The sequence below is a fragment of the Pseudoxanthomonas koreensis genome (genome assembly GCF_041890415.1).
In the GTDB taxonomy this organism is placed as follows: Bacteria; Pseudomonadota; Gammaproteobacteria; order Xanthomonadales; family Xanthomonadaceae; genus Pseudoxanthomonas; species Pseudoxanthomonas koreensis_A.
In genome coordinates, this window is the sequence record NZ_CP169056.1 from 2,473,330 (window position 1) to 2,529,779 (window position 56,450).

Genomic DNA, 56,450 nt, shown 5'->3' on the forward strand with positions numbered 1-56,450 from the left:
ACCAGCAGCACAACGCCATCGGTGGCCACGGCCATGTCGTCCTCGGCCTGGCTCTCGTCGAACTCGAAGCCGTACTGGAAGCCCGAACAGCCGCCGCCCTGGATGTACACGCGCAGCTTCAGCTCGGCGTTGCCTTCCTCGGCCACCAGTTCGCGCACCTTGGCGGCGGCGGACGGGCTGAAGCTCAGCGGCCGGTCGAGCTGCTGGTAACTGGGAGCGGCGGTGGGAAGCGGGATCATGCTCATGGGATGGGGGCGCGCGGGCCGCGGATCAAGCCCGGGCCGCTTCCCGCTCCTCCGGTGCCGGCAGCGCGCGGGTCTGCGCCGGCGCGTGCACCAGGCGCCCGGTGAGCTGGGCACCTGCACTCATCTCCACCACCGCGTAGTGGACATTGCCCTGGACCCGGGCCTTGGGTGCCAGCTCGACCCGCTCGAACGCATGCACGTCGCCGTCCAGCTGGCCGTTGACCACCACCACCGGGGCATGGACCTCGCCTTCGATCACCCCGTCCTCGGCCAGGATCAGGGTGGCCGGCTTGCCGGCAACGGCCTGCACCTTGCCCTGGATGCGGCCTTCCACGTACAGCCCGCCGCTGAACTCCAGGTCGCCGCGCACGGTCACGTCCGGGCCGATCAGGGTGTCGATGGAAAAGCCATTGCGCTGGGTGGATTTGCTCTTGAACATGCTCGCCTGCCTCATCCGCCGGTGGCGGGTTTCCATTCGAAGGTCTGTTCCACATTGCCGCTGTTGCCGCGCAGGGAGATTCGCACATGTTGCGGGGTGAAGTCCCGGGGCAGCATCACGCTGCCGCCCAACTCCTGGAAATAGCGGAAGGAATACTCCTTGCCCGGCGTGTCGGCGCGCTGGTGCAACTCGTTCCAGCCGATGCTGGCCAGCTTGCCGGCGCGCACGCCCTCCACCGAGAAGCGCATCTGGCCCTGGCTGATCGCGCCGCGGTTGAGGTTCTGGGTCAGCACCGCCCGGTAGCGCCAGGTGCCGGCTTCCTCCTGGGTGAACTCCACCGAGTGCACGCTCAGGCCCTTGCGCTGGGTGGTGGCGCCGACCAGGCGCTCGTAGAAGGCCACGTCGGCGCGCAACGCGGCGATCTCCTCGTCGCGCTCGGCCAGCGAGGATTGCAGCTCGCCATTGGCCGCGCGCGAAATCTGGTCCGAGCGCTGCAGGGTGACCAGGCGCTGGTTCAGCTCGGCCAGGCGTTCCTGCTGGCGGGCCGCGTCGCGGTCGGCCGCGCGCAGCTGGCCGTGCATCTGGCCCAGGCTCGGTACCGCGCGCCAGGTCGCCAGCCCCCATGCCGCCGCCAGGCTCAGCAGCCACACCACGGCGATGCCCAGCACCCAGCCCCGGCTCGGGAGGGCGCGGTGCGGGACGATGCGGAAGCGGCGGGGGGGTTCGGACATCGAAGGGATGGCAGCGGGATTCTGCCTATACTCCAGGCCAGGCCGGGCCGGCTAGTGTAAACCGCCCCGCCATCCCCCTCCCGCCGCCACGCGCCCCTGCCCGGGAACACCCATGACCGAAGCACATCTGTTCGTGATCGGCCTGCTGCTGGCCTGGATGGCCGGCATCCGCGCCTACCTGACCGTGTTCGGCGTCGGCCTGGCCGGGCTGCTGGGGTGGGTGGACCTGCCGCCGGCACTGCAGGCGACCCAGTCCTGGTGGGTGCTGGGCACCTCCGGCGCACTGGCCGTGGCCGAGTTCTTCGCCGACAAGATCCCCGGCGTGGATTCGGTGTGGGACCTGCTGCAGACCCTGGCGCGGATTCCGGCCGGTGCGTTCCTGGCCGCCGCCGCATTGTCGCCCGACGGCAGCCTTGGCCCCGGTGCCCTGGCCGTCGGCGCGGGTACGGCACTGGCCAGCCACGGGCTCAAGGCCAGTGCGCGCGCGCTGATCAACACCTCGCCCGAGCCTGCCAGCAACATGGTCGCCTCGGTGGCCGAGGACACCGTGGTGATCGGCGGCCTGGCCCTGGCAATGGCCTATCCGTGGGTCGCGTTGGCCCTGGTGGTGGGATTCAGCGTCACCGGAGCGCTGGTGGTGTGGTGGATCTGGCGCATCCTGGCCCGCGGCGTGCGCCGCCTGATCGCGCCTCCGATGGCATGATTGCGTACCTTGCCCCCATGCTTGTCCTTCATCGCATAATGCGCTCCTGCACCAGGGAAGACCGATGGCTGTAAGAGACTCCGTGCCCACTCTGGAAGAGCCGGCCGCACGCCAGCGCGCGCGCGCGGAAACCCCGCCGCCGCATTACTGGCGGCGGTGGGTGGGCGACGCCCTGGAGACGGACCCGGACGCACCGGCCGAGGCCGCAGCAGCCGCTGCCGCGCCGGAGCCGGCCGAGGCCGAGGTCGAGGAAGAGCCGCCCTACCGCGTGCTGATCGTGGAGGACGACCGCAGCCAGGCGCTGTTCGCGCAGAGCGTGCTGCAAGGCGCCGGGATGCAGGCCGAGGTGCAGGAACCGGCTGGCGTGATCGAGGCGATCAACCGCTTCCATCCGGACCTGATCCTGATGGACCTGCACATGCCCGGCCTGGACGGCATCCACCTGACCGCCCTGATCCGCGAGCAGCCCGGCCTGCAGTTGCTGCCCATCGTGTTCCTGACCGGCGACCCGGACCCGGAGCGCCAGTTCGAGGCGCTGGAAGGCGGCGCCGATGATTTCCTGTCCAAGCCGGTGCGTCCGCGCCACCTCATCGCAGCGGTCTCCAACCGGATCCAGCGCCTGCGCGCGCAGTCGCGCGAAGCGGCCGCCGCAGCCGCGCCGGCCGGTGCACCGCGCAACAACCCGGAGACCGGCCTGGCCACCCGTGGCTGGTTGCTGCAGCAGATCGACCAGGCGCTGGCCACCGGCGAGGAAGGCGGGCTGTTCTTCGTCGAGGTGGCCGGGGCGCTGAGCCTGCGCGAACACTACGGCTATGCCTCCTTCGAACGCCTGATGGCCGAGGCCGGGCGGCGCCTGGCCCAGATCGTGGCGCCCGCGCCGCTGGCCCGGCTCAACGACAACAGCTTCCTGGCGCTGTCGCGCGGGGCCGACAAGGACGGCCTGGCCCCGACCGCGGCCGGCATCCGCACCCGGCTGGCCATGGAAAACTTCATGATCCGCGACGAGGAGCGCGTGCAATTGCGCAGCGCCGTGGGCTATGCCGCGCTGTCGCAGGGCTTCACCGATGCCGGCTCGGCGCTGGAGGCGATCGAACGCAGCGCCCTGCAGGCACGCCTGAGCAGCGATGGCGTGGCCGCCTACGTGCCGCCCAGCGATCACGAAGAGCAGGAACGCCTGGCCCTGCTGGAGGGCCAGATCGAGCTGGCCTACCAGCCGATCGTCTCGGTGGCCGGCAGCGACCTGGCCCAGTACCAGGTGCTGATGCGCCTGCGCCAGCCCGACGGCACCGTGCTCTCTGCAGGCCAGGTGATCCCGGCGGCCGAGGCCAGCGGCCGCATCGCCGACCTGGACCAGCAGGTGATGGAGCATGCGCTGAACCTGGTGGCGCAACGCGCCGAACAGGGCGCACCGTTGCGCCTGTTCGTGTCGCAGTCGCCGCGCACCCTGGCGCGCGAGGCGTTTGCCGACTGGATCCTGCAGGCCATCTCCGAACGCAACATCGACGGCAGCGCGGTGGTGATCGACATCCGCCTGGCCGACGCCCTGATCCACGCGGTGACCCTGGCCGAGTTCTGCCGCCGGCTGATGCCGGTGGGCGTGCAGTTCTGCCTGGGCCAGTTCGAGCCGGGCGATGAAGCCGACGCGCTGCTCACGCAGATGCCGCTGGGCTACGTGCGCATGGCCGGGCGCTTCGCCGCCGCGCACCAGGACAACGCCCTGCGCGACCAGTTGCGCGCGGTGATCGAGATGGCCCACCGCCAGAACCTGCAGGTGATCGGCCAGCAGATCGAGGACCCGCAGGCAGCCGCGGCGATGTGGGTGGCCGGCATCGACTTCGTCCAGGGCAACCTGGTCAGCTCGGTCGGCAGCGACCTGGACTTCGATTTCCAGAACGCGGTGCTCTAGGGTGGCGCACGGGTCGCGCAGCCTCTGGGCCGGCCTGGCGGCGCTGGCCGCCGTTGCCATCCTGGCGGCGCTGGGTGCAGCACGGGCTGGATTCGACGGCCCGTGGAGCCTGCTGGTGGTGATCCTGGCCGGCTGCGCGCTGGTGGCGGCATTGGCCGCAATGGCCGCCGCGCGCGCGCAGAACCGCGCGCTGGAAGCGACCCTGGCCCGCGCGGCCACCGCCGAGTACGAGCGCAACCAGTTGCAGCGCGACGTCCTGCGCCACGACCAGCTCGAACAGCAACTGGTGCAGGCCAAGCAGGCCGCCGAAGCCGCGGTGCTGGCCAAGGGCGAGTTCCTGGCCACCATGAGCCACGAGATCCGCACCCCGCTCAACGGCATCATCCCGATGCTGGACCTGATCGCCCGCGGCAACCTGGCCTCCGACCAGCGCGAGATGCTGCGCACGGCGCACGACTCCTCGCAGCAGCTGCTGCGCATCGTCGACGACATCCTCGATTACTCCAAGCTGGAGGCCGACCGGCTTGAGCTGGAGGTCACCACCTTCAACCTGCGCGAGCTGCTGGAGGCGGTGCTGCAATTGATGCAGCGCGCGGCCGAAAGCAAGGGCCTGCGCGTGGAACTGGCCATCGACCCGAACGTGCGCCTGCCGGTCCGCGGCGACCCGGTGCGCCTGCGCCAGGTGCTGACCAACCTGATCGGCAATGCGGTCAAGTTCACCGCGCGCGGCAGCATCCGCCTGTCGGTCCAGCGCCTCGGGCAGACCCAGGCCCAGCACCAGTTGCGCTTCGAGGTCCGCGACACCGGCATCGGCCTGGACCAGGAGCAGCAGGCGCGCCTGTTCCGCGCCTTCAGCCAGGCCGACGCCTCCACCACCCGCCTGTACGGCGGCACCGGCCTGGGCCTGGCCATCTGCAAGCGCATCGTGGACCTGATGGGCGGACGCATCGGCGTCCAGTCCGAGCGCGGCCAGGGCTCCACCTTCTGGTTCGAGATCCCGCTGCTGAAGGTGATCGGCGACCTGCAGCCGCCCCACGGAGCGCAGGACTCCACGCGCCGGGTGCTGGTGGTCTCCCCGGACCTGCGCCTGCGCCAGCGCATGGCCTTGCTGCTGCCCAACTGGGGCATGACCGTGAGCATCGTGGAAACCACCCAGGAAGCGCTGGAGCGCCTGCGTGGACAGACCGCGCCGGGACGCCCCACCGGCTACTTCGCGGTGCTGGCCGACCACGATGGCCTGCGCCGCAGCGCCACTGCACTGCACCGCGCCCTGACCCGCACCGCCGCCTACGCCGATGTGCGCCTGCTGTGGCTGTACGACGAGGAAAGCGTGCCGGAGGACCTGCAGCAGGGTGCCAGCGTGTTGCCGCGACAGGTGCCCGACACCGAGCTGCGTGGCAGCCTGCAGCCTTCGCTGGCAACCGACCGCCCGGCGCCGGCACCACCGGCACCGGCTGCAGCGGAGCCGCAGCGGGAATCCGCACCCACGCCTGTATCCGCGTCGATACCTGCCTCCGCACCTGCAGCTGCACCTGCAGCTGCACCTGCACCCGCACCTGCACCCGCACCTGCACCCGCACCTGCACCCGCAGCGGACGCCCGCCCTGCCCATGCTTCCGCAGCCATGCCCGCAGCTGCCGGCACCGCCGTCCAGGCATCGCCCGGCGCATCGCCGCGCCTGCTGCTGGTGGAGGACAACCCGGTGAACATGCTGGTGGCGCAGAAGCTGCTGGCAGTGCTGGGCTACACCTGCGACACCGCCCCCAACGGCGAGGTCGCGCTGGCGCACATGATCGACAACGCCTACGACCTGGTGCTGATGGACTGCCAGATGCCGGTGCTGGACGGCTATGCCGCCACCCGCCGCTGGCGTGAACACGAAGCCGCCAATGCATCCGGCCGGCGCCTGCCGATCATCGCGACCACGGCCAACGCCATGGCCGGCGACCGCCAGCGCTGCCTGGACGCGGGCATGGATGACTACCTGTCCAAGCCGGTGGCGCGCGACCAGTTGGATGCCTGCCTGCTCCGCTGGCTGGGCAGCGCACCGTCACGCGCATCGGCAGCGCAGGCATCGCCCACGCAGATCCCTGCCACGGCACCGGCAACAGCGCCCGCCACACCCGCGCCTGCCGTGCGCGCCGCCGCTCCGCAAGCACCCCGGCCCGCCGCAGCACCGCCACCTGCCGCACCCCAGCCTGCACCCGCGCCAGATGCGGCGGCCGCCGCCGTGCTCGATACCGAGATCCTGGACGAACTGCTGGAGATCGCCGGCGCGGAAGCGCAGACGATCGTGCGCCTGTTCCTGGAAGATGCCCCGCGCCTGGTACGGCAACTGGAACAGGCCAGCGCCGCGCCCGACCTGGATGCGATGCGCGAAGCCGCCCACGCGCTCAAGTCGTCCAGTGCCAACGTCGGTGCGCTGGCCCTGTCGGCCACGGCCAAGCGCATCGAACTGGGCGCGCGTGCCAACGCACTGGACCGGCCGGCGGTTGCCGTGGCCCTGCTGATCGCCGAGTTCGCGCGCGCGCGCATCGCCCTGCAAGGCTGGCTGTCGGCGACAGCCGCCAAGGCCTAGTCTTCCAGCTTGCTCAACAGGTAGTTGGGCTCGCCGATGCGGCCGATCAGGTCGAGCTGGGTTTCGATCCAGTCCACGTGCTCTTCCTCGCTGTCGAGGATCTTCACGAACAACTGGCGGCTGACGTAGTCACCTACCGACTCGCAATAGGCCACCGCCTCGCGCAGCAGCGGGATGCCGTCCAGCTCCAGCGCCAGGTCGCATTCGAGTACCTCGCGCGGGCCTTCGCCGATGCGCAGCTTGCCCAGCGCCTGGAAGTTGGGCAGGCCTTCAAGGAACAGGATGCGCTCGGCCAGCCAGTCGGCGTGGTGCATCTCGTCGATCGATTCCTTGTACTCGTGCTCGGCCAGTTCCTTCAGGCCCCAGTTCTTCAGCATCTTGGCGTGCAGGAAGTACTGGTTGATCGCGGTCAGCTCGTTGTAGAGCGCCTTGTTGAGGTATTGGATGACCTTCGCATCGCCCTTCATCGCCGTACTCCCGTATGCCTTGAACCGCAGGCACTCTAGCGCGCCGCGCGTGGCGACGGAGTAACGCGAATCGTGTTCATTGCCGGCGGCATGCGCCGGGGGCCGGATCAGGCGGCGACGGGCAGCAGCGGCAGCGGCAGGTCGCGCGCGTCCCGGCACTCGGCAACCAGCGCAGCGGCCATGTCCAGGCACGAGCCGCAGCTGGAGCCGCAGCCGGTACGCATGGTCAGCTCGGCCACGCTGTCACATCCGTCCTCGACGGCCTGGCGGATCTGTTTGTCGGTGACCCCGTTGCAGATGCAGACGTACACGGCGGTATCAGGTGCTGGGAACTGGCCGCGATTGCATCACGGATGAGAATGGCTGTCAATTGAGAACCATGAGCATCCGGGTCGGAGCAGTCACACCGTCGAATGCCGCCCGCGGGCACCGGGGAAACGCTTGCGCGGGCGCTCGTGGCCACCGCTGCTGCCCGGCAGCCATGCCTTCTGGGCCGCAGCCGACATCTGCAGGATCGCGGCGCCACTGCCGTGCGCCAGCGGCGCCAGGTGGCGCAGCGCGCGCGCGTACACGCCACGCTTGAAGGTCACCACATGCTCGACCGGATACCAGAAATCCACCCAGCGCCAATGGTCGAACTCCGGCGTATCGGTCAGGTCCAGGCGCACCTGCGACTCGTCGCCGAGCAGGCGCAGCAGGAACCACACCTGCTTCTGGCCGATGCACACCGGCCCATCGCCACGCCGCATCGCCCGCCCCGGCAACCGGTAGCGCAGCCAGCCCGGGGTGGCACCCAGCACTTCCACGTGCTCGGGAGACAACCCGGTCTCCTCGTGCAGCTCCCGGTACATGGCTTCCACCGGGGTTTCGTCGCTGCGCATCCCGCCCTGCGGGAACTGCCAGCCGTCGCGCCGCACACGCCGCGCCCAGAACACCTGCCCGTCGGGACGCATCAGCACGATACCGACGTTGGGCCTGTATCCGTCCGGATCGATCACGACGGACTCCGAAAACTTCGACTGTCCCGACTCTGCCATGCCCCCGCCGGGGCGACAAGCGCGCATTGACACCACGCCCGGGAAGGGGAAAAATTGGCGGTCCATTTGCGTGGACATGAACCCGGACGGCCGGAGCGCAAGGCTCATAAAGTCGGGGTCCAAGAAGTAGAAATCTGAAAATTGGCTATGTAGCTCAGACGGTTAGAGCGCGAGACTCATAATCCCGAGGTCGGTGGTTCGATTCCACCCATAGCCACCAGATTTTCCCGGTAAAACAACGCATTACGTGACCAAAGCCCGCCATCGCCGCGGGCTTTCTTGCGTGGGCGAACACGTCCCTCCGCGCAGGAGCCGGTCTTGCCGGCGACCGCAGGGGACAATGCGCTATATATAGGCATCGCCGCCGATCCGCGCAGCTTCCCAGAGACCGTCGATGCGTCCTTGCCGAGCGTTCCGTGTCGCCGCCGCGTGCCTGTGCCTGCTGCTGGTTGCGGCCTGCTCCAGCAATTCGCGCAATGTGCGCGCGGTGACCACCGGCGAGGCGCTGCCGCCGCCGGATACCACCAATGCGGCCGGCGCCTACGAGGGCGCGTCCGAATACCGGCTCGGTGCCTCGGACCTGATCGAGATCAGCGTGTTCGGCGTGGACGAGCTCAACCGCACCACCCGGGTCAACTCCAACGGGCAGATCTCGCTGCCGCTGGTGGGCGCGGTCATTGCCGGCGGCAAGACCGTGCCGGAACTGGAAACCGAGCTGACCCGACGCTACGCGGAGGGTTTCCTGCAGGATCCGCAGGTCACCGTGTTCGTCAAGGAATTCTCCAGCCAGCGCATCACCCTGGAAGGCGCGCTGAAGAAGCCGGGCATCTATCCGCTGACCGGCCGCACCACGCTGTTGCAGGCCATCGCCATCGCCGAAGGCCTGGACCCGCTGGCCGACCTGCGCGGCGTGGTCCTGTTCCGGCAGATCGACGGGCAGAAGCTTGCCGCCGTGTACGACATGCGCGAGCTGCGCAGCGGCCGGGTGGAAGACCCGCAGCTGTTCGGCGACGACATCATCGTGGTGGAGACATCCGGCAGCAAGACCGCGCTGCGCCGGTTCATCGAAACCGTACCGGTACTTGGATTCTTCTGGCGCCCGTATTACTGACCTAGCGACCGATCATCGACCCGGACATCCATGAGCAAGGACCAGCTTCCGACCGGACCACTGGGTGACGACCCGGACCAGCTACCCACCCGTGCCGCGGGCGCGGCGCAGGTGCCGGCCGTGGCCGCGCCCGATCGCGCACTGCTGCTGGCTGCCGCACGCGAGGAGCGTGGCGATGACGACACCATCGACCTGCGTGCCTACTGGCGCATCATCCTCAAGCGCCGCTGGCTGATCCTGGGCGTGCTCGGCGGCGTGGTCGCCCTCGCCCTGCTGGCCACCCTGCTGGCCACGCCCATCTACCGCGCCACCGCAGTCCTGCAGATCGAGCGCCACACCCAGCAGGTGGTGCAGGCCGGTGAACTGGGCACTCCCGGCGGGGTGGACCCGGAATTCCTCACCACCCAGATCGGCCTGTTGAAGAGCCGGGCGCTGGCCGAACGCGTGGTCGACGACCTGGACCTGACCCGGGAGCGCCTGCAACGCCTCAACCCGCCCTCCTGGCTGTCGCGCCTGAAAGCGGTGGTGCGGCCGGCCGAAGCACCCGCCACGCCGGCCGTGCCTACGCCCGGCTCCACCGCCGACCCTGAAGACAGCCCCGAGCGGGTCCGCCGCCGGGCCGCGAACATGGTCCAGGAAGCGCTGACCGTGGCCCCGCAGCCGCGCTCGCGCCTGGTCAGCATCCACTTCGACAGCTCCGAGCCGCACTTTTCCGCGCGCGCGGCCAACGCCGTGGCCGACGGCTTCATCGCCAGCGAACTTGAGCGCCGCTTCGGTGCCTCGTCCTACGCCAAGGCCTACCTGGAGCAGCAACTGCAGGTGTCCAAGTCGCGGCTGGAGGATGCCGAGCGCAAGCTGGTGGAGTTTGCGCAGAAGGAAAACCTGGTCAGCGCGGTTGGCGGTGGCTCGCTGGTCGGGCAGAACCTGTCCGAGCTGAACACCTCGCTGGCCCAGGCCCAGGCGCAGCGCATCCGCGCGCAGGCGCGCTGGACCCAGGTGCAATCCTCCGGCGCGCTGCCGCAGGACATGCTCAGCGGCTCCATTGCCGGCGCCCTGCGCCAGCAGCGCGCCGACGTGCAGCGCACCTACCAGGAGAAGTCGCGGGTGTTCAAGCCCGAGTACCCGGAGATGCAGCAGCTCAGCAGCCAGATCAAGGAGCTGGACCGGCAGATCGGCGCCGAGATCAACAACGTGCGCCAATCGGTCAAGGCCGAGTACGACGCGGCCGTGCGCCAGGAAAGCCTGCTGCAGGCGCAACTGGCCGAGCTGCGCGACGAGACCCTGGATACCGACAGCCGCAGCATCCAGTACAACATCCTCAAGCGCGAGGCCGACACCTCGCGCCAGCTCTACGACGGCCTGCTGCAGCGCTACAAGGAAGTAGGTGTGGCCGGCGACGTGCGCCCCAACAACATCTCGGTGATCGATCGGGCGCAGGCGCCATTGATGCGCTACAAGCCCAACCTGCCGCTCAACCTTGCGCTGGGCGTGCTGCTGGGCCTGGTAGCCGGCGTGCTGGCCGCGCTGGTGCTGGAGTTCCTGGACGACACCATCAAGACGCCCGATGACGTGGAGCACCGGTTGGGCCTGTCGGTGCTGGGCATCATCCCGCAGCTGTCCAGCAAGCAGACAGTGGCGGCCGCGGCGGCCGACCTGCGCTCGGCATTCTCCGAGTCCTACCGCTCGGTGCGTACCGCGCTGCAGTTTTCCACCGACCAGGGCGTGCCCAAGGTGCTGCTCATCACCAGCGCCGGTTCGGGCGAGGGCAAGTCCACCTCCGCCGCAAGCCTGGCGGCCAACTTCGCCCAGCTTGGCAAGCGCACCCTGCTGATCGAGGCGGACATGCGCAATCCATCCCTGCACCGGGTACTGGAGATCGGCAGCGGCAAGGGCTTGAGCAACCTGCTTTCCGGCGCCGGCAAGCTGGAGGATGCAGTGCGCCCCGCACGGCAGCCGCGCCTGGACGTGATCCTGGCCGGGCCGTTGCCGCCAAACCCGGCCGAACTGCTGTCCGGCTCGCGGCTGGTGTCGCTGCTGAGCATCGCCGGCACCGTGTATGACCAGATCGTCATCGATGGCCCACCAGTGCTTGGCCTGGCCGACGCGGCGATCCTGGGCAACGTGGCCGACGCCACCCTGTTCGTGGTGCAGTCCGGCAACACCAAGATCGGCAACGCCCAGGCCGTGATCAAGCGCCTGCTCGGCGTGCGCGCGCGCATCATCGGCGTGCTGCTGACCAAGTACAACGCGCGCACCGCCGGCTACGGCTACCAGTACGAGTCGTACTACGCCTACGGCAACCAGCCGCAACTGACCAGGCAGTAGCCGGCGTCGTGACCAGGGAAGACGCACTCTCGCTGGCCATCGACCTGTTCCGCGCACCAACCCTGCGCCACGCCGCGCGCGCGCAGCCGGTGCCGGTGCACACCCGCGAACTGCTGCAGCTGGCCACCGGCCAGCCGGCGCGCCTGGCCGAAGCCTCCGCGCACACCGGCGTGGATGCCGCCGACCTGCTGGAAGCCTCGCGCTTTTTCGTGCGCGAGGTGCTGCTGTACCCGGATGCCGACGACTACCGCGTGCTGGGCCTGCGCCCGGGCGCGGACCTGGACAGCCTCAAGACGCATTACCGGCTGCTGCTGGCCTGGCTGCATCCGGACCGGGTGCAGTCCGAAGCCGAGCAGGCCTTTGCCGCGCGGGTCAACGCCGCCTGGAACCGGCTGCGCGCCGCGCCGCAGGATGCGCCCGCAGACCCGGCGCCGCCTCCCGCAGTCACGCCGCCATCTGCGTTCGCCCCGCGCTGGATCCGGCTTGATCCGGACGACACCACGCGTCCGCGTCGGCACATCGTGCTGCCGGTACTGCTGCTGGCCCTGTGCGCACTGCTGCTGTGGGTCGCCACCCGGCCGCCACCGGCACCCGATGCGGCCCGGCCCGGGACGACGGCCGCGGCCGACGCATCGCTGTTCGACGGACTGGTCCTGCAACCAAGGACCGATGACCAGGCACCCGCGCCGGCACCAGCACCGGCAATCGCAGCGGCACCTCGCGCCGACGCGCCTGCACCTGCGCCTGCACCTTCGCCCGCGCGCGCCGCAGCGCCCGCTACACCTGTTGCATTGCCTGCCGTATCCACCCCTGCCCGTGCCATCACCGCACCTGCCGCACGCACGCCGGGCGCTGCGACCGGCAGTGCACCGGAAGCATCCACGGCCGCGCGTGCGCCAGCAGCACCGCTTGCGATCACGGCAGCGACTACAAGTGCGCCAGCAGCACAGCAGGCATCGAGGCGCATGCCCGCACCCGCACCCACGCCAGCGGCAACCGTGCCGACTGCGACGTCGGCATCCACGCCCGCAAACGCAGCGCATGCGTCCACCGCGCACGTCACCGCCCTCGCCTCCGGCGAGGACACGCCCGCGCCCATTGCAACTGCAACGGTGACGCCCCGGCACCCGGAACTGGCCGGTGAACGGCTCGACGCGCTGCTGGCATTCGTCACCCGGCCGCAGATGATCCCGCCGCCGATCTGGCGCAACGTGCAGGCGATGGACGAGGCCGAGCGCATCCGCGGCATGCTGCTCGCCCACGGCAGCGCAGGCGCGCCCACGATCCAGGCCGCGCACGCGCGCTGGACCCATCGGCCCGACCGCGCCTTCGCCGTGGTGCCGGTGGTGTGGCCGGCGCCCGATGCCAGGGTCCAGCGCCTGCACGCCGAGTTGACCTGGCGCGACGACGACTGGCGGATCGAATCGCTGTTGCTGGAGGATCCGGCCCGGTGAACGCGCGCACTCCCTTCTACGGCGTGGCGTTCGCGCTGCTGTGCATCGCGCTGGCGCTGGCCGCCTGGCGCATCGTGGCCCATACCGCCGCCGACAGCCTGGCCGCCGCCGATCCGGCCCGCGCACTGGGATGGGTGGACGGACATCCCGACGCGCTGCTGGCCCTGGCCGAGCAGCAACTGGCCGCCGGCCACGCCACCCAAGCCGCTGGCACCGCGCGGCACCTGCTGCAACGGGCGCCACTGGAAGGCCGCGCCTGGCGCATCCTGGCCCAGGGCGAGGTGATGGCCGGGCGCACCGATACGGCGCGGGAACTCTATCAACGCACCATCGCCGCAACCCCGCACGACATCGCCGCACGCGCGTGGCTGCTGCAGGACCACCTCAACCACCAGCGCCATGCCGAAGCGCTGGGCGAGATCGACCGCATCCTGCGCATCTCCCCGCGCTTGGGCCGCAGCCTGGTTCCGGCACTGGCGCAGATGGCCAGCGATGCGGACTTCGCCGCCGCCATGATCCCGCTGCTGGCGCGGCAGCCGCCGTGGCGCGCACCGCTGCTGCGCGAGATCCAGGGCGGCAAGCATGCGCAGGCCGAGCGCGTGTTCGACCTGCTGCTGCAGGCCGGCGACCTGGACCCAACCGAGCAGCGTGGCTGGATCGAGGCGCTGATGGGCCAGCAGCGTTGGGGCGAGGCCTACGCCTACTGGGTGCCCGCCGTACCGCCGGGCCAAGCGCTGACCCCGGTGTTCAACGGCAGCTTCGAGCGGCCGATCAGCGGCTACGGGTTCGACTGGCGGATCGTCCGGGTCCCGGGCGTGGCGGTGGACCTGCAGGCCGATGCCGACCCCGCCCTGGGCCAGGTGGCGCACATCCGCTTCAACCACCGCCCCGCCGCGCACGCCGGGCTGCAGCAGGCGCTGCTGCTGGCGCCGGGCCGCTACCGGTTCCGGGTGCGGATGCGTGCCGACCAGTTGCGCAGCGATGGCGGCCTGGAATGGGTGCTGCTGTGCGCCAGCAGCGGCCACGGCCCGCTGGGCACCAGCGAGCGGCTCTCCGGCACGTTCGCCTGGACCACGCTGACCTGGGAGGCCCAGGTACCGGAAACCTGCCCGGGACAATGGCTGCGGCTGCGCAACCCGGTGCCGTCGGGGATCGGGCAGTTCGTATCCGGGCAGGCCTGGGTCGCCGAGGTCTCGGCCGTTCCGGAGGCCCGGCCCTAGCGGCCGGCGGCGCGGAACCGGGCAGGTTTCTTCACACCGTACTGCTTGCATACGCGAAAATATCGCCCTAGCCTAGCTCTGGGCCGCTCCGTCCGGGCGGGCGAACAGAAGGATCTCCAGCTCATGAACATCAGGCTTTCAATGCTGGCCGCCGCGCTGGCGCTGGGCATTCCCGCCCTCGCCATGGCGCAGGAAGGCGCCGTGCAGGAACCCGTCGCCAGCCTCCAGATCAACTCCGGCAGCATCCAGACCAGCGGTGCCGATGGCCAGTTCGTCCCGGCCCAGTCCGGGGTGCAACTGCAACCCGGCAGCCGCGTGCTGGTGCCGTCCGGCGCCTCCGCCACCATGGTCTATCCGGGCGGATGCACGGTCAGCCTGTCGCCGGGCGTGCACACGGTGCTGCCAACCTGCACCCCGCCCCCGGTCAACGTCGCCTCCGGCGGCGGCACTGGCATGGGCGCAGGCGGTGCGGTCGGCATCCTGGCCACCGGCGTGGCCCTGACCGCAGTGGGCATGGACCAGACCCTGGAAGACAGCGACGACCCGCGTCCGCCGATCAGTCGCTGATCGACGGCAGCATGCTTCCGGCCGGAACCGCACAACGGAGCCGGGCCGGTGCAGAATCGGACGGGACAGGCGCAGGCCTGTCCCGTTTCCGTTTCTGCGGGGGTTGACCGGATGGAGCTGTCGCAGCGGGCTGGATCCCGGCTGTCTTTCCTCGCCACCGCGCTGCTGGTGCTGGCCTTCGTCACCGGCGGTGGTTCGGCCGACCGCGGCCTGGGCGATGCGGCCACCCAGCTGCTGGCCTGCGTGGTGCTGCCATGGGCGCTGCATGTGCTGCTGCATGACCCCGAGCGTCCACCGGCCCTGCGCTGGATCCTGCTGCTTGTTGCCCTGGTGCCGGCCGGCATTGCACTGCAACTGATCGGTGGCATCACCCGCACGCCCTGGGCCACCGAGCGCGCGTTGTGGTCGATCCTGCCGGCGCTGGCCGCGTTCACCGCCGCACTGGCGCTGCCGCGCGCACGCCAGGCACGCCTGGCCTGGACCATCGTGTGGCTGGCGGTTGCCAGCCTGCTGCTGGGATACCTGCAACTGGGCGCGCCGCAGGACAGCATCCTCAACCCGTTCCCGGACCTGGCGCCGATGCTCAACGGCGTGTTCGCCAACCAGAACCACCAGGCCACCGCCATCGGCATCGCCCTGGTGCTGCTGGCCGCATGGGCGTTCGACCCGCGCCGCCAGGATGCGGACGGGCAGGCCCGGCACTCGCGCATGGGCGGCCTGATCGCCGCTGCCGGCGCGGCTGCGCTGCTGCTGGTGGCACTGCCCATCGTCGGCTCGCGGGCGATGGCCCTGATCAGCCTGGGCGCGCTGTTGCTGGTGCCGCTGTGCACCGGCTGGCTGCGGCAACGGCTGGTGCGCGGACGCCGCCGGCAAGGCACCTTCATGCTGCTGGCCGGCGTGGTGGCCGGCGCGCTGGTGCTGGCAGCGGTGAGTGGCTGGCTGAAGGTGGATTACGCATCCGAATCGCGGATCGCGATGGCGCGCGCCACTGCCGCGCTGGCCGCCGACGCGATGCCGTGGGGCACGGGCGTGGGCAGCTTCGTGCAATGGTTCGACGCCAACACCCCGGACACAGCGCTGCAATGGGCCTACGTCAACCACGCCCACAACGAGTACGTGCAGTGGTGGCTGGAAAGCGGCGTGGGCGGGCTGGCGTGGATCGCGCTGCTGGTTGCGGGCATGGCCTGGAGCCTGCCGCGCTGCGCATGGCGCGCCGACGCCGGGCCGGACTGGCTGGCCGCCGGAAGCTGGCTGGCGGTGGCCATCGTGCTGGCGCACAGTGCCGCCGACTACCCGCTGCGCACACCGGCAATCATGACCATCACCGCGTTCCTGGCCGGCATCGCCGTGCGCGCGGCGGCAGCCCGCGGCGGCTTCGCCAAATCCTCACGCTACCCCCATACTGCGGTGCAAGGGCCAGGGGATGGGGCCCGCTTCGACAGCCACGAGGGTTGAGGCATGGCACAGGGACTTCGCCTGGAAGACGCCAGGATCGCCGTGATCGGCCTGGGCTACGTGGGGCTGCCGCTGGCAGTGGAATTCGCCACGCGCTACGACGTGGTCGGCTTCGACACCAACCCGCAACGCATCGCACGCCTGCGTGGCGGCCACGACGACACCGGCGAGGTCGAGCCCGGCCAACTGGCCCAGGCCACCCGGCTGCGCTTCACCGACACCGTGGACGGCATTGCCGGCTGCAACCTCTACATCGTCACCGTGCCCACGCCGATCGACAGCGCCCGTCGCCCGGACCTGGCACCGCTGCAGGCGGCCAGCCGCAGCGTGGGCAGCGTGCTCAAGCGCGGCGACGTGGTGGTGTACGAATCCACCGTGTACCCGGGCTGCACCGAAGAGGTGTGCGTGCCGCTGCTGGAGCAGGCATCGGGGCTGGTGTTCAACACCGATTTCCACGTCGGCTACAGCCCCGAGCGCATCAACCCCGGCGACCGCAGCCACCGCGTGGCCGACATCGTCAAGGTCACCTCCGGCTCCACCGAGCAGGCCGCAGCGTTCATCGATGCGGTGTACGCCAGCATCATCACCGCCGGCACCCACCGCGCGCCGTGCATCAAGGTGGCCGAGGCGGCCAAGGTGATCGAGAACACCCAGCGCGACCTCAACATCGCCCTGGTCAACGACCTGGCCATCCTGTTCAACCGCCTGGGCATCGACACCCTGGACGTGCTGGAGGCCGCCGGCACCAAGTGGAACTTCCTGCCGTTCCGGCCCGGACTGGTGGGCGGCCACTGCATCGGCGTGGACCCCTACTACCTCACCCACAAGGCGCAGGAAGTGGGCCACCACCCCGACGTGATCCTGGCCGGCCGCCGCACCAACGACGGCATGGGCCGCTACGTGGCCTCGCAGGTGGTGCGGCTGATGGTGCGCAAGGGCATCAACCCGGTGCGCGCGCGGGTGCTGGTGCTGGGCCTGGCGTTCAAGGAAAACTGCCCGGACCTGCGCAACACGCGGGTGGCCGACCTCATCGCCGCGCTGCACGACTACGAAACCCGGGTGGACGTGCACGACCCCTGGGTGGATGCGGCACACGCGCAGGACGAATACGGCATCGACATGGTGACCACGCCCGCCCCCGGCACCTACGATGCCGTGGTGGTGGCGGTGGGCCACCGGCAGTTCCACGCGCTGGGCGCCGACGGCATCCGCCGGCTTGGCAAGCCACTGTGCGTGGTCTATGACATCAAGTACGTCCTGCCCCGCGACGCGGTGGACGGGCGCCTGTAACGGAGAAGGGAATGAAGGTTCTGGTCACGGGCACGGCGGGCTTCATCGGTTCGCACCTTGCCCTGCGCCTGCTGGAGCGCGGCGACGAGGTGGTGGGCATCGACAACCTCAACGACTACTACGACGTCACCCTCAAGCAGGCGCGCCTGGCGCGGTTTGCCGACCACCCCGGCTACACCCACGTGCACGCCGACCTGGCCGACCGCGATGCAGTGGAGGCCATGTTCGCAAAGCACCGCCCGCAGCGCGTGGTCAACCTGGCCGCGCAGGCCGGCGTGCGCTACGCCGCGCAGAACCCGCACGTGTACGTGGGCAGCAACGTCACCGGCTTCCTGCACGTACTTGAAGGCTGCCGCCACCACGGCGTGGAGCACCTGGTATTCGCCTCGACCAGCTCGATCTACGGCGCCAATACCGCCATGCCGTTCTCCGAGCACAGCTCCACCGAGCACCCGCTCACCCTGTACGCGGCCACCAAGAAGGCCAACGAGCAGATGGCGCACAGCTACGCGCACCTGTATGGCTTCCCCTGCACCGGCCTGCGCTTCTTCACCGTGTACGGCCCGTGGGGCCGGCCGGACATGGCCCTGTTCCTGTTCACCCGCGCAATCCTGGCCGGCGAGCCGATCAAGGTGTTCAACCACGGCCGCCACCGGCGCAGCTTCACCTACATCGACGACATCGTCGAAGGCGTGATCCGCACCCTGGACCGCCCACCGGCCAGCAACGCGCAATGGCGCGGCGACGCACCCGACCCTGCCACCAGCGGCGTGGCGCCCTACCGCATCTACAACATCGGCAACGAACAGCCGGTGGAGCTGCTGCGCTACATCGAAGTGCTGGAGCAGGAGCTGGGCCGCAAGGCGAAGATGGAAATGCTGCCCCTGCAGGCCGGCGACGTGCCCGATACCGAGGCAGATGTATCGGACCTGGTCGCCGGCGTGGGCTACAAGCCGGAGGTATCGGTGGAGGAAGGGGTAGCGCGGTTCGTGGAGTGGTATCGGGGGTATTACGGCGCCTGAGCCCTGAGGGACGAGAGCCGATGAGCAGCGCACATGTCTACCGTCCCGACATCGATGGGCTGCGCGCCATCGCAGTGCTGGCCGTGGTCCTGTACCACTTTGGGATCGGCCCGCTGCACGGCGGCTTCGTCGGCGTGGACGTGTTCTTCGTCATCTCCGGCTATCTGATAACCGGGATCATCCATCGCGAAATCCAGGCTGGCACCTTCACCTTTGCCGACTTCTACGAACGCCGCATCAGGCGCATATTCCCTGCGCTGTTCGCCGTTCTTCTGGCAACCCTCGCCGTGGGCGTTTGGTTGCTGCTGCCATCTGATCTGGCGCGCCTTGGCGGCGCCACACTGGCCACGCTGGCATTTGTCTCCAATGTGCTCTTCAGCCGTCAGAGTGGCTACTTCGACACGTCCTCCGAGTACAACCCGCTCCTCCACACCTGGTCCCTGGCGGTGGAAGAGCAGTTCTACATTGGCTTGCCAATCCTGCTGATCCTGATTCACAAGTTCGCCAGGACTCGCCTGAAGGCCGTACTGGCCGCGTGCTGCATCGTTTCTTTTGCCCTGTGCCTGCTGGTACAGCCATTGCGGCCCGCATACGCATTCTTCCTGTCTCCGTTCAGAGCATGGGAACTGCTTCTGGGCGGACTGGTCGCCGTGGGCGGTATGCCTGCGGTCGCACATCGCCTGCCAAGAGAATGCGTGGCGGCGACCGCCTTGGTGGTGCTGGGAGGTTCGCTGCTGTGGATCGAGGCGGGACGCAGCTTCCCGGGCTGGCAAGCCGCAGTGCCAGTCATCGCGACGGCTTTGCTGCTGCATACAGGGGCACACGGAACATCACTCGTCCAACGACTGCTGTCATGGCGGCCGCTGGTACTGGTCGGCCTGATCTCGTACTCGCTCTACCTTTGGCACTGGCCCCTCGCTGTATTTGCACGCTACCGCAATGCAATGGAGCCGCTCACGCTCCAGCAAGGCATCGCCCTGCTGATCGTTGCCCTGCTGATCTCCACGGCCAGTTATCGTTGGATCGAGACTCCTTTGCGGCGGCGGCGAAGCAAAGGACTGCATGGCTGGCGCCGCCCAGTGTTTCCTATGGCCATCGCTGCGACCTTGGTACTTGGCGTCGCCGCGACTGTCTCCAGGCTCGACGCGGGCTGGCAGCGACGGTTCCCCGCGAATGTGGTTGCCTTGGATGCGGCCCGACTGCCCCTCATTCCCTACCGGGAATGCGATGGGAAGCCGCCCGGAACAACAATGCAAAGCTGTATCGCGGGCGCACCCGCTGTACCGCCGCGCTCGTTGGTGTGGGGCGATAGCCACGCATTGGCGTGGGCCCCTGCCTTCCACCATATCGGGCTCAGGGACTCGCAAGCGTACACACTGGCTGTCAAATCAACATGTCCTCCTCTGCTCGGAGTCAGTAATTCCTTCAACCCGGCCTGTGCCGACTTCAGTCGCAAAGTGCACGCATGGATCAAGACAGCTGACATCCAAACCGTGTACCTAGTAGCCACCTGGGTGGACTATTCCAACCCAGGGACGCGGTACCTTCTCTCCGATGAACATGGACGTAAGGGGAACGCTAACGTCTTTGGGCCGGCGCTGACCAACACGCTCAAATTTCTCGGCCAGAACGTCGAAAGTGTAATGCTGATCGGACCCACTCCCGGGGCTCCGGATAATTTGCCTTACAAAGTGGGAATGGCTGCGCTGACCGGAAGTGCGCCGCCACTACCCAAGCCAGCTTTTGAGTTCCATGGCGCCTCGCACACGTTCTGGGAGAATGCGAAAGCGCAGAAGGAGCGAACGGTGACACTAATCGACCCCTCCGGGTGGTTCTGCGACGCATCTGCGTGCATATATCGGGATGGGCATGGACACCTGCTCTACCGGGACGATGAACACCTAAGCATTGATGGCGCCGTGTACGTGACCAATCGGTTCCGGAGCGAATTGGACGCCCGCGATGCCGAGATCCCGGATACTGATGCGGCGGCGGCACGCTAGCCGACACGCCGCATCTCATTTGTTTATTGGTATGCGCAGGAGGTACCAGAAGTACCCAGTTCTTGAAGTGGCTATAAACCATTACAGTTGGACAGCAGTGGCCAGGCGAGGCATATGGATGAACCAGAGAAATCTGCTTTCGGCGGAATCGCATTTCGCATTCGGCAAGAACTGGCTCGACTACGCGCGCAAGATTGACGAGCCAAAGATCGCGCAGGCAATCACAGACCTGCAACGCCTGAGCGGACGGGAGCGTTTCGATGGCCTGTCGTTCCTCGACATAGGCTGCGGCTCCGGCCTGCACTCGCTCGCAGCCGTGCGCATGGGTGCAGACCGCGTAGTTGGGGTGGACATCGATGCAGACTCGGTGGCCGCATCCCGGGACACCCTTGCCAGGTTCGCGCCACAGGCCGACACCCGATTCGAGCGGGTCAGCGTGTTCGACATGCAGCCCGAGGACTACGGCGGCTTCGATCTGGTCTATTCCTGGGGCGTGCTACACCACACCGGCGACATGTACCGTGCGCTGACCAGCGCCGCGGCACTGGTCCAGCCACAGGGAATCCTGATGGTCGCCCTGTACCGGAAGACCCGCTTCTGCGGCATGTGGCGCATGATCAAACAATGGTACTCGGCGGCATCACCTGCCGCTCAGGTCCGCGCAAGAAAGGCCTGGATTGGCGTTCAGCGGGTGATGTTCAGGCTGACTGGTCGGGATCACGCTGCCTATGTCCGTGACTACGGGCGCGGGCGAGGCATGGATTACTTCAACGACGTGCACGACTGGATGGGTGGGTATCCATACGAGTCAATTTCCCCTCAACATTGCCGTCAGCATTTCGAGCAGCTTGGATTCGTTGTCCAGCATGACTTCTCAGTCGCGCCGAAGTCGGTCCTGTCCGGCCTGATGGGCAGCGGATGCGACGAGTTCGCCTTCCGAAAGCTTGGGTAGATGCGCAAGCACGTCATTTCATTGATGTCCGGCACGGCAATTGCCCAGGCAATCACGCTATGCATCGCGCCTCTGTTGACCCGCTTTTACTCTCCCGCAGACTTTGGGCTGTTCGGGCTGTTCGTCGCATGCATCAGCATCATCGGAAACACCGCAACTCTCCGCTACGAACTGGCCATCGTGATTCCGCAGAAACGAGACCAGGCTGCATCAGTGTTCGTGCTGTGCCTCCCGGTTACGGCAGTGACGGCACTGGCGACCCTGGTCCTGGTACTCGCTATCGGGCGGCACTCGGCAGCACTGCTGGGCCAGCCCGCGTTAGCGCCACTGCTGTGGTGGCTTCCAGTATCCGTTTTTTCCTTCGGACTCTTTCAGGCACTCAATTACTGGGCGACGAGCCAGGAACGATTTCCGGAGGTCGCAACAGCGCAAGTCATGCGCGCGGCGTTGGCTGCCATTATCCAAGTGGCGTGCGGAGTCCTGTTGGCATCCGGGGTTGGCTTGGTGGCGGGCCAGGTGGCCGCGCAGGTGTCGGTTTCGGCAGGATGGCTGTGGCATACGTGGCGTCGCGACAATCATGTCATCCGGCCAGCGTTCAACATCGAAGGGGTAAAGCAGGCTGCATTGCGTTACCGGGCATTCCCGAAGTATGGGGCGCCACAGGCCACGATCAATTCCATTTCGCAGACCCTGCCCTTTTTCCTGATCGGATTGTTTTTCCCGGCGGCCGTACTCGGATTCTATGTCCTGGCCCAGCGCATCGTGCAGGCTCCGGTCACACTGCTGGCTTCAGCGCTCTCCCAGGTTCTGTTGCCGCGGTATGCGCGGCTGCAAGCGGATGGAGCCGGATTTGCGCGCAGCATGCTGCGGACAAGCGCCACACTACTCGTTCTCGCTTCCCCGGCCATCCCATTGCTCTTCTTGTGGGGCGATGAAATCTTCTTGTGGATTTTTGGTAAGGCCTGGGCAATGGCCGGCATCTTTGCTGGCTGGCTGGTCGTCGGCATGGTCGTTGACCTGGCAATGCCCCCGACGACCAGCGCCGTGACCGCCCTTGAAATGATCCGGCTCCAACTCGGATTCGAAGTCGCAGTTCTTGCCGCACGTTCCACCGGCATCCTGATTGGAGCATGGATGCAGGACGCCGTGGTCGCCATCGCCCTGTTCTCCTTAGCAGGCGCTGTAGTGAATATCTCCTTCATCATGACGGCAATGCTTCTAGTCAAGCGGAACGGCACTCAGCGCGGAGTATGCGCAGAATGAGCGCCCAGGGTGCCCGCATTGACATCCTGTTCCTCATCCGCGCGATGGGCCGCGGGGGGGCAGAAAGGCAACTAAGCCTGCTTGCGCGCACGCTGCATAGGCGCGGAGTCCGGGTCGTTGTTGCTGTGTTCTACCGCGGCGGCCCACTTGCGCAGGAGCTACACGATTCTGGCGTCGAACTCCTTGACCTGAAAAAACCCGGACGCTGGTCGAATTTCGGTGTCCTCATCCAGTTGGCCGCTTACGTCCGGAGGAACAAACCACGCGTCCTTCACAGCTATATGTCCACCCAGAATGTCCTGGCCCTTCTCCTGCGCCCATGGCTCAAATTGCAGCGCTGCAGAGTCGTATGCGGAATTCGCACCTCCCTACCAAACGCGTGGAACTACAGCAAAGTGGCCGGCATCGTAGATGTATTACAGAGTCGCCTATTGCCGTTCGCCGATCGCGTCATCTGCAACTCCCAAGCAGCTTTGGCTAATTTGCGGACGCATATTGCTGATGGCCGTGGCCTCGTGGTCCCCAACGGCATCGAACATGAGAGGTTCAATTTCAACCAAGGAATTCGCATCGATCAGCGCGAAGCTTGGAGCGCGACCGAAGATGAGGTACTCCTCGGACTCGTCGGCCGCCTCGATCCCCGCAAGAACCACACGTTGCTTGTAGATGCGTTGCGCTTGGCAGGCGACCAGATGCGTAACGTCCGGCTGGTCTTTGTCGGCGACGGCCCGACATCCCAGCGAGCAAAGATCGAAGCACACGCCAACGCCACCAGCATGTCCTCGCGCATCCTCTGGGCTGGCCCCTCCGACGACTTGGCTGCGGTGTACTCCGCCCTTGACATGTTCTGCCTCTGTTCGGTGGTGGAAGGCTTCCCGAATGTCCTGGCCGAAGCCATGTGTGCGGGGCTTCCATGCGTGACGACCGATGTTGGAGATGCGGCCGAGGTGGTGGGCGACTGCGGCTGGGTGGTGCCGTCCGGGGATGCCCAGGCGCTGGCCAATGCCCTGATCCAGGCCCACGATGCGCTTCCTTCGTGGGACCGTGAGCGCCCACGCCGGCGCGTGGTGGAGAACTTCAGTGTGGATCGCCTGGCGGACCGCACCCTGGCGGCACTCGCACCATTCCTGGACGAGGCTGCCGGATGATCGTTCACATCATCACCGGCCTGCGGCGCGGCGGTGCGGAGCAGGTGCTGTTCCGCCTGCTGAGCCAGCAGTCCGATCCCACGCAGGCCCTAGTGATCAGCCTGACCGACGGCGGCGTCTTCAAGGAGCGCCTGGAGAATCTGGGCGTACACGTCACCTGTTTGCAGATGCGTGCCGGCCTCCCGTCACCAATCAAGTGGTGGCGCCTGGTCCGCCTGTTGCGGCAGTGGCGTCCGCAGCTGGTCCAGACCTGGATGTACCACGCCGACCTGCTGGGAGGGCTGGCGGCACAGTTTGCGGGCATCCCAGTGTGTTGGGGCATTCGTCAGAGCGACCTGTCTGCATCACACACGAAGCGCTCGACGCGCCTCACCGCTTCCTTTTGTGCGCGCGTCTCGCGTTGGGTTCCCGCCCGCGCGATCTCCTGCAGCACACGCGCCGCGCAGGTCCACCGCGCACTGGGCTACCGGATGCCTTTCGAGATCGTGCACAACGGCGTGGATGCAGGGCCGTGGCAGCCCGTACCCGCCTTGCGGTTGGGGGTACGCAATGAGCTTGGACTGGCGGCGCAGTCCTTTGTCCTGGCGCATGCCGGGCGCGACGATCCGCAGAAGGACCATGCCAATCTTGCCGCTGCATTCAACCAGTTGCATGCGGCGCGGCCCGACGCCCGCCTGCTGCTGTGCGGCCAGGGCCTGGTGCCGGGCCATGGCCACTTCGATGCATTGCCGTTTACCCCGGATGCGCGCGCTGCGGTCATCGCGCTCGGCCCGCGCGATGACCTGCCGCGCCTGTGGCAGGCCGCCGATGCATTCGTGCTGTCCTCGCTGGGCGAGGCCTTCCCCAACGTCGTGGCCGAGGCGATGGCCGCGGCCCTGCCCTGCGTGGTCACCGACGTGGGCGACGCGGCCGAGATTGTCGGAGACACCGGCCTGGTGGTGCCGCCCTCCGATTCCAACGCGCTGGCCGAGGCCATGCTGGCCATGGCCCGCATGCCGGAGGCCGAACGTTCCGAGTTAGGCCGCGCCGCGCGCGCCCGGGTGATGGAACACTTCACACTTGAACGCATGGCGGCCGGGTTCGCCCGGGTGTGGGACGCCATTCTCCAGGGACGGGGGCAAACATGTGCGGATTGACCGGCGGCTGGAGCCGCACGCGCTTCGATGCGCTCCAGCAGGCGCTGCCGCGCATGGCTGGCACGCTGCTGCATCGCGGGCCGGATGACGGTGGCCAATGGGCCGATGCCGATGCAGGCATCGCACTGGGGCACCGGCGCCTGTCCATCGTTGACCTGTCGCCAACCGGGCACCAGCCGATGACATCGGCCAGCGGGCGCTGGGTGGTTGCCTTCAACGGCGAAATCTACAACCACCGTGGCCTGCGCCACGCACTGGAAGCCAACGGCCGCGCACCGGCCTGGCGCGGCCATTCCGATACCGAAACCCTGCTGGCGGCGGTGGAAGGTTGGGGCGTGGTGGATGCGCTGGAGCGCAGTGCGGGCATGTTTGCCATTGCCCTGTGGGACCGGCAGGAGCGCTGCCTGTGGCTGGCCCGCGACCGGCTGGGCGAAAAGCCGCTCTACTACGGCTGGAATCGCGGGGTGTTCCTGTTCGGCTCGGAGCTGAAGGCATTGCGCGCCTTCCCCGGTTTCGATGCCGAGGTGGACCGGCAGGCGCTGGCGCTGTACCTGCGCCACAACGCGGTGCCGGCGCCTTTCAGCATCCATGCCGGCATCCACAAGCTGTTGCCCGGGCACTGGCTGCAGCTGCGCCAGCACGACCTGCAAACCGGCCAGCTACCGGCGCCGGTGGCGTACTGGTCGGCCAGCAAGCGCGCGCAGGCGTGCCAGGCTTCACCCTTCACCGGCAGCGAAACCGAAGCGGCCAATGCACTGGAACGCCTGCTGCGCAACGCGGTGGCCAGGCAGATGGTGGCCGACGTGCCGCTGGGTGCGTTCCTGTCCGGCGGCATCGATTCGTCGCTGGTGGTGGCGATGATGCAGGCCCAATCCTCGCGGCCGGTGCGCACATTTTCCATCGGTTTCCACGAGGCCGGCTACGACGAGGCCCAGCATGCCGCCGCGGTGGCCCGGCACCTTGGCACCGCCCACACCGAGCTTTACGTGACGCCCGCCGATGCGATGGCGGTGATCCCGCAGCTTCCGCAGATCTACGACGAACCCTTCGCCGATTCTTCGCAGATCCCCACGGTGCTGGTGTCACGGCTGGCCCGCCAGCACGTGACGGTGGCGCTGTCTGGCGATGGCGGCGATGAGCTGTTCGGTGGGTACTCGCGGTATTTTCTTGCGGCACGGTTGTGGAAGCGCATCGCGGCAGTGCCACGCCCCTTGCGGCACATGGCGTCCAGGGCCCTCCCCATGGTTCCCATGCGGGCGTGGGAGCTGGTGTACGGCGCGGCATCTCCGCTCCTGCCCTCCGGATGGCGACTGAGCGCCCCGGGCGAGAAGATCCTCAAGGGCGCGAGGTTGCTGGCGACACCTGACGGCGATGCGTTGTATCGCGAACTGGTGACCCATTGGCAACCGAAGGATTTGCTGCCCGGAATTGATGAACCCGCATTGGCCCACATGGATGCGTTGCCGGATTCGCTGGATCTGAGCCAGCGCATGATGTTGCGGGATGCCCTCCATTACCTGCCGGACGACATCCTGACGAAGGTGGACCGCGCCGCCATGTCCTGCAGCCTGGAAACCCGGGTTCCGCTGCTTGACTACCGGGTGTTCGAGTTCGCCTGGCACCTGCCGCTGGACCTGAAGGTGCGCAACGGCACCGGCAAGCATCTGCTGCGGCAGGTGCTCCACAGGCACGTGCCCCAGCAGCTGATCGATCGTCCCAAGATGGGCTTCGGCGTTCCCATCGATACGTGGTTGCGCGGTCCACTGAAGGACTGGGCGGCAGCCCTTCTGGACCCCACGCGGCTGAAGAACGAGGGGTATTTCGAACCGGCGCCGGTGATCCGCAAATGGAAGGAGCACCAGTCCGGCTCCCGCAACTGGCAATACCACCTGTGGGACATCCTGATGTTCCAGGCCTGGCTTTCCCACGCAGGGCAGGACACCTGATGGCGATGTACTGGCTGCTGTTCCTGGTTCCGGTGACCGCCATGCTGGTGCCTGGCCGCTTGCCAAGGCGGGCGGCCACGCTGGCCTGGTGGATGGTGGGTGCGCTGTTCGCAATCGTGGCCGGCCTGCGTCACGAGGTAGGCGGCGACTGGTACAACTATCTGAGGCACTTCGAAGATTCTGGAACCTACGGGCTCCTCTATACGCTGCAACGTGGCGACCCCGGGTACTACGCCCTGAACTGGGCTGTTTCCCGGCTCGGCGGAAGCGTCCATCACGTCAACCTGGTCTGTGCGGCCATCATGATGTGGGGAACCGTGGTGTTCTGCCGCCGCCAACCGCGGCCATGGCTGGCGCTCCTGGTCGCCGTGCCCTACATGGTGATCGTGGTCGGCATGGGCTACAGCCGCCAGGCAGTGGCACTCGGGTTCGCATTGGTCGGCCTGGTTGCGCTTGGCGATCGCCGCATCTGGATGTTCGTGGCCTGGATCGCGATGGGTGCGCTGTTCCACAAGTCCGCCGTGTTGCTGTTGCCGATTGCGGCGCTGGCCGCCAGCCGCAACCGCATACGCAGCTTCCTGCTGGTCGGGGTGATCGGTGGGCTGCTGTACTACCTGCTGCTGGCCGATGCGTCCGAGGCCCTCTGGGAAAACTACGTGGAGTCCCAGTACCACTCCGAAGGCGGCCTGGTGCGGGTATTGATGAACGTGCTGCCGGCGCTGGTGATGCTTGTCTGGGGCAAGAAACTTGTGCCGGACCCTGCAGAGCGCCGGCTATGGCATCTGGTGGCGCTGATGGCGGTCGCGTGCCTGCCGCTTGTGGGCCTGGCCTCCACGGCGGTGGACCGCGTGGCGCTGTACCTGATTCCACTGCAGTTGTTCGTGTTTGCCCGGGTACCCGGCCTGATGCCGGCCCACACCGGTGCCCGCACGTTCCTCGTCTTCGCAGTGATGGCCTACTACGCGACGGCACAGTGGGTGTGGCTGACACGCGCCGACCATGCCCAATACTGGATTCCGTACCGCATGGCGGCGCCATGGTGACCGCTGCCACTGGCGGTGTCCGGGCCGACGTTGCAGCAGTGGCGCTGCAACCTATGGTCCTGCTGTTCGCCAACACGGACTGGTACCTCTACAACTTCCGCCGCTCGCTGGCACTGGCACTGCGCGAGGCCGGGTACGAGGTACTGCTGGTGTCGCCGCCCGGCGACTATGGCACCCGCCTGCAGGCACTTGGGCTTCGCTGGGAACCGCTGGCAATGGACCGGCGCAGCCTCAACCCGCTGCGTGAGGCGGCACTGCTGGCAAGGCTGTGGCGCCTGCTGCGCCGCGAGAAGCCGGACCTGGTGCACGGCTTCACCATCAAGTGCGCCATCTATGGCGGCCTGGCCGCGAGGTTGGCGGGTGTCGAGGCAAGAATCCACGCAGTGGCTGGCATGGGCTACGTGTTTACCTCCAAGAGCCTGCGCGCACGCCTGCTGCGCCCGCTGGTGCGGCAGCTGATGCGCACGGGTTTTGCGGGGCGGCATGCGCGGCTGATCCTGCAAAACCCGGATGACGTGGATGCCATCGTGAAGGCGGGCCTGGTGGACCAGAGCGGCATCCACCTGATCGAAGGCTCCGGTGTGGACTGCACGAGGTTCCATCCTGCCGACCCCAATGTTGGCAGCGGGCGCCTGCGGGTGCTGCTGCCCGCGCGCGTGCTGTGGGACAAGGGGCTGGCCGAGTATGTGGAGGCCGCGCGATCCTTGCGCGCCGAAGGTCGCGCCATCGATTTCCTGCTGGCCGGCACCCCGGATCCCGGCAATCCAGCGTCGGTGCCCGCGCACGAGGTGCGCGCGTGGGTGTCGGATGGCACGCTGGAATGGCTTGGCCATGTGGAGGACATGCCAGCGTTGTTCCAGTCCGTGCATGTGGTGGCGCTGCCGAGCTATCGCGAAGGCCTGCCGAAAGGCCTGATCGAAGCCGGAGCCTGCGGCCGTGCACTGGTCACCACCGATGTCCCGGGGTGCCGTGAAGTGGTGCAGCACGAAGTGGATGGCCTGCTGGTACCCCCGCGCGATGCTGCTGCCCTGGCTGCAGCCATCCGCCGCCTGGATGACGACCGGGCATTGCTGCAGCGGCTGGGAGATGCGGCCCGCGCCACTGCGCTGGCGCGCTTTGATGAGCGCATCGTCATCGGGCGTACCATGGCCGTGTATGCGGAGGTGCTGGGAAACAGCCATCCGCCTGGTTAGCTGTTTGCGAAGCGTCGCCTTTTGTGGTTCAAGTGCCTCAAGGATCTGGAGCAGCCAATGCTCGATATCTTGAAAGGACTCGATTGGAACGCCGCTCTGGTCGCCCTGGCTGCCACGCTTCTGCTGCTGTGGCTGTTGCGCCCGGTCGCAGCGCGCCTGGGCCTGTATGACCACCCCGGCGGACGCAAGAGCCACCTGGCACCCACCCCGGTCATCGGCGGCGTGGCCATGGGCATCGGCACCATTGCCGTAGGCCTGTGGCTGTCGCCGCCGCACGGCGATGGATTCATCGGTTTCGCGTTGGCCGCTTCCATCGTGGTGGTCACCGGCCTGGTGGACGACCGTTTCGACATCCGCTGGTACTGGCGCATCCTGGCCCAGGTGGTCGCCGCGCTGGTGATGGTGCATGTCAGCGGGGTGCGGGTGGAGCAGCTGGGGCCGGTGTTCGGCCTGTCGGAAATGTCGCTGGGCGCGTTGTCGGTGCCGTTCACTGTGTTCGCCACGGTTGGCCTGATCAATGCGATCAACATGATCGACGGGGCCGATGGCATGGCCGGCATGCTGGTGTGGGCGGCGCTGCTGATGCTGTCGGCGGCCGGCCTGTACGCAGGCAACCTGGTCATCGCCGAGCGCATGATGATCGTGATGGGCGCGGTGAGTGCCTTCCTGGTGTTCAACCTGCGCTTTCCGTGGCAGCGGCGCGCGCGGATGTTCATGGGCGATGCCGGCAGCGGGTTCCTTGGCCTGGTGATTGCGTGGTGTTCGTTCCGCCTCACCCAGAACCCGGGGCATCCGGTCAATCCGGTGCTGACCTTGTGGTTCGTGGCAATCCCGATGATGGATGCGCTGGTGCTGATTGCGCGGCGCATCCGCAATCGCCGCTCGCCGTTCCATGCCGATTGCAACCACATCCACCACCTGATGCAGGAGGCGGGATTCGGCCCCACCCAGGCCGCACTGGTGCTGACCGCCTTCACCCTGGCCTGCGGGCTGGCGGTGGGCCAGGCGATGCGCATGGACGTGCCGCACCCGTTGTTGCTGCTGGCCTTCCTGTTGATGTGTGCCGGCTGGTACGTGCTGTCGGGCCGGCGTGCGCGGGCGGTGGCATTCTTCCGGCGCCTGCGTGCACCCTTGCACCCGGCCGTGGTGGCACCCGGCGTCGACCAGCCCGGTGAATCCTGAGCCCATGCTCGACCTGCACTACCACCTGCTGCCCGGCATCGACGATGGTGCGCCGGACCTGGACACCTCTCTGGCGATGGCGCGCATGTCGGTGGCCGACGGCGTGACCGTGGTGGCGTGCACGCCGCACATCTACCCGGGCCTGTACGAGAACACCCGCGACGGCATCGTGCAGGCGATTGCCGCATTGCGCCTGCGCCTGCAGGACGCTGGGCTGCCCTTGCGCCTGGTGGAAGGCGCCGACGTGCACCTGGTGCCGGGCCTGCTGGATGGTATCCGCGGCGGCACGGTGCCGACCCTGGCCGGTTCGCGCTATCTGCTGCTGGAGCCTTCGCACCACGTGGCGCCGCCGCGCTTCGAGCAATCGGTGTTCGAGCTGATGGCCGAGGGCCTGGTGCCGGTAATCACCCACCCGGAGCGGCTGAGCTGGGTGGAGCACGATTACGAGGTGTTCCTGCGCCTGAGCCGGCGCGGCGCGTGGATGCAGATCACCGCTGGCGCGTTGACCGGCCGTTTCGGCCGTCGCCCGCGCTACTGGGCCGAGCGTTTCATCGGCGAGGGCCACTGCATGATCCTGGCCACCGACGCGCACGACCCGCGCCGGCGTCCACCGCTGCTGGCCGAGGCCCGCGAGGCGGCCGCGCGGCTGGTGGGCGCCACCGAGGCCACGCACATGGTGCTGACCCGCCCGCAAGGCATCGTGGACGACGTTGCGCCGGAAGCATTGCCGCTGGCGATGTTCCAGCAGCCGGGGTTTGAGCCGCGCCCGATGGAAAACGACGGCATGCTGGCGAAACTGCTGCGCCCGTTCACCCGTTGAGCAACCGCCCTCTGTAGGACGACCGCGACTGTACGCCCCCTTGTAGGAGCCGGCCTCGCCGGCGACCGCGACTGTGCGCCACCCCTGTAGGAGCCGGCCTCGCCGGCGACCGCGATGCACATTACACATATGCGAGGTCGCGCCCGAGGGACGCTCTTACAACAGCGCGGGCAACGGCACCATTATCGGTGCGCCCCCTGTAGGAGCCGGCCTCGCCGGCGACCGCGACGCACGTTCCAACATCTGCAAGGTCACCCCCAAGGGACGCCCCTGCAACGGCAATGCGACCTGGCGGGGTGCGCGCCAGGTCGCATTGGCTTTCTTGCTCAGGCGGTATGCGGTGCGGGCGTGGCGGCTGCGTCATCGGCCACCACCGCGGCCGGGGCGGCGCCGCGGGCGCGGGCGGTGCGGGCGTGGGTGATGTAGATGGCCAGGCCGACGAAGGTCAGGCCGCCCACCAGGTTGCCGGCCACGGTCGGGATCTCGTTCCACACCATGTAATCCATGAACGAGAACTCGCCGCCCATCAGCAGGCCCGACGGGAACAGGAACATGTTCACCACCGAGTGCTCGAACGCCATGGCGAAGAACAGCATCACCGGCATCCACATCGCCAGCGCCTTGCCGGCCAGCGAACGCGCCATCAGCGCACCGATCGCGCCGGTGGACACCATCCAGTTGCACAGCACGCCACGGATGAACAGGGTGAGCATGCCGGCCGCGCCGTGCTCGGCGTAGCCCAGGGTGCGCGATTCGCCAATGTGGCCGATGGCACGACCAACCTCATCCGGCGGCTGGCTGAAGCCGAAGGTGAACACGATGGCCATCATCAGCGCCACCGTCAGTGCGCCTGCGAAGTTGCCGCAGAACACCAGGCCCCAGTTGCGCAGCACGCCTTGCAGGGTCACGCCGGGGCGGCGGTCGATCAGGGCCAGCGGCACCAGGGTGAACACGCCGGTGAGCAGGTCGTAGCCCATCAGGTACAGCATGATGAAGCCGATCGGGAACAGCAGCGCGCCGATCAGCGGCACGCCGGTCTTGACCGCCATGGTCACGGCGAACGCCGCAGCCAGCGACAGGATCGCGCCGCCCATGTAGGCGCGGATCAGGGTGTCGCGGGTGGACATGAAGACCTTCGACTCGCCTGTGTCGACCATCTTCTTGGCCAGTTCGGAGGGGACGATGTAATCCATTGCAATCTCCTGCTGCAGTGGCCGGCGGGAGGGACGCCGGCCTGAGGGGTGGGGAAGGAGCGGTGGTCCGGGTGGAGGGGGCCGGTGCAGGGCTGCACCGGTGACGCGGGGGAAACGGGGGTGGCAATCAGCCGGTGGACGCGCGCATGGGTGCGGGCCATGGGGCGGTGGTGCCGGGGTGTCCGGTGGGCGCGGCCTCGCAGAGGCGGGGAGACATACCGAGGTCGCCGGCAAGGCCGGCCCCTGCAGCCAGTGCGTCGCCCACCAGGATCACGCCGGGTTCGCCATTGGCGCCGGTGGCGGCCTGCGCCAGCTGGTCCAGGCGGGTGTGCACGCAGTGCTGCTCGGGGCGGCTGGCCGCGAGCACCAGCGCGGCCGGGGTGCTGCCGGGCAGGTGCCGCATCAGGCCCTCGGCAATCGCCTCGATACGGCCCAGGCCCATGTAGATCGCCAGGGTGGTGCCGGTGCGCGCCAGCGCTTCCCAGTCGGGCTGGCCGTGGTCGGCGGTGTGCGCGGTAACGAAGGTCACGCCGTGGCAATGGTCGCGGTGGGTGAGCGAGGCGCCCAGCGCGGCAGCGGCGGCAAACGCGGCACTGACGCCGTTGATGATGCGCACCTGTACGCCGGCCGCGCGCAGGAATGCGATCTCCTCGCCGGCGCGGCCGAACATCAGCGCATCGCCGCCCTTGACCCGTACCACGCGCAGGCCCTGCAGCGCGTAGCGGCGCATCAGCCGGCAGATGAACGCCTGCGGCGTGGAGCGGCAGCCGCCGCGCTTGCCGACCCGCAGCACGCGCGCGTCGGGGGCCAGGCTGGCGATCTGCGGATCGACCAGTTCGTCCAGCAGCAGCACCTGCGCCTGGGCAAGTGCGCGCACCGCCTTGAGGGTGAGCAGTTCAAGGTCGCCAGGGCCGGCGGACAGCAGCACCACGTCGGCCGGGGCGCGCGGCGTTGGGCGGTGCGTGTGTGGATGTGTGCTCATCGGTACCCCCGGGGCGTGCGTGGTTGAGGCGTGCGTGCTTGAGACGTGCGTGCTTGAGGCGTGCGCGGATGGGTCATGCGTGGACCACGCGGGCGGGCGTGGATGCTGCGGAAAACGCGGCCATGCGCGGGCCGCGCCAGGGGTTGCCGGCCAGCGCGGTGGCCAGCAGCGCGTTGCCGCCGGCATCGGTGCCGGCCCACAACAGGCCATCGACATGCTCGGCATCGGCACTGCGGCGCCAGGCCACGCGTCGTTCCAAGCCGCGGCGCGGGTCGCGGTATTCGAGGGTGTCGGGGCCGGTGTGCAGGGCCAGCGCCTGCACCAGTGCGGCCAGCCAGTCGGCCGGCATCGGCTGCGCGGCGGCGGCATGCACCACCACCCAGGCAGCGGCGGATGCAGGCGCGCGATGCAGCACGGCGGCGGCGTAGCCGCACTCGCGCAGCAGCGGACGCAGCGCCGCACGCAGTGCGCGCGCATCGCCGCGACGGGCAGCCAGCAGGTGCCAGCCCAGGCCGGCGCGCTCCAGCCGCACGGCGGCGTGTTCAAAATCGGCTGCTGGCACGCAGGCCTCGTCGGCGTCATCGGCGGTGGCCAATGCGCACGGGCGGATCGTGGCGAACGCGGTGCCCGAGTTCACTTCATGCGAGGGTTCCAGCGGCAGCACGAACTGGCCATGGCGGCCACTCACGCGCACCAGCTCGCCCGGCGCCAGGCCGCGGCGCTGGGCATCGGCAGGATGCAGGCGCAGGGTCGGCCGCTGTGGCAGCGGCAGCGCCGATGACGGCATGCCGGCCTGCACGTCGGCCGCCGCTGCTGCGCGATCAATCGACACCTGCGCAGGCAGGCGGCCGGTGAGCAGGCGCAGCGGGAACCGCGCCGACACCGGCTCGGCCGGCGCGCGGTGGCCCAGCGGCTGGAAGCGGTGCGCGCGTGCGGGCAGGCGGCGGGCGGCAATGCCGGCCATCACCTCGCCGGGGCCGGTGCCGGTGGCCAGCGGATACAGGCCGGCGCCGCCGGGCTGGCCCAGTTGGCCGCACGCCAGGTGCAGGTGGTGCAGCGCACGCAAGGCGTCCTCGCCGTGGGCCGGCCGCACCAGGCCACCACCATGCAGCGACAGCACCGAGCGGCTGCGGCCGAACCATTCGGCGGCGGTGGTCAGGTTGTCCACGGTGATGCCGCACACGCTGGCGGCGGTGCGTGGGTCGAAGTCGCGCAGCGCGCGCTTGAGCGCATCGAAGCCTTCGGTGTGGCTGTCGATGAAGGCCTGGTCGAGCAGGCCTTCCCACACCAGGTGGTGGAGCATGCCGTTGAACAAGGTTACGTCGGTACCCGGCTGGATCGCCAGGTGCAGGTCGGCCTGCGCGGCGGTGGCGGTGCGGCGCGGATCGACCACCAGCCAGCGCGCATGTGCATCGCGTGCCCGGGCCAGGCGCGCGAACCGGGACGGATGGGTGCAGGCCGCGTCGCTGCCGGCGAACAGCACCAGCCGCGTGCACTCGTGCGCGCTGCCGGCGACGGCCGCCGGCCGCCGGGTCCAGTGCACCGGTCCGCCGCCGTCCATCAGGCGGCCTGCTGCACGGCGGGCACCAGCGTGAGCCAGACCTGGCCATCGCGCAGCTGCACCGGATACGTGCGCGCGCAGCCCACGTCGGGCGCGCAGGCCTGGCCGCTGTCGAGCGCGATGTTCCAGCCATGCAGCGGGCAGGTCACCGAATCGCCCGAGACAATCCCCTGCGACAGCGGCCCGCCCTTGTGCGGGCAGCGGTCGGCCAGCGCGAACACGCGGTCGGCGGCCGGGCGGAACAGGGCGATGTCCTCGCCTGGGCCGCATTGCACCACCCGCGAGCCAAGCACGGGGATGTCCTCGATCGCACACACGTACATCCAGGATGCGTTGGCGTCCATGTCAGTCCTCCAGGGTGGCGGGGATGCGCCGTTCGGGCCGCTCTTCGGGTGCCGGCGTGGCCAGCTTCAGCGGCTGGTACTCGCGCGCCTGGGTGCCGGCGATGCGTGCGGCCCAGGGGTCGGGCAACCCTTCAAGGGCAAACAGCAGGCGCTCGTACAGCGCGCGGCGGTTGTCGGCGTCCTCCACCACCTTGCGCTTGACGTAGTCCAGGCCCACGCGCTCGATGTAGTGCACGGTGCGGTCCAGGTAGTACGCCTCCTCGCGGTACAGCTGCAGGAACGCGCCGGTGTACTCCTTGACCTCGTCGGCGGTCTTCACCTTGCACAGGAAGCGGGCGACCTCGGTCTTGATGCCGCCGTTGCCGCCGACGTGGATCTCCCAGCCCGAATCGACTGCGATGATGCCCACGTCCTTGATGCCTGATTCGGCGCAGTTGCGCGGGCAGCCGGACACCGCCAGCTTGACCTTGTGCGGGCTCCACATGTTGGCCAGCATCGTTTCCAGGTCGATGCCCATCTGCGTGCTGTTCTGGGTGCCGAAGCGGCAGAACTCGCTGCCCACGCAGGTCTTCACCGTGCGGATCGACTTGCCGTAGGCGTGGCCGGACTGCATGCCCAGGTCGCGCCACACATCGACCAGGTCTTCCTTCTTCACGCCCAGCAGATCGATGCGCTGGCCGCCGGTGACCTTGACCATCGGCACCGCGTACTTGTCGGCGACATCGGCGATGCGGCGCAGCTCGTCGGGGTTGGTCACCCCGCCCTTCATCTGCGGGATCACCGAGAAGGTGCCGTCCTTCTGGATGTTGGCGTGCGCGCGCTCGTTGATGAAGCGGCTCTGCGGGTCGTCCACCGCATCGCGCGGCCAGGTGGAGAGCATGTAGTAGTTGAGCGCCGGGCGGCAGGTGGCGCAGCCGTTGGGCGTGCGCCATTCCAGGAAGGCGTAGGCCTGCGCGTGGCTGACCAGGTGGTGTTCGCGGATGGCCTGGCGCACCTCGCCGTGGGTGCGGTCGGTGCAGGCGCAGACCGCCTTGGTCTTGGGCGTCTCCTGGAAGTTGGAGCCCAGGCAGTTCATCAGGATCTGCTCGACCAGGCCGGTGCACGAGCCGCAGGAACTGGCCGCCTTGGTGTGCTTCTTGACCTCGTCCACGGTGAACAGGCCCTGCTCGCGCACCGCCTTGACGATGGTGCCCTTGCACACACCATTGCAGCCGCAGACCTCGTCGCTGTCGGCCATCGAGGCGGCGCGGTCCTGGCCGCCGGTGCCGCTGTCGCCCAGTGCGTTCTCGCCGAAGGCCAGCGCGTCGCGACGGCCGCCGATGGCGCTGCCGTCCTTGATCTGCTTGAAGTACCAGGCGCCATCGCCGGTGTCGCCGAACAGGCAGGCGCCGACCAGCTTGTCGTCGCGGATGACCAGCTTCTTGTACAGGCCGCCGGCCGGATCGGAGAGCACGATCTCCTCGCAGCCCGGCCCGCCGATGAAGTCGCCGGCCGAAAACAGGTCGATGCCGGTGACCTTGAGCTTGGTCGAGACGGTGGACCCGGCGTAGATGCCGATGCCGTAGCTGGCCAGGTGGTTGGCGCAGATGCGTGCCTGCTCGAACAGCGGCGCCACCAGGCCATAGGCGATGCCGCGGTGGCTGGCGCACTCGCCCACCGCGTACACGCGCGGGTCGTAGGTCTGCAGGGTGTCGCTGACCACGATGCCGCGCTCGCAGTGGATGCCGGCGGCCTGGGCCAGGGCGGTGTTGGGGCGGATGCCGGCGGCCATCACCACCAGGTCGGCGGGGACTTCGCTGCCATCGGAAAAGCGCACCGCGGCCACTTCGCCTTCGGCGTTGCCGACGATGGCGGTGGTGGAGGTGTTGAGCCGGAACGACAACCCGCGCTCGACCAGCGACGCTTCCAGCAGCGCGCCGGCCACCGGGTCCAGCTGGCGCTCCAGCAGCCAGCCGGCCAGGTGCACCACGGTCACGTCCATGCCGCGCAGCTTCAGGCCGTTGGCCGCTTCCAGGCCAAGTAGGCCGCCGCCGATCACCACCGCGTGCTTCTTCACCTTGGCGGTGTCGATCATGGTCTGGGTGTCGTGGATGTCGCGGTAGCCGATGACGCCTTTGAGGTCGCTGCCGGGCACCGGCAGGATGAAGGGCAGCGAGCCGGTGGCCAGCAGCAGGCGGTCGTACTGCGCTTCGGTGCCGTCAGCGGCGATCACCTTGCGCCGGGCGCGGTCGATCGTGGTGATCTCCTTGCCCAGGTGCAGGGTGATGCCGTTGTCGGCGTACCAGGACAGCGGGTTGAGCACGATCTCGTCGAAGGTCTGCTCCCCGGCCAGCACCGGCGAGAGCAGGATGCGGTTGTAATTGGGGTGTGGCTCGGCACCGAACACGGTGATGTCGTACATGTCCGGCGCCAGCTTCAGCAGCTCTTCGAGCGTGCGGATGCCGGCCATGCCGTTGCCCACTACCACCAACCGCGGTTTCTTCATCGTCGTTCCTGTCGTTGCGGGCCGTGCAGGTGTCGTTGGATGCCTGCAGGTGTCTCCTACGCAACGGCCGTGCCAAGTCCGTGGACGTGGTCGCTGGCGTGCACGAAAGCACTGTGTTTCAAGGGGATTGGCGCATTTTTGCGGGCACCGGAGCAGGTGCGGCAGCAGCCCGTGCACACCGCCGATGCTGCACCGCAGCGGTGCACGGCCGCACCCTCGTTGTGCAGGGGGCCGGAAAATGTCCCGCGGACCGCCCCTTGTAGGAGCCCGTCTTGCGGGCGACCACGCACAACATGGGCAGCCGCATCACGCACCTACGCATCGGGCATCGGGCGTCGGGCGTCGGGCGTCGGGCGTCGGGCGTCGGGCGTCGCGCGGTCGCCGGCGAGACCGGCTCCTACGGCGGCCGCAGCGCCGGGTTGACCCACGTCAATGACGCTGGTCGGGCACGGCCCCTAGCCTGTCGTCCATGGCTACTACGACCACCCTCTTCGACTCCGACCTGCTGCGTCGCTACGACGTGCCCGGGCCGCGCTACACCTCCTATCCCACCGCGCCGCAGTTCTCGTCCGGCTTCGGCGAGGCGGAGCTGAGGCGGGTGGCCGAGGCCAGCAACGGCGACCCCATCCCGCGGCCGTTGTCGGTGTACGTGCACGTGCCGTTCTGCACCAGCCCGTGCTTCTACTGCGGCTGCAACCGCATCATCACCCGCGACAAGGCGCGCGGCGAGGCGTACCTGACCCGGCTGTACCGCGAGATCGGGATGATGTCCAGGCTGTTCGACCGCGACCGCGAGGTGGTGCAGCTGCACTTCGGCGGCGGCACCCCCAACTTCCTGTCGCCGGCGCAACTGGCCGAGACGGTGGACGTGATGCGCCGCCACTTCCCGCTGGCGCGCGATGCCCTGCTGGACTGCTCGATCGAACTGGACCCGCGCTTCATCGACCCGGCCGAGGTGGCGCAACTGGCCGACGCCGGTTTCAACCGCGCAAGCCTGGGCGTGCAGGACTTCGACCCCGCCGTGCAGGAGGCGGTCAACCGCATCCAGAGCGTGGAGCAGACGATGGCGGTGATCGAGGCCTGCCGCGCCCATGGCATGCGCTCGATCAACCTGGACCTGATCTACGGGCTGCCGCGGCAGACCCTGGCCGGCTTCGACCGCACCCTGGACACGGTGCTGGATGTCCGCCCGGACCGCTTTGCGGTGTACAGCTACGCGCACCTGCCCGGGATGTTCCGCGCCCAGCGCCACATCCGCGCCGAGGACCTGCCCACGCCGGAGGTCAAGCTGGCGCTGCTGCAGCGGGCGATCGAACGCCTGGGCCAGGCCGGCTACGTCTATATCGGCATGGACCACTTCGCCCTGCCCGAGGATGACCTGGCCCGGGCCCAGGCACGCGGCGGGCTGCACCGCAACTTCATGGGCTACACCACCTGCGCCGACAGCGACCTGCTGGGCCTGGGGGTGAGCGCGATCAGCCATATCGGCAACAGCTTCAGCCAGAACCCGCGTGACCTGCAGAGCTGGGAGCAGGCCATCGATGCCGGCCGCCTGCCGGTGTGGCGCGGCATGCACATGGACGATGACGACGTGCTGCGCGCGGACGTGATCCAGCAGCTGATGTGCCACGGCGAGCTGGACTTCGAGGCGGTGGGACGCCGCCACGTGATCGACTTCCGCGAGTATTTCGCCGAGGCCATGCAGCGGCTGACGGTGCTGGCCGACGATGGCCTGGTGGAGCTGGGCACTGCGGGGCTGCGGGCTACTTCCCGAGGCAAGCTGCTGCTGCGTATCATAGCCATGTGCTTCGACCGATACCTGCCCCGAGCCGCGTCTGCACCCGTGCAGTTCTCGCGCACCGTTTGAGCCATCCGGAGTTGACCGGATGAGTTCAGGCATCGTCTTTCCGCGTACCGATGCCAGCATCCTGGCCGACGATGGCGATGCCCTGACGTTCTGTTCCACCTGCGCGTTCTCGCAGGCCTGCCTGTCCGAGGGCATGGACAAGGGGTCGTTGATGGACCTGCACGTGCTGGTCGAGCACGTGGGCCCGCTCAAGGCCGGCGACCACGTGTTCCGCGAGGGCGACCGATTCGATGCGATCGCCGCGGTGCGCGCCGGCACGGTCAAGACCTACATCACCGACCGCGACGGCCGCGAGCAGGTACTGGGCTTCCACCTGCCCGGCGAGGTGATCGGCCTCAACGCGATCCACGGCGAGCACTACCCCTGCAACGCGGTGGCGCTGGACACGGTGATGCTGTGCCGGTTCTCGTTCCCGCGCATCGCGCTGCTGGCCAGCCGCCTGCCCAACCTGCAGCAGCAGCTGTTCAAGCTGATGAGCCGCGACATCGGGGTGGCCTCGCTGTTTGCCGGCGACCACTCGGCCGACGAGCGCATGGCCGCGTTTCTGATCGGCCTGTCGCGGCGGCTGGCCGCGCGCGGGTTCTCGCCGCGCCGCTTCCAGCTGACCATGTCGCGCACCGACATCGCCAACTACCTGCGCCAGGCGCCGGAGACGGTGAGCCGGGTGCTGCGCCGGTTCGAGCGCGATGGCCTGGTCCAGATCAAGCAGCGCGACGTGGAGATCATGGACCTGGAGCGCCTGGAAACCATCGCCCTGGCCGTCCTGCGGCACTAGCCGCGCCCCGAGCGCAGGGATCGCGTGCCTGTGCCGGCACACGCCCCACCTGTACGGGCATACGCCCCCACCTGTAGGAGCCGGTCTCGCCGGCAACCGCGCGGGATCCGGGCGACCGGCGATGCCATCGGTCCCCGGGTCGCCGGCAAGACCGGCTCCTACAACAGCCGGCGCTGGTCAGCCACGCGCGCGATCCATGTCACGGACTCGCCGGCCACCGCGCAAACCGCAGGCATCCCACCACCTGTAGGAGCCGGCCTCGCCGGCGACCGCGCGATGCCTCCAACATCTGCGAGGTCGCGCCCAAGGGACGCTCCTACAGGGACGCGGCTTGATCTGGGTCATGGAGGCAATGCCGGCGGGCACGGAACATTCGGACGTCTCCCAACCGAGTGATCCCCATGAACTCTACCCGCAAGCTATGGGCCGGACTCGCCGTCCTGCTCATCGCTTCGTTTGCCGTGCTCCTGTGGGTCGGCAGCGAAATACACCGCGAAGCCCCGCCCATGCCCGAGGCCGTGGTCAGCCAGGACGGGCAGGTCCTGTACACCCGCCAGGACATCGAGACCGGACGCCAGGTCTGGCAGTCCATCGGCGGCCAGCAGCTTGGCTCGATCTGGGGGCACGGCGGCTACATCGCGCCGGATTGGGGCGCGGACTGGCTGCACCGCGAGGCCGAGGCGATCCAGGACATCTGGGCCGCGCGCGAGCACCAGCTGTCCAGCTACAAGGAACTGGACGCGCCCACCCGCGCCGCCTACGCCAACCGGGTGCAGGCGCTGATGCGGCCCAACACCTACGATCCGGCCACCCGCACCATCCAGGTCGATGCCGACCGTGCGCTGGCCATCGGCCAGGTGGCCGCGCACTACCGGCAGTTGTTCAGCGATGACCCGGCCCTGCGCAGCCTGCGCGAGGCCTACGCCATGCGCGAAGGCACCGTGCCCGATCCGGAGCACCGACGCCAGCTGACCGCGTTCTACTGGTGGGCGGCCTGGTCCTCGGTGACCCTGCGCCCGGGCCAGCAGGACATCAGCTACACCGCCAACTGGCCCTACGACGAGATGGTCGGCAACACCGCGCCGCCCAGCGCGTTCATGTGGACGGTGTTCAGCGTGCTGTTCCTGATCGCGGGCATCGCCCTGCTGGGCTGGCACTACGCGGTCAACCATGGCGACGACATGGTGCCGGTGCTGCCCGCCAGCGATCCGCTTGCGGCAATCAAGGTGACGCCTTCGATGCGCGCCACCGGCAAGTATTTCTGGGTGGTGATCGCGCTGTTCCTGACCCAGATCCTGCTGGGCGCCATTACCGCGCACTACCAGGTCGAAGGCCAGGAAGCCTACGGCTTTGCCCTGGCCGACGTGCTTCCCTACGCGCTCACCCGCACCTGGCACACGCAGCTGGCGGTGCTGTGGATCGCCACCGCATGGCTGGGCATGGGCCTGTACATCGGCCCGGCGATCTCCGGGCATGAACCGAAGTTCCAGCGCCTGGGCGTGAACGTGCTGTGGGTCTGCCTGCTGGTGATCGTGGTCGGTTCCTTCGCCGGCCAGTGGCTGGCGGTGATGCAGAAGCTGGGCCTGGACCGCAATTTCTGGTTCGGCCACCAGGGCTGGGAATACGTGGACATGGGCCGCTTCTGGCAGTGGTTCCTGTTCATCGGCCTGGGCCTGTGGCTGCTGCTGGTGGGCCGTGCACTGTGGCCGGCGATCCGCCATGGCGGCGAGTCGCGGTCGATCGTGACCCTGCTGTTCCTGTCCACCGTGGCCATCGGCGTGTTCTACGCCGCCGGCCTGATGTGGGGCGAGCACACCCACCTGTCGATGGTGGAGTACTGGCGCTGGTGGGTGGTGCACCTGTGGGTGGAAGGCTTCTTCGAGGTGTTCGCGGTGGCGGTGATCGCCTTCCTGTTCACCCGCCTGGGCCTGCTGCAGGTCAGGACCGCCACCGTGGCGGTGCTGTTTGCCACCATCGTGTTCATGGCCGGCGGCGTGCTGGGCACCCTGCACCATCTGTACTTCACCGGCACGCCGACCGCGGTGATCGCGCTGGGCGCGAGCATCTCGGCGCTGGAAGTGGTGCCGCTGGCCTACGTGGGCTTCGAGGCCTACCAGAGCTACAAGCTGGGCAAGGCCACGCCGTGGATGGCCAGGTACACGTGGCCGATCCGGTTCTTCATCGCGGTGGCGTTCTGGAACCTGGTGGGCGCGGGCCTGTTCGGTTTCCTGATCAACCCGCCGCTGCCGCTGTACTACATGCAGGGCCTGAACCTGACCGCCAACCACGGCCACACCGCCATGTTCGGCGTGTACGGCATGCTCGGCATCGGCCTGATGCTGTTCTGCCTGCGCGGCCTCAAGCCGGAGGCGCAGTGGAGCGACCGGGTGCTGAAGACCAGCTTCTGGTCGCTCAACATCGGCCTGGCCGGGATGGCGGCGTTCACCCTGCTGCCGCTGGGCATCCTGCAGCTCAACGCCGCGCTCAAGCACGGCTACTGGTATGCGCGCTCGGCCGAGTTCATGCAGCAGCCGATCGTGGACCTGCTGGTGTGGATGCGGGTGCCGGCCGACACGCTGTTCAGCGTCGGCGCACTAGCCTTGGCCTGGTTCGTGCTGCGGTTGTGGGTGGCGCCCAGGCGCGCGGCACCGGCGCTGGCGACGACCACCACGGTCGCGCAAGACGCCTGAGTTAGACGCCAGCCATGGCGACAACCGGGGCCGCGCAATGCGGCCCCGGTTTTTTTTGGTCTTTTTCCCGCACTCACGCCCGCGCTGTATCCTGCGGCCGGAGCCGGCTGCGCCCGGCGCTGCACTCGCCTGGCCTGACCCAGGTCAAGGCACCTTCCGGGCCGCGGGCACACACTGCGGCCATGCACACCGAGTCCGTTCCCTTGCCCGGTCCGCGTCCACGCATCTCGCCTGCCTGGCTGGCACAGGCCCCGCACCGGCTGATGTTCTTCATCGGCGCGTCCAACGTGCTGCTGGCAATGCTGTGGTGGGCGCTGTGGCTGGTGTCGGTGCGCTCGGGCGCCTGGACCCTGCCGCTGCCGGCGATCCCGGCCGGCTGGCTGCACGCATTCCTGATGCTGTACCTGGTGCTGCCCAGTTTCATCTTCGGCTTCCTGCTGACCGTGTTCCCGCGCTGGATGGGGCTGCCGGACCTGCCGCGCTACCTGTACGTGCCGGTGGGCGCCGGGCTGATGGGCGGCCAGTTGGCGATGCTGCTGGGCGCGGCCGGCTGGGAAGCGGGCCTGGTGGTGGGGCTGTGGATGGCACTGGCCGGCTGGACCACCGCGCTGCTGGTGCTGGGCCGGCTGGTGGCCGACGAGAAGGGCCGCACCTGGCATGCACGCTCGTGCTTTGCCGCGCTGGTGCTGGGCTGGCTGGGCGTGGCGATGTTCCTGGCTTTCGCCCTGGGCGCCTCGCCCACGTGGGCCTTCGCCAGCATCAAGCTGGGCGGCTTCGGCCTGCTGTTGCCGGTGTACGTCACCGTGGCCCATCGCATGTTCCCGTTCTTTGCGGGCAATACGGTGCGCGGCTATACGCCGTGGCGGCCGCTGTGGTGGCTGGCGACGGTGTGGGTGCTGGCGATGGCGCACCTGGGCCTGGAGCTGATGCATGCCTATGCCTGGCTGTGGCTGGCCGACCTGCCGCTGCTGCTGCTGACCTCGCTCGCGGTCTGGCGCTGGTGGCCACGCACCCGCGGTGGCCCGCCGATGCCGGGCCTGCTGGCGGTGCTGTTCATCGGCACCTTGTGGCTGCCGGTGACCTTCGCCCTGTACCTGGTGCAGAGCCTGACCTACCTGTTCGACGGCGGCTTCATCCTGGCCCGCGCGCCGATGCACGCGCTGTTCGTCGGCTTCTTCGGCAGCCTGCTGGTGGCAATGGTCACCCGCGTCACCCAGGGCCATTCGGGCAGGCCGCTGCAGATGTACGGCATCGCGTGGTTCGCGTTCGTGGCCATCCAGATCGTGGCGACGGTGCGGGTGCTGGCCGACGTGCTGCCCGACCCGGGGCTGTGGCAGGCGGTGGCCGCGGTCGGCTGGCTGGTGGCGCTGTCACCGTGGGTGGCGCGCATCGGCCACATCTACCTGTCACCACGCCGGGACGGCCGGCCGGGTTGACGCCGTGATCGAGTTCTACGCGCAGATCAAGTGGGTCCACGTCGCCGCGATCATGGCCAGTGGCACCCTGTTCGCATTGCGCGGCGCCTGCGCGCTGGCCGGCATGCGCTGGCCCATGTACGCACCGGTGCGCTACCTCAGCTACACCATCGACACGGTACTGCTGACCGCCGCGCTGATGCTGCTGACCATCCTGCCGGGTGCGCTGTTCGCCAATGGCTGGCTGACGGTGAAGGTGGTGCTGCTGGTGGTGTATATCGTGCTGGGCATCTTGGCCCTGCGCACGCGTCGCCACGTCAACGGCAGCCACCGCCAGGAACGCCGGCGGCGTGCGCTGTTCTACGTGGCCGCGCTGTTGGTGTACCTGCAGATCTACTGCATCGCCCGGGCCCACCATCCACTGGGCGCGGTGTACCTGCTGTCCGGCTGAGCCACCGACGGAGGCGGCCATGGATTCAAGCGAACTGGAACTGCCCGATCCCTGCCTGGCCTGCTGCCACCTGCTGCAGGAATCCTGGGACGCGGCCGGCATGTCCTCGCAGTTGCACGCCGGCGCCGACGACGGCGCAGCCTCGCGCCCGCACGAGGACGACGACGCATCCGGCCATTGACCGCCACGCCCGGCGCGTGTCCACGGCCAGGCCATGGCCGGGAAGCGGCGCCGGGCACTGGCCCGGCACCGCATCCGGCTGCGCAGGACGTCAGTACGTGTACTGCACCTGCACCCAGAGCTTGTCCATGTCCGCGGTGCGCGCATCGTCGCTGCGGTAGCTGGCCAGCTTCACCAGCCCGGCCAGGCCATCCACCCGCGGGATCGGCCGCGCATAGGACAGGTCGATCTCGCGGCCGTAACTGCCGCCGCCGCGCTCGGGCGAGAAGTCGTGGTACCAGGCCTGCAGGCTGCCGCCGCCCAGCGGCACCGCCGCACCGACATAGGCATCGTCCAGGCCTTGCGCCGGAGTGGTGCCGAACACGTCGGCCCAGCCCTGGAAGATGTGCTTGGTGGCCAGCGGGGTCTGGAACGCACGGTTGCCCGCGCCGCTGCCGCCGCCCAGCGATTCGTAGCCGGCCTTGAGCTTGGCCCCGTGCAGCGTGTAGCCCAGTTCGGCCAGCCAGTAGCGGCTGTCCAGCTGCCATGGATTGGGATCGAGCTCGCTCTGGCGCGCATATTCGGCCGCGTAGCTCCATGCGCCGTGCCCGCCCTCCAGGCGCACGCCGGTGGTCCGGCTGGCCAGGGTGCCCGGCGGTGCGGTGGCCGCCACCGCGATGTCCTCCAGCTCCAGCCGATAGTGGTAACCGCTGACGGCCAGCGCCGGGGCCACCCGCCAGCCGACCTGCAGCAGGTGGCTGTCGCCTTCGATGTCGGACGGATTGCTGCGGTTGGTGGCGGCACTGTCGTGCGGACCAAGCACGGTGTTGATGCCACCGATCCATGCGTAATCCACGGTGACGCCGGCGGCGGGTGCAAGCTGCACGCGCACGCCGTCGTAGGTCTGCTCGTTCTGCCGCCAGGCGCTGCCGCCCACGTACCGCTGGTTGCCCAGGTTGAGCCGCTGGCGTCCGGCGGTGACGGTGTTGTTGCCGTGTGCGTAACGCACCAGGGCCTGGTTGATTTCGGTACCGGCCGGGTCGGCGATCACCGGGTACTGGCGCAGGCCGTTGCGGGTGTCGTTGTGGTTGCCGCCGAGCCGGGCCACGCCGTCGGCCTCGACCAGCGCCGACCAGCCGTGCCAGGCGGCGGTGCGGTAGCCGACCCGCGCGCGCAGCGTGTGTGCCTGCGCATCACGGGCCACGCCTTGTTGTTCGGCATGTTCGTAGCGGTAACGCAGGTCGAGGATCGGCCCGCCGGTGTCGGCGGCGGCGACGGCCATCGATGGGACGAGGACAAGCAACAACAGCGGCGATGCGCCGCTGGCAATACGTGGGATCTGCATCTTGCATTCCTGAGTGGGGGGGAGGGGGAGGGGGGAGGTAAACCTATCGTGGTACAGCCCGGGCGCGCGGCTCCTTGATTTCCATCAATCGGCGGCCCGGGTACAGGTCTATCGCATCCGGCTTGATGCAGGTCAAGGCATTTGGCCCTCATCCGCCTTCGACGCGTTTTTCACCGGCGCTTACGATCCGGGGCCGTCTCATATCTCCAGGAAAAACGCACCATTTCGATGCGTCTTCGCACCACACGGAGGCATGCCATGTACATCGTTTCCATTGCGTCGCCGGGCATCGAAACCGGGGAAGGCATCCCATGAACGACACCACCTCACAGGCCCAGTCATTCGGCCAAGAACCGTTCCAGGCGGCAAGCGTGGCGGCGGCACTCGCACCCGCTGCCCTGCCCTGCAACCACGACTTCATCGACCTGGACGACCCGGCCTGCGTGCGTCGCTGGACCGCCAGTTTCGGAGTATCCGAAGAAGACCTGCGCATCGCCGTGCGCATCGCCGGGCCGCACACCTGGGCGGTGGCGGCGCACTTCAACCTGGAGTGAGCGTGCCGGCGTGCGCCTTGCACGGTGCGCGCAACTTGCACGTTGCACGGCGCACGTTGCACGGCGCATGGAAATGGATGGCCGCGCGCCGGGACAGCCGCCTGACCCAGGTCAATGCACACGCAGCAATACGCTGCGAACGTGGGGCATCGATTGCATGCGAGTGACTCCATGACCGCGCCGCTGGACCTGCGCCACCTGCCACCGCCCGAACCGATGCAGCGCATCCTCGATGCGGTGGATGCGCTGGCGCCGGACGCGCGCCTGGACGCATTGACTCCGTTCCGCCCCGACCCGCTGCTGCCGGTGCTGGAGCAGTGGGGCTACGCCTGGCGGATCGACGACCTGGAGGGCGGTGGCGCACGCATCGCAATCTGCCATCGCGGGCAGGAAGCGGTGCTGCTGGCCGACCGCACCGCGCGATGAGCGGGCTGGCAATGACCCGGGCGCCACCACCGTGGCGTCCGCTGCGCTTCCTGCTCGGCAGCCCGCTGTGGGGCATGGCGGCAGGGGTGTTGCTGGTGATGGATGGCGACGCGCTGGCCCAGGGGCGCTGGGCGCTGCCGGCGGTCGCACTCGTGCATGTGTTCACCCTTGGCGTGCTGGGCAACGCGATGCTCGGCAGCCTGCTGCAGTTCCTGCCGGTGGCCGCCGCCACGCCGGTGCCCGGTGCGCGCTGGGCGCCGTTGTGGCACGTGGCCTTGAACGTGGGCCTGCTGCTGTTCGTGGCCGGTCTGTATCACTCGCACGCACTGTTGCTGCCGGCATCGCTGCTGCTGGCCACTGCACTGCTGGCGGTGGTGGTGCCTCCCCTGCCGGGGCTGCTGCGGCGCGGTGCCCAGCGGCTGCTGCGCGGCGGGATCGGATCGGCGCTGCTGGCCCTGGTGGCCACGGTCGGGCTGGGGATTGCAGCTGCCGCCGTGCTGGGCGGCCAGGCCGGATGGCCGCTGGACCGGCTGGCCGACGCGCACGCCACCCTGGGCATGGGTGGCTGGGTGCTGGTGCTGCTGGCGATGGTGGGCAGCGTGACCGTACCGATGTTCCAGGGCACCGTGATGGTGCATCCGCGCATGCTCGGCTGCTGGCTCGCCGCCACCCTGGTCCTGCTGGCCATCACCGTGGCCGCGCGGCTGCACGGCGCGCCATCGTGGCTGCCGATGCTGGCCCTTGCGCTGCCGGCGACGGCCTTCGCCGCCACCGTGCTGTGGCTGCACGCGACCGCGCCGCACCGGCGCAACCCGACCCTGGTGCGCTTCTGGCGCGCCGGCGTGGTGGCCATGGCCCTGGCCGCGCTGCTTGCGTGCGCGGCTGGCGCCGGTGCGCCCGCGCCAGCGGTGATGCTCGCCGGCACCCTGGCGATCGCGGTGGCGGCACCGCTGCTGGTGAACGGCATGCTGCTGGAGATCGTCGGCTTCATCACCTGGATCGATCTGCGCGGCCGCTGCCCGCGCGGCGTGCGCATCCCCGCGACAGGGCGCCTGCTGCCCGATGACGACAAGCGCATCGCCCTGTTCGCGCACCTGGCCGCCACAACGCTGCTGGCCGGATCGGTGCTGTGGTGGCCGCTGGCGTCTTTTGCCGGTGTGGCGCTGGTGATTGCCAATGCCATCAGCCTGGCCTGCCTGCTGCGCTGCCTGCACCGCGCCCGCACGTTCGCCCGCGAACGCACGTAGGAGCCGGTCTTGCCGGCGATGCTTTCGCATGGCACCTGCCACATGCCGTGCCCGATCCGGCCTGGCTTGACCCAGATCAGGAGACGCGCGCGACCGCACCGCTAGCATCCTCGATGGATTGTTCTCCCCCCCCCCCGCTCCACCGCCGCGGCACGCCCGTGCATGCCGCCGCCCACACCGGAACCGCCATGCCTGCCACCCAAGCGCCGGCCGCCCCCCGCTGGCGCCCTGAACTGGAAGCGCAGTACGCCGAACTCGGCGCGCGCCTGGAACCCCTGCTGCCATGCCTGGAGTGGCCGCTGCACCTGCCCTGGATCGACGCGATCAACCGCCTCAAGCGCGAGCGTGGCGCGGTGATCATGGCCCACAGCTACCAGTCGCCGGAAATCTTCCACGGCGTGGCCGACATCACCGGCGACTCGCTGGCGCTGGCCCAGGCCGCGGGCGACTGCGAGGCCGAGGTGATCGTGCTGTGCGGCGTCCACTTCATGGCCGAGACCGCCAAGATCCTGGCCCCGCACAAGACCGTGCTGATTCCCGACCCGGAGGCCGGCTGCTCGCTGGCATCGTCGATCACCGCCGAGGACGTGCGCCAGCTGCGGCGCCAGCACCCGGGCGCGCCGGTGGTCAGCTACGTCAACACCAGCGCCGCGGTGAAGGCCGAATCCGATGCGTGCTGCACCTCCGCCAATGCCGCGCGGATGGTGGAGGCGATGGCCGCCGAACACGGCGCCGACAAGGTGATCTTCCTGCCCGATGCATTCCTGGGCTACCACGTCGCCCAGCAGACCGGCATCGAGCTGGTGCTGTGGCACGGCCGCTGCGAGGTGCACGAGCAATTCACCGCGCAGCAGGCACGGCACGCGCGCGAGCGTTTCAACGCGCGCCTGGTCGCCCATCCCGAATGCCCGCCCGAGGTGCAGGAGGAAGCCGATTTCGTCGGCTCCACCACCGCCATGGGCGCATGGCTGGAAAAGGAGAAGCCGGAGCGGGTGGCGCTGATCACCGAATGCTCGATGGCCGACAACCTGCGCACGCGGTTCCCGCAGGTGGAGTTCATCAAGCCCTGCAACCTGTGCCCGCACATGAAGCGGATCACCCTGCCCGCCATCCACGATTGCCTGAGCACGCTGGGCCATGAGGTGCAGGTGCCGGCGCAGATGGCGGTGCGTGCGCGTGCGGCGCTGGAGCGGATGCTGGCGGTGGGCCGGCACGACCGCGCATGAGTATGCGCCGCAGGCCACCCCTGGTGGTGGTGGTCGGCAGCGGCGTGGCGGGATTGTCGGCGGCATTGGCCGCCGCGCCGCGGCAGGTGCTGCTGGTGGCGCGCGGCACTGATGGCCATGGCAGTTCCAGCCACTGGGCGCAGGGCGGCATCGCCGCGGCGGTAGGGCCCGGCGATACGCCCGCCGCCCATGCGCACGACACCGAGGAAGCCGGCGCCGGCCACAACGATGGCGCGGCCGTGCATTACCTGACCGAGCAGGCGCCGGAGGCGATCGCGCGCTTGCAGGCGCTGGGCATGGCCTTCGACCGTGCGGACGATGGCCGCCTGCGCCTGGGCCGCGAAGGCGGCCACCACGCCGACCGCATCGTCCATGCCGGCGGCGACGCCAGCGGCGCGGTGTTGCTGGCCACGCTGCTGCGTGCGGCGCGCGCGGCCAGCCACATCCACCTCCGCGAGGGCGTGCAGGCCGATGCGCTGTTGCTGCGCGATGCGGCCGTGGCCGGCATCCGTCTGGAGGATGCGCATGGCGGCACCAGCCTGGTGGAATGCAGCGAGGTGGTGCTGGCGACCGGCGGCATCGGCGCGCTGTTCGCGGCCAGCACCAACCCCGCCGGCGCCGATGGCAACGGCCTGGCCCTGGGCGTGGCCGCCGGTGCGGCCACCCGCGACCTGGAGTTCGTCCAGTTCCATCCCACTGCATTGGCGACCGGCGGCAGCGGGCCGTTGCCGCTGGTCACCGAAGCGCTGCGCGGTGCCGGCGCGCGCCTGTGCGACGCAAACGGCCGCTCGCTCACTGCCGGCCTGCATCCGCTTGGCGACCTGGCCCCGCGCGACCTGGTCGCCCGCTGCGTGTGGCAGGAAAGCCTGCGCAACGACCACGCCTGGCTGGATGCCACCGCCCTGGGCGATGCCTGGCCGGTACGCTTCCCCACCGTGCATGCGGCCTGCCTGGCGCATGGCGTGGACCCGGCACGGCAGCCCATCCCGGTGGTGCCTGCCGCGCACTTCCACATGGGTGGCCTGGCCACCGACCGCGATGGCCGCACCGGCGTGCGCGGCCTGTATGCCGTGGGCGAGGTCGCCTGCAACCGGGTCCACGGCGCCAACCGCCTGGCCAGCAACTCGCTGCTTGAGGGGCTGGTGTTCGGCCACCGCCTGGGCCTGCGCCTGGCCGAGGCAGGGCCACTGCCGGCGATGGCGCACGGCGCGCACCGCTGGGCCGGCCGTGGCGCGGCCGCCGACGCACCGGCACTGGCCTGGCTGCGCACCCTGCTGTGGAACGCGATGGGCCCGGTCCGCGACGGCGGCACCCTGGCCTCGGCGCTGCGCGTGGTCGAAAGCGGCATTGCCAGCGATGTGCCGGCAGGCCACGCATCCTGCGGCTGGCAGGGGCGGCTGGCTTGCCTGCTGCTTGCCTCAGCGCTGCAGCGCGGCGAGAGCCTGGGCGCGCACCATCGCAGCGATGCGCCGTGAGCCGGATCATGGCGTGCATGGCTACGCACCCCGTCCGATGCGGCCACGCGGCGCGGATGCGCGTGGACCGGCGTGCGGCTGCTCGCCTATGCCGGCGGGACGACCGAGCGATAGCCGCGTTCGGCCAGCCGCTCCAGCACCGCTTCGACGATGCGCACGCTGGCGCCATGCGGTGCGCCCTCGTGCAGCAGGACGATGGCGCCCGGCGCCAGCCCGCTTTCGATCCGGCGCAGCACCCGGTCCGGATCTCCGTCGACCGCATCGTAGCCGCGCGCGCACCACGCCACCCGGACCAGGCCGTGGCGACGCAGCGATGCGGCCACGAACGGATTGGTCATGCCCACCACCGACCGGAACCAGCGCGGCGCGGCGCCGGCCACCTGCGCCAGTGCCTGCTGCGCAGCGTCGATCTCGCGCGCCATCGCGCGCGGCCCCAGGCGCCAGAAGTGTGCCTGCGGATGGGTGTGGCTGTGGTTGCCGATGCCGTGGCCGCGCCGCAGGATTTCCTGCACCAGCTCCGGCCGCGCCTGCGCGCGTGCGCCGACCAGGAAGAACGTGGCCCGCGCGCCGTGCCGGTCGAGCAGGTCGAGGATCGGCACGGTGTCGTCCGATGGGCCATCGTCGATGGTCAGCCACACCGCCTGGCCCACGTCGGCCAGCCGCACCAGGGCCGGCCCGTAGAAGCCGGACCACGGCAGGAACACCGGCACCACGAACAGCGCGTGCGACAGCAGCAACGCCGGCACGCCCCAGTGCCAGCCCAGCCGCCACCACAGCAGCACCACCAGCAGTTGCGAAGCCACCACCCAGCCGATCCAGGCGTGTGGGTGGCGTGGAACGGGATGCTGCGTGTGCGGAGTGGTCATCGCCGCATCATGCCACGCGGCGTAGAATGAATCCCTTGTCACCCCAGCCTTGCGAGTGCCCCCATGTCCCTTGATCCCGCCCTGCGTTCGCGCATCGAATCGCTGCTGCAATCCAACCGCGTCGTGCTGTTCATGAAGGGCCAGCCCGGCATGCCGCAGTGCGGCTTCTCGGCCAAGGCCAGCGGCCTGCTGGCGGATCTTGATGTGGAGTTCGCCCACGTCAACGTGCTGGCCGACCAGGAGATCCGCGAAGGCATCAAGGCCTACGGCAACTGGCCGACGATCCCGCAGCTCTACGTGGATGGCGAGCTGGTCGGCGGCAGCGACATCGTCGAGCAGATGGCCGGCAGCGGCGAGCTGTCGCAGTTGCTGGGCCTGCCGCCGCCGGACCGCACGCCGCCGCAGGTCACCGTCACCGAAGCGGCGGCCGAGAAGCTGCGCGGCGCGCTGGGCGATGCCGACGACGCCGCGCTGGTGCTGACCATCGATGCGAAGTTCCAGCCGCGCTTCCAGATCGCGCCACGCAATGACACGGCCATCGCGGTGGATGCGGCTGGCCTGCGGATCCAGTTCGACCTGGCCAGCGCGCGCCGGGCCAACGGCATCACCATCGACTGGGTCGACGATTTCCGTGGCCAGGGCCTGGCCATCGACAACCCGAACGCGCCCAAGCCGGTGCAGGCGATCCCGCCGGCCGAGGCCGACCGCCAGGTCCGCGCCGGCGAGCTGGTCCTGGTGGACGTGCGCCCGCCCGAGGAGCGCGCCCATGCGGCGGTTGCGGTTGCGCACCGCAGCCTGGACGGGGACGGCCGCGCCGACCTTGAAGCCCTGCCCAAGGACACCCGGCTGGCGTTCCTGTGCCATGTGGGCGAGCGCAGCGCGCGGGTGGCCGAGGAGTTCCGCGCCAGCGGTTTCACCCAGGTGTTCAATGTGGAAGGCGGCATCGAGCGCTGGTCCGCCGAAGTGGACAGCAGCGTGCCGCGCTACTGAGCCGGCGATTCCGGAGTTGCCGCAAGAGGGCGGAGGTCGCAAGGCCTCCGCCTTTTTTCTGTTCGTCCCCCGCGTGAGGGAGTATGCGCGGCCGCGTTGCCGCAAGCGGCGGTGCGGGGCTTGTGCCGTGATGTAGCGGGTGGGCTTGTCGTCGCGGTGCGGTGGGTGGGCTTGTCGCGGCGGTGCGGTGGGTGGGCTTGTCGCGGCGGTGCGGTGCGATGCCTGCTGCCGCTCATGTCCGCCGGACGACGCCCATCCGCATATCGATGCTGCGGCTCCGCATTTGTAGGAGCCGGTCTTGCCGGCGACCGCGGCGCGGGATGACGTAACGCGATGTAACCCCGTGCGATGCGGTATGCGGTGATGACTCGACCTGGCCTGTGCCGGGTCGCCGGCAAGACCGGCTCCTACAAGAGGCGGGCTTCAGAAGCCTCCGCCGGCGTCCAGCCAGGCCTGTTCTTCCGGTGTGCTGACCCGGCCCAATGCACGGTTGCGATGCGGAAAGCGGCCGAAGCGGGCAATGACCTCCTCGTGCGCCACCGCATAATCGAGGTACTGCGCATCGCCCAGGGCACCGAACAGTTCCACCGCAAGGCGCTGGTCGGCCGGGTCTTCCGAGTGCTCGTATGGCAGGTAGAAGAATGCGCGCAACGCCGGCTCGACCTTCGCATCGTGCCCTGCAGCCAACGCGCGGCTCGCATATGCACGCGCAAGGCCGTCGGTGGCGTAGGCATGGCCGCTGCCGCGGAACACGTTGCGCGGGATCTGGTCGAGCAGGATCATCAGCGCCAATGCACCTTCGGCATCATCCAGCCACGGCTCGATCTCGCCGCGCGCGGCGATGTGGTGAAGCTGCAGGAAACGCGCCTCGCACTGGCGGTCGAATGCCTCGCCGCCGTTGAACCACGCGCCGGGGCCCGCCTCGCGCCAGAATCGCACCACCTCGTCGGCCGTCGCCATGCATCATCTCCATCTCTGCAGGATGGACAGGATGCCGCAACCGGCCAGGGACGGCACGCCGGGCGTATCGTTGGACGACGCGCGGCGTTGGACGCGCAGGCCTGTGCGATGGTTCCAGGCCGGGCATTGATCGCATCTGCATGCGCCCGGCCGTTATGGTGGCCGGTGCCCCCGATAACCGGAACCGCCGACGCGGCCTTCGCGGCTGGGCACCGAAACTGCACTCCCCGCCTCCGGAGTCCGCCATGCCCCGATACATGATCCGCCTGCCAGATCCCGCCAGCGCCCGCGGCAGTACGCCGGAACTGGCGTTCACCGCGCACGGTGCCGAGGCCTTCGCCGAGGAACTGCAAGCCGCCCTGGCCACGCCTGCACTGTTCGAACGCTGGCGTGCGCTGCAGCCGGACCCGGACGAGGTGGATCCTGCCTTGGGCGTGACCGATCCCGGCGCCAGGGTGCGCGGCACCCAGAAGGGCCTGCACGTACTCCTGGAGGCCGATACCGGCATCCCGGGCGATATCCTCAGGCAGCGCCTGCGACTGCTGGCCGGCAACCACTGGGAGCTGCGCGACGTGCGCTTCTGACTGCGCCCGCCCTACCCACGCAGCGCCCGCGCGTGGTGGGCGAGGTGCTCGCCGATGAAACTGGCGATGAAGTAATAGCTGTGGTCGTAGCCAGGGCGCATGCGCAGTTGCAGTGGATGCCCGGCTGCGGCCGCCGCGGCCTGCAGCAGTTGCGGGCGCAGTTGCTTGTCGAGGAACTCGTCGCCGTCGCCCTGGTCGATCAGCAGCGGCAATTTCTCCGGTGCGTGGCGCACCAGCTCGGTGGCGTCGTACTGCTTCCAGGCCTCGCGGTCCTCGCCCAGGTAGGCGGAGAATGCCTTCTCGCCCCATGGCACCTGCGAGGGCGCCACGATCGGCGAGAACGCCGACACGCTGCGGTAGCGGCCCGGGTTGCGCAGCGCGATCACCAGCGCCCCGTGCCCGCCCATCGAGTGCCCGCTGATTGCGCGCACGTCGCTGGCCGACGGGTCCGATTCCACCCAGGCCGGCAGCTCGTCGACGATGTAGTCGTACATGCGGTAGTGCTTCGCCCACGGATCCTGCGTGGCGTTGAGGTAGAAGCCTGCACCCTTGCCCAGGTCGTAGCCGTCGGCATCGGCCACCTCGTCGCCGCGCGGGCTGGTGTCCGGCGCGACCAGGATGATGCCGTGCTCGGCGGCATAACGCTGGGCGCCGGCCTTGGTGATGAAGTTCTGCTCGTTGCAGGTCAGGCCCGAGAGCCAGTACAGCACCGGGCATGGGCCGTGCGCGGCCTGCGGCGGAAAGTACACGCCGACGGTCATGTCGCAGCCCAGCACTTCGGAGCGGTGGCGGTAAACGTCCTGCCAGCCGCCGAAGCAGGCGCGATGTTCGATACGTTCCATTTGGGTCTCCGGTTTTCCCCGCGGCTCAGTAGTGGATGACCGCGCGGATCGACTTGCCCTCGTGCATCAGGTCGAAGGCCTCGTTGATGCGCTCCAGCGTCAGGGTGTGGGTGACGAAGGGCGCCAGCTGGATGTCGCCGCGCATCGCGTCCTCGACCATGCCCGGCAGCTGGCTGCGGCCCTTGACCCCGCCGAAGGCGGTGCCCATCCACTTGCGCCCGGTGACCAGCTGGAACGGCCGGGTGCTGATCTCCTTGCCCGCGCCGGCCACGCCGATGATCACGCTCTGGCCCCAGCCGCGGTGCGCGCATTCCAGCGCAGCGCGCATCACCTCGACATTGCCGATGCACTCGAAGCTGTGGTCCACGCCCCAGCCGGTCATCTCCACGATCACCTGCTGGATCGGCTTGTCGTGGTCCTTCGGGTTGACGCACTCGGTCGCGCCCATCTGTTGCGCCAGTTCGAACTTGGCCGGGTTGGTGTCGATGGCGATGATGCGGCCGGCCTTGGCCTGCCGGGCGCCCTGGATCACCGCCAGGCCGATCGCACCGAGGCCGAACACGGCAACCGTGTCGCCCTCCTGCACCTTGGCCGTGTTGTGCACGGCTCCAATCCCGGTGGTCACGCCGCAGCCGAGCAGGCAGGTGTGCTCGGGGTTGGCTTCGGGATTGACCTTGGCCAGCGAGACCTCGGCGACCACGGTGTATTCGCTGAAGGTCGAGCAGCCCATGTAGTGATAGACCGGCTGGCCGTTGTAGGAGAAGCGGGTGGTGCCAT

49 protein-coding genes, 1 tRNA gene and 1 pseudogene (2 of these 51 only partly in view) are annotated in these 56,450 nt (G+C 68.8%); 35 read left to right on the forward strand and 16 right to left on the reverse strand.

Features of this window, described 5'->3' with window-relative positions; all coding sequences use genetic code 11:
- The 3 genes in view from erpA to ACEJ41_RS11310 are tightly spaced (at most 25 nt apart) and all read right to left on the reverse strand, a layout consistent with a single transcriptional unit that may run on beyond the window.
- A protein-coding gene (erpA, locus tag ACEJ41_RS11300) for an iron-sulfur cluster insertion protein ErpA (protein WP_374012368.1) crosses the window boundary here: on the reverse strand, positions 1 to 245 show its 5' portion. It extends 133 nt beyond the left edge of the window; only the first 245 of its 378 coding nucleotides appear in the window; the start codon lies at positions 243 to 245; the stop codon falls past the left edge of the window.
- A 25-nt stretch (positions 246 to 270) separates the two neighbouring features.
- The gene (locus tag ACEJ41_RS11305) at positions 271 to 684 is read right to left on the reverse strand and encodes a polymer-forming cytoskeletal protein (protein WP_374012369.1); all 414 of its coding nucleotides are present in this window, start codon (positions 682 to 684) and stop codon (positions 271 to 273) included.
- 11 nt (positions 685 to 695) lie between these two features.
- A complete protein-coding gene (locus ACEJ41_RS11310; RefSeq protein ID WP_374012370.1) occupies positions 696 to 1,415 on the reverse strand; it encodes a DUF6776 family protein in 720 nt (239 codons plus the stop codon).
- Positions 1,416 to 1,527: 112 nt separating this feature from the next.
- Here ACEJ41_RS11310 and ACEJ41_RS11315 point away from each other — a divergent pair, with 112 nt between their 5' ends.
- The 3 genes from ACEJ41_RS11315 (at position 1,528) to ACEJ41_RS11325 (ending at position 6,602) form a co-directional block, all read left to right on the forward strand.
- Positions 1,528 to 2,118 carry a DUF4126 domain-containing protein gene (locus tag ACEJ41_RS11315; protein ID WP_374012371.1) on the forward strand — a complete coding sequence of 197 codons (591 nt, stop codon included), beginning with the start codon at positions 1,528 to 1,530 and terminating at the stop codon, positions 2,116 to 2,118.
- Positions 2,119 to 2,182: 64 nt separating this feature from the next.
- On the forward strand, positions 2,183 to 4,024 hold the full coding sequence (locus ACEJ41_RS11320) for an EAL domain-containing protein (RefSeq protein WP_374012372.1): 1,842 nt from the start codon (positions 2,183 to 2,185) through the stop codon (positions 4,022 to 4,024).
- A gap of 34 nt (positions 4,025 to 4,058) precedes the next feature.
- A complete protein-coding gene (locus tag ACEJ41_RS11325) occupies positions 4,059 to 6,602 on the forward strand; it encodes an ATP-binding protein (protein WP_374014133.1) in 2,544 nt (847 codons plus the stop codon).
- Here ACEJ41_RS11325 and bfr read toward each other — a convergent pair.
- The 3 genes from bfr to ACEJ41_RS11340 form a co-directional block, all read right to left on the reverse strand.
- A complete protein-coding gene (gene bfr / locus ACEJ41_RS11330; protein ID WP_374012373.1) occupies positions 6,599 to 7,069 on the reverse strand; it encodes a bacterioferritin in 471 nt (156 codons plus the stop codon). The genes ACEJ41_RS11325 and bfr overlap by 4 nt on opposite strands.
- 107 nt (positions 7,070 to 7,176) lie before the next feature.
- On the reverse strand, positions 7,177 to 7,380 hold the full coding sequence (locus tag ACEJ41_RS11335; RefSeq protein WP_374012374.1) for a bacterioferritin-associated ferredoxin: 204 nt from the start codon (positions 7,378 to 7,380) through the stop codon (positions 7,177 to 7,179).
- 90 nt (positions 7,381 to 7,470) lie between these two features.
- The gene (locus tag ACEJ41_RS11340) at positions 7,471 to 8,067 is read right to left on the reverse strand and encodes an RNA pyrophosphohydrolase (RefSeq protein WP_374012375.1); all 597 of its coding nucleotides are present in this window, start codon (positions 8,065 to 8,067) and stop codon (positions 7,471 to 7,473) included.
- A 182-nt stretch (positions 8,068 to 8,249) separates the two neighbouring features.
- On the opposite strand from ACEJ41_RS11340, the gene ACEJ41_RS11345 reads away from it, so the two are divergent.
- From ACEJ41_RS11345 to ACEJ41_RS11435, 19 genes are all read left to right on the forward strand, one after another.
- A tRNA-Met gene (locus tag ACEJ41_RS11345) sits at positions 8,250 to 8,326 on the forward strand.
- Between the two features lie 174 nt (positions 8,327 to 8,500).
- Positions 8,501 to 9,217, forward strand: coding sequence for a polysaccharide biosynthesis/export family protein (locus tag ACEJ41_RS11350; RefSeq protein ID WP_374012376.1), 717 nt, complete (start codon positions 8,501 to 8,503; stop codon positions 9,215 to 9,217).
- A 30-nt stretch (positions 9,218 to 9,247) separates the two neighbouring features.
- Positions 9,248 to 11,542, forward strand: coding sequence for a GumC family protein (locus tag ACEJ41_RS11355; RefSeq protein ID WP_374012377.1), 2,295 nt, complete (start codon positions 9,248 to 9,250; stop codon positions 11,540 to 11,542).
- A gap of 8 nt (positions 11,543 to 11,550) precedes the next feature.
- Entirely contained in the window at positions 11,551 to 12,996 is a 1,446-nt protein-coding gene (locus tag ACEJ41_RS11360; RefSeq protein WP_374012378.1) for a J domain-containing protein, read from the forward strand.
- Positions 12,993 to 14,216 (forward strand): tetratricopeptide repeat protein, encoded by a 1,224-nt coding sequence (locus ACEJ41_RS11365; protein ID WP_374012379.1) that lies wholly within the window; start codon positions 12,993 to 12,995, stop codon positions 14,214 to 14,216. Before ACEJ41_RS11360 ends, ACEJ41_RS11365 begins: the two co-directional genes overlap by 4 nt.
- Positions 14,217 to 14,339: 123 nt before the next feature.
- Positions 14,340 to 14,783, forward strand: coding sequence for a hypothetical protein (locus ACEJ41_RS11370; RefSeq protein WP_374012380.1), 444 nt, complete (start codon positions 14,340 to 14,342; stop codon positions 14,781 to 14,783).
- Positions 14,784 to 14,894: 111 nt separating this feature from the next.
- Positions 14,895 to 16,238: an O-antigen ligase family protein gene (locus ACEJ41_RS11375; protein ID WP_374012381.1), complete on the forward strand. Its 1,344-nt coding sequence runs from the start codon at positions 14,895 to 14,897 to the stop codon at positions 16,236 to 16,238.
- Positions 16,239 to 16,241: 3 nt separating this feature from the next.
- Positions 16,242 to 17,528, forward strand: a complete 1,287-nt coding sequence (tviB, locus tag ACEJ41_RS11380; RefSeq protein ID WP_374012382.1) for a Vi polysaccharide biosynthesis UDP-N-acetylglucosamine C-6 dehydrogenase TviB — start codon at positions 16,242 to 16,244, stop codon at positions 17,526 to 17,528.
- A gap of 11 nt (positions 17,529 to 17,539) precedes the next feature.
- Positions 17,540 to 18,550, forward strand: a complete 1,011-nt coding sequence (locus ACEJ41_RS11385) for an NAD-dependent epimerase (RefSeq protein ID WP_374012383.1) — start codon at positions 17,540 to 17,542, stop codon at positions 18,548 to 18,550.
- Positions 18,551 to 18,570: 20 nt separating this feature from the next.
- Positions 18,571 to 20,553: an acyltransferase family protein gene (locus tag ACEJ41_RS11390; RefSeq protein ID WP_374012384.1), complete on the forward strand. Its 1,983-nt coding sequence runs from the start codon at positions 18,571 to 18,573 to the stop codon at positions 20,551 to 20,553.
- A gap of 118 nt (positions 20,554 to 20,671) precedes the next feature.
- Positions 20,672 to 21,505 carry a class I SAM-dependent methyltransferase gene (locus ACEJ41_RS11395; RefSeq protein ID WP_374012385.1) on the forward strand — a complete coding sequence of 278 codons (834 nt, stop codon included), beginning with the start codon at positions 20,672 to 20,674 and terminating at the stop codon, positions 21,503 to 21,505.
- Positions 21,506 to 22,768, forward strand: a complete 1,263-nt coding sequence (locus ACEJ41_RS11400; protein ID WP_374012386.1) for an oligosaccharide flippase family protein — start codon at positions 21,506 to 21,508, stop codon at positions 22,766 to 22,768.
- The gene (locus ACEJ41_RS11405; protein WP_374012387.1) at positions 22,765 to 23,916 is read left to right on the forward strand and encodes a glycosyltransferase; all 1,152 of its coding nucleotides are present in this window, start codon (positions 22,765 to 22,767) and stop codon (positions 23,914 to 23,916) included. The genes ACEJ41_RS11400 and ACEJ41_RS11405 overlap by 4 nt, the downstream gene beginning before the upstream one ends.
- Positions 23,913 to 25,052: a glycosyltransferase gene (locus tag ACEJ41_RS11410; RefSeq protein WP_374012388.1), complete on the forward strand. Its 1,140-nt coding sequence runs from the start codon at positions 23,913 to 23,915 to the stop codon at positions 25,050 to 25,052. The genes ACEJ41_RS11405 and ACEJ41_RS11410 overlap by 4 nt, the downstream gene beginning before the upstream one ends.
- Positions 25,040 to 26,998: an asparagine synthase (glutamine-hydrolyzing) gene (gene asnB / locus ACEJ41_RS11415; RefSeq protein WP_374012389.1), complete on the forward strand. Its 1,959-nt coding sequence runs from the start codon at positions 25,040 to 25,042 to the stop codon at positions 26,996 to 26,998. Before ACEJ41_RS11410 ends, asnB begins: the two co-directional genes overlap by 13 nt.
- A complete protein-coding gene (locus ACEJ41_RS11420) occupies positions 26,998 to 28,041 on the forward strand; it encodes an EpsG family protein (RefSeq protein ID WP_374012390.1) in 1,044 nt (347 codons plus the stop codon). The genes asnB and ACEJ41_RS11420 overlap by 1 nt, the downstream gene beginning before the upstream one ends.
- 38 nt (positions 28,042 to 28,079) lie before the next feature.
- Positions 28,080 to 29,234 (forward strand): glycosyltransferase family 4 protein, encoded by a 1,155-nt coding sequence (locus tag ACEJ41_RS11425; protein WP_374012391.1) that lies wholly within the window; start codon positions 28,080 to 28,082, stop codon positions 29,232 to 29,234.
- Between the two features lie 57 nt (positions 29,235 to 29,291).
- A complete protein-coding gene (locus ACEJ41_RS11430; RefSeq protein ID WP_374012392.1) occupies positions 29,292 to 30,416 on the forward strand; it encodes an MraY family glycosyltransferase in 1,125 nt (374 codons plus the stop codon).
- Positions 30,417 to 30,420: 4 nt separating this feature from the next.
- Positions 30,421 to 31,236: a tyrosine-protein phosphatase gene (locus tag ACEJ41_RS11435; RefSeq protein ID WP_374012393.1), complete on the forward strand. Its 816-nt coding sequence runs from the start codon at positions 30,421 to 30,423 to the stop codon at positions 31,234 to 31,236.
- Between the two features lie 326 nt (positions 31,237 to 31,562).
- Here the strand turns inward: ACEJ41_RS11435 and ACEJ41_RS11440 are convergent, their stop codons facing one another.
- From ACEJ41_RS11440 to nirB, 5 genes and pseudogenes are all read right to left on the reverse strand, one after another.
- Positions 31,563 to 32,429, reverse strand: coding sequence for a formate/nitrite transporter family protein (locus tag ACEJ41_RS11440; protein ID WP_374012394.1), 867 nt, complete (start codon positions 32,427 to 32,429; stop codon positions 31,563 to 31,565).
- 217 nt (positions 32,430 to 32,646) lie between these two features.
- A pseudogene (cobA, locus tag ACEJ41_RS11445) lies at positions 32,647 to 33,360 on the reverse strand (uroporphyrinogen-III C-methyltransferase); the annotation flags it as partial.
- Positions 33,361 to 33,484: 124 nt separating this feature from the next.
- The gene (locus ACEJ41_RS11450) at positions 33,485 to 34,972 is read right to left on the reverse strand and encodes a molybdopterin oxidoreductase family protein (RefSeq protein ID WP_374012395.1); all 1,488 of its coding nucleotides are present in this window, start codon (positions 34,970 to 34,972) and stop codon (positions 33,485 to 33,487) included.
- Positions 34,972 to 35,316 (reverse strand): nitrite reductase small subunit NirD, encoded by a 345-nt coding sequence (gene nirD, locus ACEJ41_RS11455; RefSeq protein WP_374012396.1) that lies wholly within the window; start codon positions 35,314 to 35,316, stop codon positions 34,972 to 34,974. The genes ACEJ41_RS11450 and nirD overlap by 1 nt, the downstream gene beginning before the upstream one ends.
- A 1-nt stretch (position 35,317) precedes the next feature.
- The gene (gene nirB, locus ACEJ41_RS11460) at positions 35,318 to 37,801 is read right to left on the reverse strand and encodes a nitrite reductase large subunit NirB (protein ID WP_374012397.1); all 2,484 of its coding nucleotides are present in this window, start codon (positions 37,799 to 37,801) and stop codon (positions 35,318 to 35,320) included.
- Positions 37,802 to 38,270: 469 nt separating this feature from the next.
- On the opposite strand from nirB, the gene hemN reads away from it, so the two are divergent.
- From hemN to ACEJ41_RS11490, 6 genes are all read left to right on the forward strand, one after another.
- The gene (gene hemN, locus ACEJ41_RS11465; protein WP_374012398.1) at positions 38,271 to 39,668 is read left to right on the forward strand and encodes an oxygen-independent coproporphyrinogen III oxidase; all 1,398 of its coding nucleotides are present in this window, start codon (positions 38,271 to 38,273) and stop codon (positions 39,666 to 39,668) included.
- Positions 39,669 to 39,687: 19 nt separating this feature from the next.
- A complete protein-coding gene (locus tag ACEJ41_RS11470) occupies positions 39,688 to 40,443 on the forward strand; it encodes a helix-turn-helix domain-containing protein (RefSeq protein ID WP_374012399.1) in 756 nt (251 codons plus the stop codon).
- 401 nt (positions 40,444 to 40,844) lie between these two features.
- The gene (locus ACEJ41_RS11475; RefSeq protein WP_374012400.1) at positions 40,845 to 43,133 is read left to right on the forward strand and encodes a nitric-oxide reductase large subunit; all 2,289 of its coding nucleotides are present in this window, start codon (positions 40,845 to 40,847) and stop codon (positions 43,131 to 43,133) included.
- 182 nt (positions 43,134 to 43,315) lie between these two features.
- Positions 43,316 to 44,569, forward strand: a complete 1,254-nt coding sequence (locus tag ACEJ41_RS11480; RefSeq protein WP_374012401.1) for an NnrS family protein — start codon at positions 43,316 to 43,318, stop codon at positions 44,567 to 44,569.
- 4 nt (positions 44,570 to 44,573) lie between these two features.
- On the forward strand, positions 44,574 to 44,999 hold the full coding sequence (locus ACEJ41_RS11485; protein ID WP_374012402.1) for a SirB2 family protein: 426 nt from the start codon (positions 44,574 to 44,576) through the stop codon (positions 44,997 to 44,999).
- A 19-nt stretch (positions 45,000 to 45,018) separates the two neighbouring features.
- A complete protein-coding gene (locus ACEJ41_RS11490) occupies positions 45,019 to 45,180 on the forward strand; it encodes a hypothetical protein (protein ID WP_374012403.1) in 162 nt (53 codons plus the stop codon).
- A gap of 90 nt (positions 45,181 to 45,270) precedes the next feature.
- On the opposite strand, the gene ACEJ41_RS11495 is transcribed toward ACEJ41_RS11490, so the two are convergent.
- On the reverse strand, positions 45,271 to 46,503 hold the full coding sequence (locus ACEJ41_RS11495) for an alginate export family protein (RefSeq protein ID WP_374012404.1): 1,233 nt from the start codon (positions 46,501 to 46,503) through the stop codon (positions 45,271 to 45,273).
- Positions 46,504 to 46,814: 311 nt separating this feature from the next.
- Here ACEJ41_RS11495 and ACEJ41_RS11500 point away from each other — a divergent pair, with 311 nt between their 5' ends.
- The 5 genes from ACEJ41_RS11500 to ACEJ41_RS11520 all read left to right on the forward strand — a co-directional run bounded on the left by ACEJ41_RS11500 (position 46,815) and on the right by ACEJ41_RS11520 (position 51,431).
- Positions 46,815 to 47,057, forward strand: a complete 243-nt coding sequence (locus tag ACEJ41_RS11500; protein ID WP_374012405.1) for a DUF3606 domain-containing protein — start codon at positions 46,815 to 46,817, stop codon at positions 47,055 to 47,057.
- A gap of 171 nt (positions 47,058 to 47,228) precedes the next feature.
- On the forward strand, positions 47,229 to 47,483 hold the full coding sequence (locus tag ACEJ41_RS11505; RefSeq protein WP_374012406.1) for a DUF2249 domain-containing protein: 255 nt from the start codon (positions 47,229 to 47,231) through the stop codon (positions 47,481 to 47,483).
- On the forward strand, positions 47,480 to 48,730 hold the full coding sequence (locus tag ACEJ41_RS11510; RefSeq protein ID WP_374012407.1) for a hypothetical protein: 1,251 nt from the start codon (positions 47,480 to 47,482) through the stop codon (positions 48,728 to 48,730). Before ACEJ41_RS11505 ends, ACEJ41_RS11510 begins: the two co-directional genes overlap by 4 nt.
- 188 nt (positions 48,731 to 48,918) lie before the next feature.
- A complete protein-coding gene (gene nadA, locus ACEJ41_RS11515; protein WP_374012408.1) occupies positions 48,919 to 49,956 on the forward strand; it encodes a quinolinate synthase NadA in 1,038 nt (345 codons plus the stop codon).
- Positions 49,953 to 51,431, forward strand: a complete 1,479-nt coding sequence (locus tag ACEJ41_RS11520) for an L-aspartate oxidase (RefSeq protein ID WP_374012409.1) — start codon at positions 49,953 to 49,955, stop codon at positions 51,429 to 51,431. Before nadA ends, ACEJ41_RS11520 begins: the two co-directional genes overlap by 4 nt.
- A gap of 86 nt (positions 51,432 to 51,517) precedes the next feature.
- Here ACEJ41_RS11520 and ACEJ41_RS11525 read toward each other — a convergent pair whose 3' ends face one another.
- Positions 51,518 to 52,297: a polysaccharide deacetylase family protein gene (locus ACEJ41_RS11525; RefSeq protein WP_374012410.1), complete on the reverse strand. Its 780-nt coding sequence runs from the start codon at positions 52,295 to 52,297 to the stop codon at positions 51,518 to 51,520.
- Between the two features lie 63 nt (positions 52,298 to 52,360).
- On the opposite strand from ACEJ41_RS11525, the gene grxD reads away from it, so the two are divergent.
- Entirely contained in the window at positions 52,361 to 53,287 is a 927-nt protein-coding gene (grxD, locus tag ACEJ41_RS11530; protein ID WP_374012411.1) for a Grx4 family monothiol glutaredoxin, read from the forward strand.
- A gap of 423 nt (positions 53,288 to 53,710) precedes the next feature.
- Here the strand turns inward: grxD and ACEJ41_RS11535 are convergent, their stop codons facing one another.
- A complete protein-coding gene (locus ACEJ41_RS11535) occupies positions 53,711 to 54,247 on the reverse strand; it encodes a DUF924 family protein (protein WP_374012412.1) in 537 nt (178 codons plus the stop codon).
- Positions 54,248 to 54,492: 245 nt separating this feature from the next.
- On the opposite strand from ACEJ41_RS11535, the gene ACEJ41_RS11540 reads away from it, so the two are divergent.
- On the forward strand, positions 54,493 to 54,831 hold the full coding sequence (locus ACEJ41_RS11540; protein ID WP_374012413.1) for a hypothetical protein: 339 nt from the start codon (positions 54,493 to 54,495) through the stop codon (positions 54,829 to 54,831).
- Between the two features lie 11 nt (positions 54,832 to 54,842).
- Here ACEJ41_RS11540 and fghA read toward each other — a convergent pair whose 3' ends face one another.
- Together fghA and ACEJ41_RS11550 are read right to left on the reverse strand one after the other, a co-directional pair.
- Positions 54,843 to 55,673 (reverse strand): S-formylglutathione hydrolase, encoded by an 831-nt coding sequence (fghA, locus tag ACEJ41_RS11545; protein WP_374012414.1) that lies wholly within the window; start codon positions 55,671 to 55,673, stop codon positions 54,843 to 54,845.
- A gap of 25 nt (positions 55,674 to 55,698) precedes the next feature.
- Positions 55,699 to 56,450 carry the 3' portion of an S-(hydroxymethyl)glutathione dehydrogenase/class III alcohol dehydrogenase gene (locus ACEJ41_RS11550; RefSeq protein WP_374012415.1) on the reverse strand. It continues 358 nt past the right edge of the window, so the window shows 752 of its 1,110 coding nt (coding positions 359-1,110); its start codon lies off the right edge, out of view; the stop codon is at positions 55,699 to 55,701.

Excerpts from the sequence above, each read along its gene's own strand:
- ACEJ41_RS11305 (WP_374012369.1), bottom strand. The coding sequence starts at position 684 with ATGTTCAAGAGCAAATCCACCCAGCGCAATGGCTTTTCCATCGACACC.
- ACEJ41_RS11310 (WP_374012370.1), bottom strand. The coding sequence starts at position 1,415 with ATGTCCGAACCCCCCCGCCGCTTCCGCATCGTCCCGCACCGCGCCCTC.
- ACEJ41_RS11315 (WP_374012371.1), top strand. The coding sequence starts at position 1,528 with ATGACCGAAGCACATCTGTTCGTGATCGGCCTGCTGCTGGCCTGGATG.
- ACEJ41_RS11320 (WP_374012372.1), top strand. The coding sequence starts at position 2,183 with ATGGCTGTAAGAGACTCCGTGCCCACTCTGGAAGAGCCGGCCGCACGC.
- bfr (WP_374012373.1), bottom strand. The coding sequence starts at position 7,069 with ATGAAGGGCGATGCGAAGGTCATCCAATACCTCAACAAGGCGCTCTAC.
- ACEJ41_RS11350 (WP_374012376.1), top strand. The coding sequence starts at position 8,501 with ATGCGTCCTTGCCGAGCGTTCCGTGTCGCCGCCGCGTGCCTGTGCCTG.
- ACEJ41_RS11355 (WP_374012377.1), top strand. The coding sequence starts at position 9,248 with ATGAGCAAGGACCAGCTTCCGACCGGACCACTGGGTGACGACCCGGAC.
- ACEJ41_RS11370 (WP_374012380.1), top strand. The coding sequence starts at position 14,340 with ATGAACATCAGGCTTTCAATGCTGGCCGCCGCGCTGGCGCTGGGCATT.
- ACEJ41_RS11375 (WP_374012381.1), top strand. The coding sequence starts at position 14,895 with ATGGAGCTGTCGCAGCGGGCTGGATCCCGGCTGTCTTTCCTCGCCACC.
- tviB (WP_374012382.1), top strand. The coding sequence starts at position 16,242 with ATGGCACAGGGACTTCGCCTGGAAGACGCCAGGATCGCCGTGATCGGC.
- ACEJ41_RS11385 (WP_374012383.1), top strand. The coding sequence starts at position 17,540 with ATGAAGGTTCTGGTCACGGGCACGGCGGGCTTCATCGGTTCGCACCTT.
- ACEJ41_RS11390 (WP_374012384.1), top strand. The coding sequence starts at position 18,571 with ATGAGCAGCGCACATGTCTACCGTCCCGACATCGATGGGCTGCGCGCC.
- ACEJ41_RS11395 (WP_374012385.1), top strand. The coding sequence starts at position 20,672 with ATGAACCAGAGAAATCTGCTTTCGGCGGAATCGCATTTCGCATTCGGC.
- ACEJ41_RS11400 (WP_374012386.1), top strand. The coding sequence starts at position 21,506 with ATGCGCAAGCACGTCATTTCATTGATGTCCGGCACGGCAATTGCCCAG.
- ACEJ41_RS11405 (WP_374012387.1), top strand. The coding sequence starts at position 22,765 with ATGAGCGCCCAGGGTGCCCGCATTGACATCCTGTTCCTCATCCGCGCG.
- ACEJ41_RS11410 (WP_374012388.1), top strand. The coding sequence starts at position 23,913 with ATGATCGTTCACATCATCACCGGCCTGCGGCGCGGCGGTGCGGAGCAG.
- asnB (WP_374012389.1), top strand. The coding sequence starts at position 25,040 with ATGTGCGGATTGACCGGCGGCTGGAGCCGCACGCGCTTCGATGCGCTC.
- ACEJ41_RS11420 (WP_374012390.1), top strand. The coding sequence starts at position 26,998 with ATGGCGATGTACTGGCTGCTGTTCCTGGTTCCGGTGACCGCCATGCTG.
- ACEJ41_RS11430 (WP_374012392.1), top strand. The coding sequence starts at position 29,292 with ATGCTCGATATCTTGAAAGGACTCGATTGGAACGCCGCTCTGGTCGCC.
- ACEJ41_RS11435 (WP_374012393.1), top strand. The coding sequence starts at position 30,421 with ATGCTCGACCTGCACTACCACCTGCTGCCCGGCATCGACGATGGTGCG.
- ACEJ41_RS11440 (WP_374012394.1), bottom strand. The coding sequence starts at position 32,429 with ATGGATTACATCGTCCCCTCCGAACTGGCCAAGAAGATGGTCGACACA.
- ACEJ41_RS11450 (WP_374012395.1), bottom strand. The coding sequence starts at position 34,972 with ATGGACGGCGGCGGACCGGTGCACTGGACCCGGCGGCCGGCGGCCGTC.
- nirD (WP_374012396.1), bottom strand. The coding sequence starts at position 35,316 with ATGGACGCCAACGCATCCTGGATGTACGTGTGTGCGATCGAGGACATC.
- nirB (WP_374012397.1), bottom strand. The coding sequence starts at position 37,801 with ATGAAGAAACCGCGGTTGGTGGTAGTGGGCAACGGCATGGCCGGCATC.
- hemN (WP_374012398.1), top strand. The coding sequence starts at position 38,271 with ATGGCTACTACGACCACCCTCTTCGACTCCGACCTGCTGCGTCGCTAC.
- ACEJ41_RS11470 (WP_374012399.1), top strand. The coding sequence starts at position 39,688 with ATGAGTTCAGGCATCGTCTTTCCGCGTACCGATGCCAGCATCCTGGCC.
- ACEJ41_RS11475 (WP_374012400.1), top strand. The coding sequence starts at position 40,845 with ATGAACTCTACCCGCAAGCTATGGGCCGGACTCGCCGTCCTGCTCATC.
- ACEJ41_RS11480 (WP_374012401.1), top strand. The coding sequence starts at position 43,316 with ATGCACACCGAGTCCGTTCCCTTGCCCGGTCCGCGTCCACGCATCTCG.
- ACEJ41_RS11490 (WP_374012403.1), top strand. The coding sequence starts at position 45,019 with ATGGATTCAAGCGAACTGGAACTGCCCGATCCCTGCCTGGCCTGCTGC.
- ACEJ41_RS11495 (WP_374012404.1), bottom strand. The coding sequence starts at position 46,503 with ATGCAGATCCCACGTATTGCCAGCGGCGCATCGCCGCTGTTGTTGCTT.
- ACEJ41_RS11500 (WP_374012405.1), top strand. The coding sequence starts at position 46,815 with ATGAACGACACCACCTCACAGGCCCAGTCATTCGGCCAAGAACCGTTC.
- ACEJ41_RS11505 (WP_374012406.1), top strand. The coding sequence starts at position 47,229 with ATGACCGCGCCGCTGGACCTGCGCCACCTGCCACCGCCCGAACCGATG.
- ACEJ41_RS11510 (WP_374012407.1), top strand. The coding sequence starts at position 47,480 with ATGAGCGGGCTGGCAATGACCCGGGCGCCACCACCGTGGCGTCCGCTG.
- nadA (WP_374012408.1), top strand. The coding sequence starts at position 48,919 with ATGCCTGCCACCCAAGCGCCGGCCGCCCCCCGCTGGCGCCCTGAACTG.
- ACEJ41_RS11520 (WP_374012409.1), top strand. The coding sequence starts at position 49,953 with ATGAGTATGCGCCGCAGGCCACCCCTGGTGGTGGTGGTCGGCAGCGGC.
- ACEJ41_RS11525 (WP_374012410.1), bottom strand. The coding sequence starts at position 52,297 with ATGACCACTCCGCACACGCAGCATCCCGTTCCACGCCACCCACACGCC.
- grxD (WP_374012411.1), top strand. The coding sequence starts at position 52,361 with ATGTCCCTTGATCCCGCCCTGCGTTCGCGCATCGAATCGCTGCTGCAA.
- ACEJ41_RS11535 (WP_374012412.1), bottom strand. The coding sequence starts at position 54,247 with ATGGCGACGGCCGACGAGGTGGTGCGATTCTGGCGCGAGGCGGGCCCC.
- ACEJ41_RS11540 (WP_374012413.1), top strand. The coding sequence starts at position 54,493 with ATGCCCCGATACATGATCCGCCTGCCAGATCCCGCCAGCGCCCGCGGC.
- fghA (WP_374012414.1), bottom strand. The coding sequence starts at position 55,673 with ATGGAACGTATCGAACATCGCGCCTGCTTCGGCGGCTGGCAGGACGTT.